The following is a 57,671-nucleotide window of genomic DNA, read 5'->3' as shown; positions in this document are numbered from 1 at the left end:
AAGAGCAGTTTATCCTCGTGCCGCCGTTCGATGAGGTTTTGCAGGCTGAAGCCACGGAGTTCGACGGCTCGCGCGAGCAGAGGCGCCACCCGCGCGAAACCAAGGGGCAAGGATATAAGGTGACCAGCGCTGCCAGCGAATCTTGCTGCTCCACCGGTCCGGCCTGCTGCACTTGGCCGCGATTTTCCCATGCAGCCATTCACTGACAAGATTGGGCCCGGTGGCGCGCTGCGCCGGCACAGTGTCGACACCCTGCAGGTAAACTTAGGCCGCTATTGCAATCTCGCCTGCATTCATTGCCACGTCGAAGCTGGGCCGACGCGCAAGGAGATGATGAGCCGCGTCCATATCGACGCGCTGCTCGACTTTCTCAAACGCTCACCCATCTCAACTCTCGATATTACCGGCGGCGCACCGGAGTTGCACGACGACTTCGACCATTTAGTCGAATCGGCACGCGCCCTGGGCCGCCACGTGATGGACCGCTGCAACCTCACCGTGATCTTCGAGCCGGGGAAGGATTACCTACCGGAATTTTTTCGTCAACACCAAATTGAGTTGGTCTGTTCGCTCCCCTGCTATTCGGTGGAGAACGTCGACAAACAACGCGGCAAGGGGACTTTCGACGGCAGCATCCGGGCGCTGCAAATCTTCAATGAGCTTGGCTATGGCCGACCTGATAGCGGACTGACTTTGAATCTGGTCTACAATCCCGTGGGTCCTCACCTGCCCCCGCCCCAACAGAAACTAGAGCTCGACTACAGGCGCATTCTCGAAGAGAAATTCGGTATAGTTTTCAATCATCTTTATTGCCTGAGCAACATGCCGATCACGCGCTACGCGACTCATTTGAAGCTGCGCGGTGAGTACGACGCCTACATGAACTTGCTGGCGGAAAATTTTAACGCCGCCACTCTCGATCAAGTGATGTGCCGCAACTTGATCAGCGTCGGCTGGGATGGCCGGATCTATGACTGTGACTTCAATCAAATGCTGAACCTGCCTCTGCGGCGCGTCGACGGCACTGCGATGACCATCGAAAACGCCGCGCTCGATGACATCCAAAACGCCGCCATCACCGTAGATAACCATTGCTATGCCTGCACCGCCGGCGCGGGCAGCAGCTGCGGCGGATCTCTAATCTAAGTCTCGAAAGGATGTGTAGTAGATGAAACAAAAACTGCGGTTTATCGGTTTCGGTTTGTTGCTCTTCGGAGCAATTGCCTGCGGCAAGAAACCTGAAGAAAAGTCCGCGGAGAAACCGGCGACGACGGCCGCCACTGGCGAGAAAACCGTGATCCAGTACGACGCCATTCCCAATTACGCCAACTGGGGCGGCGTCACCGAAGCCTACTTCAAGAAAACCGGCGTGCGCGTGCCGCCCGACATGAAGGGATCGAGTGCAGCCATGGCGGCGTTGGAGGCGGAAAAGGACAAACCAATGGCCGACGTGGTCTACTACTCCGGCGCCATCGGTTATCAGGCGGCGGGCAAGGGTTTGCATCAGCCCTACAAACCGGCGGGTTGGGACAAGATTCCCGATAATTTGAAAGACCCCGAAGCGCTCTGGTGGACGCTCCACACGGCGCATATTTCTCTGCTGGTAAACACCAACGCGCTCAAAGGCAAGCCGATTCCGCGCTCCTTCGCCGATCTGCTCAAACCGGAATACAAAGGCCTGGTAGTGTACGACGATCCGCGCATTCATGGCACGGCGTTTACCTTCGTCTATGGCATCAATCAGCTGATGGGCGGCGGCGCCGACATGAACAAGGGCTTTGAGTATCTCAAAAAGCTCCACCCGAACATTCTCAAGTATGCCAAAGAAAACAGCTACAACGACTTGCTGCGCGGCGAGGTGCCGATTTGGATCAACGCCGATGGCAACGGCTTCAAAGCTAAGCACGCCGACAAAGCGCCCATCGAAGTAGTCATTCCTGCCGAAGGCGCCATCGTCATGCCGCTGGTCATGGCGATGGTGAAAGGCGCGCCGCGCCCCGAAGAAGCCAAGAAGTATCTCGATTGGCTGCTCACCGAGGAAGCGCAAAAGTTGATGGCCGAAGCCTTTTTCCAACCGGTGGTAAAATTCGATCTGCCGGCCGACTTGAAAAGCAAGTTCCCGCCGCCCGCCGCCTATGCCAAAAGCGTAGTGCCCAAGCTGAGCGACATGGCCGCCCAGGCTGACGCGATCAAAAAGCGCTGGGAACAAGAAATCGAAACCGCCCGCTGAGAAAAGCAAAGTGCAGGGAGCATGGGGCCGGGAGCTAAGACAGTCAAGATGAAAGAGCAGCTCGCAGCACGCGCCGCGACCAAACGACCCTGGGCGCGCCCGCAACTGCTTTGCTTGCCGTTGATCGTTTTGTTCGGCGCGCTGTTGGTTTGGCCGTTAGCGCTGCTGGTTTGGGAAAGTATCGCCACAGCGGATGGCGCTACTTTGCGACGCTATGCCGACATCGTTTTGATACCGCGCTACCGCGCCGCTTTACTCTGGTCACTGGGCATTAGTCTGGCGGTCGCCGCGGTGTCGACGCTCACCTGCCTTGCGCCCGCCTGGTTGTTTGTCCGCAAGGAGTTTGCCGGCAAGCGCCTGCTGCGCGCGGCCTTCGCGCTGCCTATGTCGTTCTCCGGTGTGATCGTTGGTTTCTTGATGATCATCATGCTCGGCCGCGCCGGCTTCGTGCCAGCGATGGCAGAAAAATTTTTTGGCAGCGCTTGGTTGTCCGGTGCGGCCTACCAAACCACCGGTCTTTTGCTCGCCTACCTTTATTTCGAAATCCCCCGGGCCACCCTGACTCTGGAATCGGCGCTGCGCAAATTCGACGTGCGGCTTGAAGCCGCGGCGCAATCCCTCGGCGCCAACCGCTTGCAGAGTTTGTTCTGGGTGATCTTGCCGACGATTTGGCCGGCGCTGGTTTCCACCTTCGCCGTAACTTTCACGGTTTCGCTGGGCTCCTTCGGCGTCGCGTTGATCCTGTCAACCCGACAGGTCAACTTGCTGCCACTGGAAATCTTTACCAACATTTTTGCCGTGCCCTCCGACCGCGCCATGGCGGCAGCGCTGTCGATGATGTTGACGGTGGTGGCGCTCGGCGTCAACTACGGCATTCGCTCCTGGATGGAGCGGGAGGCGGTCGCACGGTGATGCGCTGGCGCAGCAGTTTCGAGTTTTTAGTAATCTATGCCGTGACGCTGGCACTGCTCGCGCTGATCGTCGTGCCCATGGTGGTGGTCACGCTCGGCTCGTTTCTCAACGTGGAAATTCTCGGCACCGACCAATGGTCGGGCGATCGCAACGATTGGGTAAGCTTCGCCGCGTTCGAATATCTGTTTCGGGTCTACTTGCCGTGGATGACCTTCAGTCTGCAGCTTGCGCTGCTGTCGATCGTGATCTGCGTGTTGATCGCTGTGCCCGCGGCTTATGTTTTTGTCCAATATCCGTTTCGCGGCAGCCGTTTGATCGAGGAACTCCTCCTGCTGCCGTTGTCGCTGCCGGGCATTTCCATGTCGATCGGTTTGTTGGCAGCCTACAATACGATCCGCGGCACCTGGCTGGTGCTGGCGGGTCATATCCTTTATACGATCCCTTTTATGGTGCGCGTCGTCACCGGCACGCTGCGCAGCTTCGATGTAACCACACTCGAATCGGCGGCGCAGACATTGGGCGCGGGCTTCTGGCAGCGCATGTGGCTGATCGTCTTACCCAACTTACGCCACTCGATGATTCTGGGCTCGCTACTTGCCTTCGCCGTCTCCTGGGGTGAATTCAACGTCAGCTATTTGCTCAACGCCGGCCATCCCCAAACTTTCCCGGCGGCTCTGTTCAACACCTACGCTAACGAAAGCTTCCAGCGCTCCAGCGCCGCGACAGTGATATTTCTCGCCGTGGTTTTGCCAGTGGTGATAGCGATACAACGCCTCGGCGGGCGCGCCTCCGTGGACGTGGAGCAGGGGGTATGAAAACCAAAGTCGAAGCGAAAAATCTGTGCAAGAGCTACGGTGGCATTGCCGCCGTCGAAGAGTTCTCGCATATTTTCGCTCCGGGTCGGGTGACGACGATTCTCGGTCCGAGCGGCTCGGGCAAGAGCACCACGCTGTCGATGGTCGCTGGACTATTGGAGCCCGATGGCGGCCAGGTTCATTGCGACGACGTCGATATCACCAACCTGCCCGCCGCCGAACGCAACTTCGGCATGGTATTTCAGAGCTACGCCTTGTTTCCCCACATGACAGTGTTGGAGAACGTCGAGTTCGGCCTGCGCGTGCGCGGCGTTGAACGAAATCTACGCCGCCAGCGTGCCGGAAAGGTGCTGGAGATGCTGCACATCGCGCCGCTGGCAGACCGGCGCATTCGGCAAATCTCCGGTGGCGAGCAGCAGCGAGTCGCGGTGGCGCGCGCGCTGGCGTTCGATCCACAAGTGTTGTTGATGGATGAACCCCTGTCGGCCCTCGATGCCAAGCTGCGCGAAACCTTGCGCGCCGAGCTTTTTAAACTCTTGCAGGAGCTTGGCGTTACAACGATTTATGTCACGCACGATCAAATCGAAGCGATGAGCCTGGGCTACGAGCTGATCATCATGAACGCGGGGCGCATCGCCCAGACAGGACGGCCCTACGAAGTCTATTCGCAGCCAGCGAACACGTTCGTCGCCAATTTTCTCGGCTCGACCAATATGGTCGCCGGCGAATGCGTCGAATTCAACGGTGCGCGACGCCTCCACCTGCCGTTTGCGCGCATGGAAGTTGCCGATGAAACACCTCTTGGCGAATGTTGGGCGGTGATCCGTCCTGAAGACATGGAGATTGCCGAAGACGGCGGCGAACATTTCTACGCCGAGTTCGAATCGTCAATTTTTCTCGGCAACCAGGTGCGCTTGTTCTTGCGCGTTGGTGAGCAGCGCATCATCGTCGACGTGCCCAATGATGTTTTGCAGCAGCCGCGCCAGCAGTGGCCGCTGCAAGTGAAAACTTCCAAAATTTGCATTCTCTCCAAGGAGCAGAGCCGCCAATGGAACTAAAACCGCGCGGGGCGCGCAAACCGCAGCGTCTAGCATTGATGGGTGGAGTCTACGGTAACGTGCCGGCGTTGAAAGCTTGTCTCGCCGACGCGCGCAAAATCGATTGCGACCTCTATGTCTTTCTCGGCGACGCCACCGGCTGCTGCGGCCATAGCGACGAGGCGCTAACGCTCTTGCGGCAAAATTTTCAGGTTTTGATTCAAGGCAACCACGAGGAGGAAGCGATCGCCAGCTCGGAGGTCTGCGGTTGCGGCTATGGCGATGCCGAGGACGAAAAATACGGCTGCATGGCGCACCAGTACGCGATGAACAGTCTGAGCGACGCACAACGCCGGTGGATGGCGACCTGGCGCAAAAATGCCGTCATCGAGTTGGCCGCGGGCCGCTTGCTGCTTTGCCACGGCAGCCCGGAGCGCATCAATGAATTTCTTTACGAAAGCAAGCTCAACAATGCGCGGCTGGAGAATTGGTTGCAGCAGAACTCGGCGCAGGCGCTAGCCTGCACCCATACGGGGCTGCCGTGGATTCGCAATTTATCGGCGAATCGCTTCGCGGTGAACTGCGGCACCGCCGGCAAGCCCGACAACGACGGCGATCCGGCGGTTCACTACGCCGTGCTCAACGCGGCCACGGCTCCGTGGCAAATCCAGATTCGCCGCGTCGAGTACAGTTGCCAAGCTTGGGCCGATCAGTTGGACCGCGAGGGCGTCGATCGAATTTTTACCGAACCGCTGCGCACCGGCTGGTGGACGACAGGCGTGAAAAGCCTGCCCACCTTCGAACGCAACAAAGCGCGGCAGAAAAACCCAACCGAGACGCCAGAGTCTGCAACCGCTGACCACTGACCCGCATCTAAACCAGGTCGATGAGCGGTCGGCCTGGCGCGGTGTTATCTTGCAGAGATTCTGCTGAAAAACCCAGGAATGCTTCGACGGGCTCAGCATGAACGGATTTTTCATGAACAATTTCAACTCCGAATCCGTTCGTCCTGAGCCTGTCGAAGGACTCCGGACGGGTTTTTCAGCAGAATCTTGCAGAGATGATTGCAATTGCCCCCACCGGCCAATCCGGACCGCGATCGAGAACGTAATTCTGCAAAGAGAGACACTACCGTGAAGCTTGGCAAAATAGTGATCTTAATCCTGGTGCTCGTCGCGGCGGTTTTTGGCTTTCGCATGCTGCCGATCCGTGAGTGGTTCATCGAGCTGGAAGCCTACGTGCGCAGCCTCGGCGCCGTTGGTCCCGCGGTTTGGACGCTGGCGTACATCGTTTGCACGGTTCTTTTCATTCCCGGCAGCGCTTTGACTCTCGGTGCCGGCGGCTTGTTCGGGCTCAAGACCGGCTTTTTAGTCGTCCTCGTCGGCGCCAACATCGGCGCGCTCTGCGCCTTTTTGCTGTCGCGAACCTTGCTGCGCCAGAAAGTTGCCGGCTGGGCGGAACGTAATCCAAAATTTAAATCCCTTGACCGCGCCATCGGTGGCCAGGGCTTCAAGATGGTTTTTCTTTCGCGTTTGAGCCCGGCATTTCCGTTTTCGTTATTAAATTATTTGTTGGGCCTCACCGCCGTGCGCACGGGCGCTTATGTGCTGGCGAACTTGCTCGGCATGCTGCCGGGCATTTTTCTCTTCGTTTACATTGGCGTCACTGCGCGCGACGCCATCGCTGGTCAAACCGATGCCTCAGCAGGCTTCTATCAGCAGATTCTGAAATACGTCGGCCTCCTCGCCACGGTCGCGGTGGTAGTGGTGGTCACACGCGTTGCGCGCAAAGCCATGCGCGAAGCGGAGATGCAGCAGGAAGGCAGCGTGGTGGCGGGCAAGCCGCTGCTCAACACAAATTACCAACCCGCTTCTTACAAAGAAATGACCATCGCTGGCGATCAGCACGACAAGGTGCTGGTGGAGAACTGTCACCCGCTCAGCTGGGTGAACCCAACGCCGGCGAAAAAATACAACATGGTCGTCATCGGCGGCGGCACAGCAGGCTTGGTGAGCGCCGCCGGCTCAGCAGGCCTGGGCGCGAAAGTCGCGTTGATCGAACGTAACCTGCTTGGCGGCGACTGCCTGAACGTCGGCTGTGTGCCGTCGAAAGGCGTGATCCGCGCGGCCCGCGCGGCGCACGACGCGCGCAACGGTGCTGAGTTTGGCATCAAGCTCGCCGGCGAGCCGAGCATCGGCTTCGCCGCGGCGATGGAGCGCATGCGCCGTCTGCGCGCCGGCATCAGCGAGCATGACTCCGCCGAGCGCTTTCGCAAGCTCGGCGTCGACGTCTTTATCGGCAATGGCAAGTTCATCGATGGCAACACCATTGAAGTCGACGGTAAGCCGCTAAAGTTCGACCGCGCCGTGATCGCCACCGGCGCGCGCGCCTCAGAGCCACCGATCGCCGGTTTGCGTGAAACCGGCTTCTACACCAACGAAACGATTTTCACTTTGACTGAATTACCCAGGCGGTTAGCCGTCATCGGGGCCGGACCCATCGGCTGCGAGCTGGCGCAGAGTTTCCAACGCTTCGGCAGCGACGTGACTATTCTCACCGACGGTGCCGAGATCATGCCGCGCGAGGACCGCGACGCCGCGGCCGTTGTCCGCAAGCAGATCCAAGCGGACGGCGTTAAGATCGTCACCGGTGCCAAGATCCAGAGTGCGGCGGCGCAGAACGGCGCTAAGGTTCTGAAGCTCAATATAAGCGACCAGCCGGCGGAGCTGGCCTGTGACGCGATTCTAGTTTCCGTCGGCCGCACGCCTAATCTTGAAGGGCTCAATCTCGACGCCGCCAACGTGCGTTACAATATGCGCGGTGTCGAAGTCGACGCGCGCATGCGCACGTCAAACCCGCGCATCTTCGCCGCCGGCGACGTTTGTTCGCGCTATCAGTTCACCCACGCTGCCGACGCCATGGCGCGCATTGTCATCGCCAACGCGCTCTTCATGTCGCGGCGCAAGGCAACAGACCTAGTGATGCCGTGGTGCACTTATACAGATCCGGAGATTGCCCATGTGGGCTATTATGAAAAAGACGCCATGGCAGCGGGCTTCGACGTCGCGACGATTACGCAGTCTTTAAGCGACGTCGATCGAGCGATTCTCGATGGCGAGGACGAAGGCTTTGCGCGAGTTCACTACGATAAAAAAACCGGTAAGATTCTCGGTGGCACGATCGTCGCGGCGCACGCTGGCGAAATGCTTGGCGAATTGACGCTGGCGATGGTCGCCAAGCAAAGTGTTGGGGTGTTGTCGTCGACGATCCACTCCTATCCGACCCAGGCGGAAGTGCTGAGAAAAATCGGCGACGCCTATATGCGGACCAAATTGACGCCGACAGTGAAGAAAGTTTTCAACAAGTGGTTAGAATGGCGGAGATAGCAATGTTCAAAACACAGACTGGTTTCGGGTTTCGAGTTTCGAGTTTCGAGTTCAACCCGAAACCTAGAAACCGAAACTCGAAACACTTCCTACGGACAGCGGCAACCCTGCTCACTCTATTGGGCGTCGCCACAATGGCGCAGGCCGCGCCGAAATCCGAACTGTGGCCGCGCTGGCAAAAAAACGATGCCGCAAGCAAGCAGAAGATCGATCACGCCGCGTGGGACGCCTTTCTCAAGAAGTATGTGGTCGTCAACCCAGGCGGCATCAACCGTGTGCGCTACGCGACCGTGACTCCGGATGATCGCACGGCACTGATCAACTACGTGAAGAGTTTGGAAGCCGTGTCGATCTCCACCTACAGCCGCGCCGAGCAGCGCGCCTACTGGATCAATCTTTACAACGCCAAAACCGTCGAGCTTATCCTGTCGCGCTTTCCGGTGAAATCGATCCGTGACATTAACATTTCGCCGGGATTGTTCGTCAGCGGCCCCTGGGGTGCGAAAAATATGACCGTCGAAGGCGAAAAGATTTCCCTCGACGACATCGAGCACCGCATCCTGCGGCCGATCTGGAAAGACAACCGGGTTCACTACGCCGTCAATTGCGCCAGCAACGGCTGCCCCAACCTGCAGCCGACAGCGTTCACAACAGAAAACATGGAGTCGCTGCTCGACAAAGGCGCGCGCGAATACATCAATCACCCGCGCGGTGTGTCGCTCACCGGCGGCAAATTAAAAGTGTCGAGCATCTACGTCTGGTTTCAAGAAGACTTCGGCAGCACGGAGGGTTTGATGCAGCACTGGGGCAAATACGCGACAGGGGCACTGGCGGACGGGCTCAAGAGCTACAACGGCGGGCTGGAGCATGATTATGACTGGAATTTAAACGGCGCTAATTAGCCGTTTCGGGTTTTCGCTCGCTTGTAAGCTTAGATGTTGATGTCAACAAATTTGAACGAGAAAACCGAGGGCAACGCGAAACTCGGAACCCGAAACTCGAAACATCAGTAACCATGCCCATCGCCGTCATCATTCCCGTCCTTAACGAAGAAAAAGGCATCGCCGCGACTGTCGACGCTGTCAGACGGCTTGGCCCCGACGAATTGCTTGTCGTCGATGGCGGCAGCACCGATCATACCCGAGATATCTGTGCCGAATTGAACGTTGCCTGCATGACCTCGCCGCGCGGCCGCGCGGCACAGATGAACTTCGGCGCGGCGCGCACCAAGAGTGCTGTGCTGCTGTTTCTCCATGCCGACACTCGGCTGCCGATAATCGCCTTCGGCGATATTCGCAAAGCGATGAGCGATCCGGCTTGCGTCGGCGGCCGCTTCGACGTGCAGCTCGACGGCAATAAAGCGATGCTGCGAGTCGTCGAAAAAATGATCAGCCTGCGCTCGCGCATCTCCAAAGTCGGCACCGGCGATCAGGCGATTTTTATTCGGCGCGAGGTCTTTAACAAAATCGGCGGCTTCCAAGAGATCCCGCTGATGGAAGATATCGCTTTATCGCGCGCCATGAAGCGCGCCGGTAAAGTCGCTTGCTTGCGTAGCCGGGTGATTACTTCGGCGCGGCGTTGGGAAATGGAAGGCGTGTGGCGGACGATTTTCAAGATGTGGACGCTCAAATCGCTCTACCTAATGGGCGTATCGCCCGTCCGCTTGAAGCGCTTTTATGGCGACGGCCGCTAATGCGCTGGTCATCATGACCAAAGCGCCCATGGCCGGCCAAGTGAAAACTCGGCTGGTGCCGCCGCTGGATTATGAGCAAGCCGCGGCGTTAGCTGAAGCGCTCCTGCTCGATCAAATCGACAACCTCGCCAAGTTCACCGATGCCAGCCTGTACATTAACTATACGCCAGCATTCGCCTATTTCGAGAAATTTACGGCCCATGGTTTTTCTCTTTTCGAGCAGCAGGGCGACGATCTCGGCCTGCGCATGCGCCACGCCTTCGAGCGACTTTTTGCACTCGGCCATCGGCGGATCATTTTGATCGGCAGCGACTTGCCGGCTTTCCCGCACGCAACTCTGACCAGGGTCTTTGATTCGCTCAGTCGAGGGATGGAAGTTGTTTTGTGCCCCACCGACGATGGCGGCTATTGCCTAGTTGCTATGCAGTGCCCGGTTTTTGACATCTTCGAGGGCATCACCTGGAGCCGCAACGATGTGCTCGCCCGCAGCATCCAAAGATTGGCAACTCTGGGAGCCCGGTACGAGCTTCTAAAAACAAGTTATGATATTGATACCTGGGACGACGTTCGGCGGCTCCATTCAGCCTGTGAGAACGGCCAGTTGGCCATGAGCAACACGGTTGCGCTGCTGCGACGGCTGAGCGCCAAAGGTCTTCTTTAGCGAACTCAGTCGTCGTCGGGCGCGCGAGCGCGAAGTCGTCAAATTTTCGATCGCTGTCTACTGGCATAACAGTTGCGAAATGCGGTAGATCACGGAGTGTCGCTCATGAAGAGTCAAAGTATTGACGAGTTGTGCATCAACACAATTCGTACGCTGTCGATGGACGCGGTGCAGCAGGCCAACTCCGGTCATCCGGGGACGCCCATGTCGATGGCGCCGGTGACTTACGGTCTCTGGCAGCGGCATTTAAAATACGATCCCGCCGACCCGCTCTGGCCCAATCGCGATCGCTTCGTCTTGTCCATCGGTCATGCGTCGATGCTGCTCTATTCGATGCTCCATCTCGCCGGTGTGCGCGCGGTCAACTCGCATCATCAAGTCTTGAATGAACCGGCGCTGACGCTCGACGAAATCAAAAACTTTCGGCAACTCGGCAGCAAAACTCCCGGCCATCCAGAATACGGATTAACCGGCGGCGTCGAAACCACCACCGGGCCTTTGGGCCAAGGCGTAGCAACTAGCGTCGGTATGGCGATCGCATCCAAATGGTTGGGTAGTTACTTCAATCGCCCCGGCTTCGACATTTTCGATTTCAATGTCTACGCGCTGTGCGGCGACGGCGACATGATGGAAGGCATCAGCGGCGAAGCGGCGTCCCTGGCAGCGCACTTGAAGCTTGGCAACCTGTGCTGGATTTACGATAGCAACCGCATCTCCATCGAAGGCGCCACGAGCTTGGCGTTTTCTGAAGACGTCGGCAAACGCTTCGCGGCCTACGGTTGGAACGTCGCCGAAGTAGCCGACGCCAACGATCAAACCGCGCTGGATAACGCGCTCAAGGCTTTTCAACAAACCAACGATCGCCCAACGTTTATCGTCGTGCACAGCCACATCGCTTGGGGCGCCCCCAACAAACAAGACACCGCAGCAGCGCACGGTGAGCCGCTTGGTGAAGCGGAAATCAAGCTAACCAAGAAATCCTACGGCTGGCCTGAAGAGGCAAAGTTTCTCGTGCCCGAAGGGGTGCAAGAAAATTTTGAGCGCGTCGTGGGCGCGCGCGGCCGCGCCTTGCGTGGGGCTTGGACGGCGAAATTTCAAGAGTACAAGAACAAACACCCTGACTTGGCGGCGCAATTTGAAACCCTGCAACGGCGCGAGCTGCCTGTGGGTTGGGATAAGGCGATTCCCAATTTTCCCGCCGATCCGAAGGGCGTTGCGACTCGCGACTCTTCGGGCAAAGTCTTAAACGAAATCGCCAAGGACATCCCCTGGCTCATGGGCGGCTCTGCGGACTTGGCACCGTCCACCAAGACTCGCCTGACTTTTGATGGCACCGGCGACTTTGCCGCCGGCAGCTTCGGTGCGCGCAATTTTCATTTCGGCGTGCGCGAGCATGCCATGGCAGCGATCGTGAACGGCATGACACTCTGCGGCGTGCGCGCCTACGGCTCGGGTTTTTTGATTTTCAGCGACTATGCGCGGCCGGCGATTCGCCTCGGCGCATTAATGGAAATCCCTGCGCTGCATGTGTTCACCCATGATTCGATCGGCGTCGGCGAAGATGGACCGACGCACCAACCGGTCGAACATCTGGCGTCGCTGCGCGCGATTCCCGGCTTGATCAACCTACGCCCGGGCGACGCCAACGAAGTCGCCGAAGCCTGGCGCGTGGTTATGCAGTTGAAGCATGAGCCGGTGACGTTAGCGTTAACCCGCCAAGCGCTGCCAACTCTCGACCGCAGCAAGTACGGCGCAGCTTCAGGTCTCGCCAAAGGAGCCTACGTCTTGGCGGATGCTGACGGCGGCAAACCAAAGGTGATTCTCATCGGCACCGGCAGTGAAGTTTACCTCTGCGTCGAAGCCTATGAGCAGCTCAAGAAAGAAGGCATCGCGGCGCGCGTGGTCAGCATGCCCTCTTGGGAATTGTTCGAGAAACAAAACCAAGCCTATCGCGACGAAGTGCTGCCGCCGAGCGCGACCGCGCGTGTCGCCGTCGAGCAAGGCTCGACCTTAGGTTGGGCCAAATATGTCGGCAGCCGCGGTGCCGTGATCGGCATGAATAGCTTCGGCGCTTCCGCGCCGTTCCAGCATTTGCAGAAAAAATTCGGCTTCACCGTGGAAAATATTGTCGCCGCGGCGAAGGCACAGTTGGCAAACTGATTCGTGCCACAATGAAGATCGTCGTTGGCGCCGATCACGCGGGCTATGAACTGAAAAGGTTCATCGCCGACTACCTGCGTTATCGCGGCCATGAAATCATCGACAAGGGAACCAACAGCGACGATCCGGTGGACTATCCGGATTCTGCCGAAGCTGTGAGTAAAGCGATTCTCGACGGCACCGCCGAGCGCGGCGTTTTGGTCTGCGGCAGCGGCGTTGGCGCCTCGGTGGCGGCCAACAAGATTCCCGGCATACGCGCCGGCCTTTGTCACAACACCTATTCGGCGCGCCAAGGGGTCGAGCACGACGACATGAACGTACTGGTTCTCGGTGCGCGGGTGATCGGCATCGAGCTCGCGCGCGAACTCGTCGACGCGTTCATCGGCGCGACGTATACAGCCGAAGAGCGCCATCAGCGACGGGTGGGAAAAATCACTGCGTTGGAACATCGCTACGGAAAGCAGAGAAGCTAGGAGGCTGCATACGCCTCGCAAGGGAGACGCATGAATCCTTTAAAAGAACTGCATGACCATGGACAATCGGTCTGGCTTGACTACATACGGCGCAATCTCGTTCGCAGTGGCGAGCTGAAACGGCTGGTCGAAGAAGACGGCATTCGCGGCGTCACCAGCAACCCAACGATTTTCGAGAAAGCCATCGCCGGCAGCACCGACTATGACGACGCACTGCGGGAACTGTTGGCTAGAAATGGCAAAACCGACGTCGAGCAGCTCTACGAACCGCTCGCCATTGAAGACATTCAAATGGCCGCCGATGTTCTGCGTCCTGTGTTCGACCAGAGTGGCGGCGATGATGGCTATGTCAGTCTAGAAGTCTCGCCACGCCTGGCCAACGACACGCAAGGCACAATCGACGCCGCCAAACGGCTGCGCGCCGCCGTCTCACGCCCCAACGTCATGATCAAAGTCCCGGCGACACCGGCGGGCATCCCCGCCATTGAGTCGCTGATCGCCGACGGCATCAGCGTCAACGTGACGTTGATGTTCTCGATGAAACACTACGAAGACGTGGCGCGCGCCTATATCAATGGCTTACAGCGCTGCGCCGATCCTTCCAAAGTTGCTTCGGTGGCGTCGTTCTTCGTCAGCCGCGTCGATACCGTTGTCGACAAAGCGCTGGAATCGAACGGTTCTCCGGAAGCGAAAGCGCTGTGCGGCAAGATCGCCATTGCCAATTCCAAAGTTGTCTATCGCCGCTTCCAAGAAATCTTTCACGGCGAAGGTTTCGCCGGTTTACGCCAGCGCGGCGCGCGCGTGCAGCGGCCGCTGTGGGCCAGCACGGGCACAAAGAATCCGGCCTATTCGGACGTGCTCTACGTTGAGAATTTGATCGGCCCGGAAACGGTGAATACTTTGCCACCGGACACGATCGCTGCCTTTCGCGACCACGGTAAACTGCCCGGTGCGACGGTCAAAGAAGGCTGGACGGACGCCGACGAGGCGCTCGCGGCTTTGCCGCGATTTGGCATTGACCTCGATGCCGTGACGGAGAAGCTGCAAGCCGACGGCGTGACGGCATTTGCCGCGTCGTTCGATCAGTTGCTCAGCGCCCTCGACAAAAAGCGCAAGACCATGGTGGGCGTCGAGATCAATCGCCAAGAGCTGCGCTTGGGCAAATCGCAGCGGCGTGTCGACAACTGTTTGAAGGCTTGGCAGGCCGAACAGTTCGGCTCACGCCTGTGGAAAAAAGATCACAAGCTTTGGGTCAAAGAACCCGAACCGGAACTGACCGACCGCTTGGGCTGGTTGGAGCTGCCCGATTCCATGGAGCAGCAAGTGGCGGCGCTGGGCGCCCTCGCCGATCAGGTCAAAGCCGAAGGCATGAAACATGTCGTGCTTCTCGGCATGGGTGGTTCGAGCTTGGCGCCCGAGGTCTTCCAACAAACTTTTGCCAACGCCGCCGGCTATCCCGCGCTGATCATGCTCGACAGCACGCACCCGCGGGCCGTGAAGCCGGTCGAAGCGCGCATCGACCTGGCGCGGACAATCTTTCTGGTCTCCAGCAAATCCGGCACGACGACGGAAACCAACTCCTTCTTTTTCTATTTTTGGGACAAGGTAACGTTGCTAACCGGCGAACCTGGCCGGCACTTCGTTGCCATCACCGATCCGGGCACACCGCTGGAGAAACTCGCCGCCGCGAGAAAATTTCGCGCTACTTTCAGCGCACCCGTGGAAGTCGGCGGCCGCTACTCGGCGTTGACCGTGTTCGGCTTGGTGCCAGCCGCACTGATCGGTGTCGACGTCAGCGAGATTCTCATGCGCGCGCGGCGCATGAGCCAAGCTTGCAGTGCGGTTGCGGACGCAAAGACCAATCCCGGTTTGATTTTGGGCGCGGCTTTGGGTGAGCTGGCACTGGCCAAGCGCGATAAGGTGACGTTTCTCTGCTCACCATCGCTCGCTGCGTTTCCTGCTTGGGTCGAACAGTTGATCGCCGAGAGCACCGGCAAGAATCGCAAAGGCATCGTCCCAGTGGCTGGCGAAGCAGTGGGCGCACCGGACAAATATTCTAACGATCGCTTTTTCGTCTATCTGCGGCTCAAGGGCGATGACAACCACACCCACGATCGACTCGTCGCCGCCCTCGAAGCCAATGGCCATCCCGTTGCGACCATCGATCTCAACGACAAGTACGATATCGGTCAGGAATTTTTCCGTTGGGAAATGGCCATCGCTGCCGCCGGCGCGGTTCTAGAGATCAACCCGTTTAACCAACCCGACGTCCAGCTCGCCAAAGATCTGGCCAAGAAAGCGATGGATGCCAACGCGGGCAGCAAAAAATCCGCGGCTAGCGTAAAAGACGAAGTTGCCGTCAGCGACAACGACGCCTTGCACTCCGCCGTTGCCACTTGGCTCGACAACAAGAGGGCCTATGACTATGTCGTGGTTCAGGCGTACATTTACCCTTCCTCTGAGAACAGCGTCAAACTTCAGACAGTGTGCGCGGCGATCCGCGATCGGCTCGGCGTCGCAACGACGCTTGGCTTCGGCCCGCGCTTCCTCCATTCCACGGGCCAATTGCACAAAGGCGGACCCAACTCGGCACTGGTATTGCAGCTAGTTGATCAACCGACGGATCGCCTGGCGGTGCCGGAGACGACCTATACTTTTGACGAATTGATTCAAGCCCAAGGCATCGGCGATTTCACGGCATTGAAGCAGCGCCGGCGGCGTGTGCTGCGCGTTAATCTTGGCAACGATAGCACGCGTGCGCTGGAGCAACTGACGCAAGCGTTGAAAGCGTAGTTTCAAATTCTCCCACGGAAGGGGAAGCTGTTATGGAACTGGGAATGATCGGTCTCGGGCGCATGGGCGCCAACATGACCGAACGACTCGTGCGCGGCGGCCATCGGGTGATCAGCTACGACCGCAGCGCCGAAGCGATTCAGCGCGTTGTCGACAAAGGCGCCGTGGGCGCGCACTCGCTCGCTGACTTCGTCAAACAGTTGTCATTGCCGCGCGCCATCTGGCTGATGGTTCCCTCCGGCGATCCCGTCGACCAAACCATCGAGCAACTCCTTCCCAGTCTTACCAAAGGCGACATCATCATTGACGGCGGCAACTCCTACTACAAAGACTCGATTCGCCGCGCCGAGAGACTCAAAGCTCAGGGCATGCATTTCATCGACGCCGGCACCAGCGGCGGCATTTGGGGTTTGCAGAACGGCTACTGCATGATGGTCGGTGGCGAAAAAGCTATCGTCGACAAGCTCGAACCGATTTTTCTCACGCTGGCACCCAAAGACGGCTACCTCCACGCCGGCGCCAACGGCGCGGGCCATTTCGTAAAAATGATTCACAACGGCATCGAGTACGCGATGATGCAAGCCTACGGCGAAGGATTCGAGTTGCTCAAAGCCTCTCAATTCAATCTCGACCTGGCCAAGGTTGCGCACCTGTGGAATCAGGGCAGTGTCGTGCGCTCGTGGCTGTTGGAGCTTTGTCAAAGCGCCTTTGAAAAAGACGCCCATCTCGACGGCATCAAAGGCTACGTAGAAGATTCCGGCGAGGGACGCTGGACCGTGATGGAGGCTGTAGAAAGAGGCGTGGCCGCTACGGGACTGGCGCATTCCTTGTTCGCTCGGTTTGATTCACGCAAAGAAGATGCGTTTTCGAACAGAGTGATCGCCGCCCTGCGCAACGAATTTGGCGGCCACGCGGTGAAAAAGGGATAGCACCGTGGCCAGCGATCCGCATGAATATACCCCGCACGGCTTAGGCCAGAGCAAAAAACCGCACGCCTGTGTCGTGACGATCTTCGGCGCCTCTGGAGATCTCACCAAGCGCAAGTTGATTCCGGCGCTTTACAATTTGGCTCTAGAAAAGCGCTTGCCCGAGCGCTTTGCGGTGGTCGGCTATGCCCGCAGCGAAATGACCCACGAGGCGTTTCGCGAAAAGATGCGCGAAGCGGTCAGCGAGTTTTCGCGCACCGGGTTGAAAGACCAGGAGGTCTGGAATCGTTTCGCCGCGACGCTCTTCTACGTGCGCGGCGGCTACGACGGCGACGACGGCTACCAACGGCTTAAGCAGTTCATCGACAATTTCGATCACGGCAGCCGCATTCTGCCGGCGCGAGTTTTTTATCTCGCCATGCCGCCGGATCTCTATGGTCCGGTGATCCAGCAAATCTCCGCCGCCGGCCTGGCACCTAAAGAAACGGACGGCGAACCACCACGCACCCGCGTGGTCATCGAAAAGCCCTTTGGCACCGACCTCACCACCGCCCGCGAGCTCAATCACAAAGTGCACGAAGCCCTCGACGAAAAACAGGTTTATCGCATCGATCATTACCTCGGTAAAGAGACCGTGCAGAACATCATGGTGTTTCGCTTCGCCAACTCTGTCTTCGAGCCGATTTGGAACCGCCGCTATGTCGATCATGTGCAAATCACCGCCGCGGAAACCGTCGGCGTCGAGGACCGCGGCGGCTACTATGAGAGAGCCGGTGTGGTGCGCGACATGTTTCAAAATCATCTGCTGCAGCTTCTGTGCTTGACCGCGATGGAGCCGCCGGTGAGCTTTTCCGCCGATGCGGTGCGCGATGAAAAAGGCAAGTTGCTCAAAGCCGTGCGCCCGGTGGCCCCCGAGGAAGTCGCCTCGGTGGCCGTGCGTGGCCAGTACGGTGCGGGCAAGATCGGCGGCAAAGAGCTGCTGTCCTATCGCCAGGAGCCCGGCGTCGCCAAAGATTCTTCCACGGTCACCTACGCGGCGATCAAGTTTTTCATCGATAACTGGCGCTGGGAAGGCGTGCCCTTCTATTTGCGCTCCGGCAAGGCGATGACCAAGCGCATAACCGAAGTCGCGATTCAGTTCAAACGGCCGCCGCTGTTGATGTTTAAAGAATCGCCGGTGGAAGACATTTCACCCAACGTGCTGGTGATGCGCATCCAACCGGACGAGGGAGTTTCGTTACAATTTCAAGTCAAACCGCCGGGACCTGACATCGTCATTCAGCCGCTCAGTTTGGATTTCAAATATGAGCAGGCGTTTGGCAACAGTCCGCCGGAGGCCTACGAGACCTTGCTCGAGGATTGCATCGAAGGCGACTCGACGCTGTTCACGCGCCACGATTGGGTGGAGCTCGCCTGGGCCTTGGTGGATCCGATTATTCAGACCTGGCAGATCAGCACGCCGCGGGACTTTTCCAACTATGCGGCCGGATCGTGGGGGCCTAAGGAGTCTGACGAGTTCTTAAAGCGCGACGGACGACGCTGGCGCCGGCCGTAGAGGCAAATATCTCGCGCAGAGGCGCAGAGAACGCAAAGTTTCGGAGGGAAAGAGCTCGGATCACGGACTCGGTAGTGCAACTATTTTCGAAGGAGGCACGAAGATCAGGAAGGTAAGAGAAGAAAAACTGTTTCTCCGAACTTCGTGTCCTTCGTGTCTTCCTGGTGAGTCATAACGATGGCACAGCGCGAACTCGTGCTCGCGGGCGATATCGGCGGCACCAAGACGCACTTGGCGCTGTTTTCGGTTCATGGCGAAAAGCTGCGCTCGGAAGCGCTGCAAACCTTTCCCAGCAAGCGCTACTCGGGGCTCGCTCCGCTGGTTAAAGAGTTCCTGGCCAACAGTAATGGTCGCACGATTGACGCAGCCTGCTTCGGCATCGCCGGCGCGGTGGTCGACGGCAAGGTGACGACGCCCAACTTGCCATGGATGATCGACGCGGGGGAGCTGCGCCAATCGCTCAAATTCAACGCCGCCCTGTTGAACGATCTGGAAGCGAGCGCCTACGGCATCTTTACTCTAACTAACGATGAATTCTGCACACTCAACGAAGGCACCATGCGGGTGTCGGGCAACAAGGCGCTGATTGCCGCCGGCACCGGTTTGGGCCAGGCGATCCTTTACGATGACGGTCACCATTTTCATCCGCTTGCATCCGAGGGTGGCCACGGCGATTTCGCGCCGCGCACTGAGCTGGAGATCGAGCTCTTGCGCCATTTGATCGGCCGCTTCGGCCATGTCAGCTACGAACGAGTTGTCTCGGGCCCTGGGCTTTTCAACGTTTATCGCTTCTTGAAAGAGGCGGGAAAGTTCGCCGAGCCGGAGTGGCTCGCCGAGCGCTTCAGAACCAGCGACGATGCCAGCGCGGTGGTCTCGCGAACCGCGCTCGCCGGCGATGCGGAAATTTGCGTCAAGGCTTTGGATCTCTTCGTGTCGGTCTACGGCGCCGAGGCCGGCAATCTGGCGCTGCGCGCCAAGTCGGTTCGCGGCCTTTATATCGGCGGCGGCATTGCGCCAAAAATCCTCGCGAAATTGAAAGACGGCTCTTTCATGCGCGCCTTTGCCGATAAAGGGCGCTACGCCGACCTACTTGCGGCGATACCGGTACAAGTTGTATTAAACGATCAGGCGGCGCTGCGCGGCGCTGCCTACTTTGCAGCCTTTCTATCTCATGACTGAGCGCGACACGATTATCTGCGCGGACACCGAAGAACTCAGCCGCAAGGCGGCGGAGAGATTTATACGCCTCGCCAACGACGCGATTGTTCGCAGCGGTCGGTTCATCGTCGCGCTCTCCGGCGGGTCGACGCCGCGCGCCCTTTACTCGCTCTTGGCCAGCCCGGACTATAACGAGCGCATTCCGTGGAACAAGGTTCACCTGTACTGGGGCGATGAGCGCTGCGTGCCGCCGCACCATCCCGACAGCAATTTTCTCATGGTCCAGGAGACGCTCCTAGCGAACATCACCATTCCCCGGGAAAACTTTCATCGGATCGCCGCCGAGCTCGACCCCAAAGTAGCGGCGGCGGACTACGAAGAACAGGTCCGAAAACTATTCGAGCTAACGCCAGGCGCGCTGCCGCGCTTCGATTTGATCCTGCTCGGTCTCGGCGAAGACGGCCACACGGCGTCGTTGTTTCCCGAAAACGAGGCTCTCAACGAAGCCCACCATCTCGTGGTAGCGACCTACGTGGAGAAGCTCAACGCGCATCGCGTGACCCTGACTCTGCCCGTGATCAACCGCGCCGCCGAGATTGTTTTTTTGGTCGCCGGCCAGGACAAATCAGCCGTGATCAAGCTAATTCTCGGCGAGCTTCCCGAAGGCATAAACCTCCCCGCCGCCCGCATCCGTCCTGCCAACGGCCGGCTCGTCTGGCTAGTCACCAAAGATGCCGCCAGCGAGTTGCTTCAGTAGCACCCGACCCTGTAAACTCGCTTCCTATTCGGAAGTTTACAACCGTCACTGAGGCAGGACGAATATGAAAGTCGACTGGACCCGCGCCTTTCCAACCGCACGGATCGATAGCATCGCCGTTGTTCTGCTGAGTATCAGTATCAGCTTATCGCTATTTTCCTGCGCGGCCGTCGAGGCCCAGGGACGACCCGAGCGGCTGCGGGTGATCTACAGCGCCATCGGCAGCTCGCAAAGCCCAATATGGATCGCCAACGAAGCCGGTATTTTCAAGAAGCACGGCCTCGATGTCGAAATACTCTACGTCGCCGGCGGCTCGCGCGCGGCGCAGGTTGTGCTCGCCGGGGAAGCGCCGGTGGCGATGTTCAACGGCAGCTCGGTCATCAGCGCCAATTTGGCCGGCGCCGATTTGATCAACATCGCCAGCGGCATGAATGTCTTGCCTTTTCTTCTGGTCGTCGGGCCGAGCGTCAAACAGATCGATGACTTGAAAGGAAAGAAAGTCGCGATCACTCGCTTTGCTTCGGCGACCGATTTCGCCCTGCGCTTTGCCGCCGAGAAATGGCCGGTCAAGCCGGATAAAGATTTTACCGTTTTGCAGCTCGGCGGCCAGCCCGAAATGATGGCCGCGCTCAAGAGCGGCGCCGTGCAAGGCGCCATGCTCAATGCCGAGTTCGCCATCATGGCGCGGCGCGACGGCTATCGGGAACTCGTCGATGTGGCGGCGTTGGGCTTGACGTTTCCCGGCTCGGGCTTAAACACCAGCAAAACATTCGTCAAAAACCGCCGCGACACCACGCTGCGCGTGCTGCGCTCCTACGTCGACAGCATTCACTACGGCATCACCCAGAAGAAGTTCGCGGTTGGCGTTTTCGCCAAGTATCTGAAGAGCCAGGACCAGCCTTTTCTCGAGGCCGTGCACGAGATGTATCTCGGCAAATACATCCCTAAGATTCCCTACCCCTCAACGGAATCGATGAAGCGCGCTCTCGACGACATCGCCGAGAAGGATCCGCGCGCCAAGAGCTGGCGTGCCGAGCAATTTATCGACGCAACGCTGATGCAGGAGTTAGAAAAAGAGGGGTTTATCAAACAGCTGTGGCGGTGACAAAACCGGCTTCACGGTGCGATGCACGACGTTAGTGCACGCAATCCTCGAGCGCGCCGCTCAGAGTCGGATAACGAAACTGGTAACCCAGTTCAGTGGCTACTTTCGGAATCACGCGTTGGCTGCCAAGTAGCATCTCAGCCGCTTCGCCGAAGATACCCCGCAAAGCAAAAGCGGGAACGCTTAGGAAACAAGGGCGCTTCATCACCCGCGCCAAGGTCTTGCTGAAATCCTTGTTGGTGACCGGGTTGGGAGCCGTCGCGTTGACGGGGCCGTGCGCTTTTTCGTTTTCCAATACGAATCGTATCAGCCCAACTTCGTCGTCGACGTGAATCCACGACATCCACTGGTGGCCATCGCCAAGCGGCCCGCCGACGAAGCATTGAAAGGGCGGCAACATTTTTCCCAGCGCGCCGGCGCCGGCGCCGAGCACGATGCCGGTTCGCAACGGCACGACCCGGCAACCCAGTTGCTCTGCTTTAAGCGCTTCGGCTTCCCAATCGCGGCAGACGCTGGCCAAGAAATCGTCGCCACTGCCGCTCTCCTCGTCGACCATCTCTGCGCCGCGGTGGCCATAGTAACCAATCGCGGAAGCATTGATGAGAAATTTGGGTTTTTGAGCAGCCTTGGCAATGGCATCGACGAGCACACTGGTGGCACCGATGCGGCTTAGACGAATCTTTTCCTTGCGTCGCACCGACCATCGGCGCTTCGCGATCGGTTCACCCGCGAGGTTGATGATGCCGTCACAACCATCGATCGCTCCCTCCCAATCGCCGCTGGCACCGGGCGTCCAGTGGAGCCAACGTTTGCTGGTGTGGGATGGGCTGTCGGGCGCCCTGCGGGTGAGCAGCGTCAGTGAGTGCCCGTCCTGCAACAAACTTTCGGTCAGCACCGAACCAACGAAGCCAGACGCGCCAGTCACGACAAGTTTCAACCAAATTCCTTTCACGGCCGAGGCGGCTTAACGCGGGTTGCCGCCAATGCTAGGTTGTGAGTGAAACAACTTAGTGCTGCCCTGTCAAGATGAAGTTGCCGTGAAAGCACACAAACACAACATTCCGCGCCGTGTCGTCGTCACCGGATTGGGCGCGCTCAGCCCCAACGGCAACAGCGTTGAGAAATTTTGGTGTAGTTTGAGAAACGGTGTCAGCGGCGTCGCTCCCGTTACTCGATTCGACGCTGGTCACTTGCCCTGCCGTATCGCCGGTGAAGTCAAAGACTTTTGCCCGCAGGATGTCTTGCCTGCCCAGGAACTGCGCCGCGTCGGGCGCAGCACGACGCTAGCCATTGCGGCGGCGCACGAGGCGCTGGCGCGCGCCAAAATAGATTTGTCGCAAGCCGACATCGCCGCGAAACGCAGCTGGGGTGTGGTGCTCGGCAGCGGCGGCGGTGCGGCCGATTTCGCTGAGGAGCAATACCGGCTCTTTTTCGGCGACAAGCTGCGCAAGGTCAGCGCATACAATGTCTCGAGCTCCACCATGGGGACCCTTTCCAGCGAAATTTCGTTGCACTTCGATATGCGCGGCCCCAGCCATGTGATCTCCACCGGCTGCACCAGCTCCACCGACGCCATCGGCTACGCGTTCAACATGATCCGCTTCGGTCGCGCCGACCGTATGCTGACCGGCGGCGCCGATGCGACGATTACACCCGGCATCATGCAAGGGTTCTGCATCATGCAAGTGGTGAGCACGCGCCATAACGACGAACCGGAGCGGGCGTCGCGGCCGTTCGACAGCGGGCGCGACGGCTTTGTCTTGGGCGAAGGAGCGTGGATGCTGGTGCTCGAAGAACGCGAGCAAGCGCTGGAGCGCGGTGCGACCGTGCTGGCCGAAGTCTTCGGTTATGGCTCTACCTCCGACGCCTATCATCGGGTGCGCTTGGACCCGCGCGGCGAAGAGCCGGCGCGGGCGATGACGATTGCCATCGAAGACGCTGGCGTGGCCAAAGACGAGGTCGGCTACGTGGCGCTGCACGGCACCGCCACGTTGATCAACGACAAGACCGAGACCGTGGCGTTGAAGCTTTGTTTTGGCTGGCGCGCGGGCGATATCCCGATGAGCTCGCTCAAGTCGATGATCGGCCATCCCCAGGGGGCGTCCGGCGCCGCCGGCGTGGCGGCGGCGATTCTCAGCATGAATAATGATTTTTTGCCGCCGACGATTAATCTCAGCGACCCCGATCCGGAATGCGATCTGAACTATATTCCCAATCGCGGCATCGAGCGGCGCGTCGACGTCGCGCTGTGCAATTGCATCGGCTTCGGCTCCAAAAATTCCGCCCTGGTCATCGGTCCCGGAGACCGGGTGTGAAACGGAGTCTAGAAAAAGAGATGATGGATCTGCCCGGCCAGCCGCGCGCGCTGCTCGAGGGTGACCTGCGCAATTTGCGGGTCATCAATCGTACCTGGGCAACTACCAACACGTTTTGCGAGGATTGGCTCGGCTCCAGGGCGAACACGAGAGCCGCCATTTTTCCCTGCTCGACGTCGGCACCGGCAGCGGTGATATCCCGGTCAGGCTGGTTCGCTGGGCCGAGGACAGGCAACTCAGCACACAGATCATCGCCTTGGAATACCAAGCGGTGAGCATCGCGCAAGCGGCGCTTCAAACCCATGGCAGCGACGGCATTTTCCTAATTCGCGGCGATGGCGCAACGCCGCCTTTTCGCCCAGCGTCGGTCGATTACGTCTTGGCGTCGCAGTTTTTGAACCACTTCAGCGAAGAAGCGATCATCGCTCTGCTGAGAAGCTGGGCCGGCCTGGCACGCCGCGCGATCATCATCAGCGATCTGGTGCGCCATCCATTTGCGTATTACGGCATTCGCCTGTTAACCCGGCTGTGCACTCGCAACGTGATGACGCGGGTCGATGCGCCGCTGTCGGTCACGCGCGCGTTTACTATGGGCGAGTGGCGTGAGATTTTTCAGCGCGCCGATATCGGCGCCTTCGACGTGCGCTGGGCTTTTCCGTTTCGCATGCTCGCCATCGGATCGCTGGGTAAATGAACGTTAAACATTGCGACGTGGCAATTGTCGGCGCAGGCCCGGCCGGTTCGGCGACGGCGATAACGCTGGCGCGGCGCCGCTACTCCGTCGTGCTGCTCGACAGGGAAAAATTTCCCCGGGAGAAACTCTGCGGCGATTTTATCAACCCGTCTAGTTGGCCAACGCTGGCGCAATTGGGTGTGGCGCAGCCGATCCTGGCGGCGACCCCAGAGCGGGTCACAAGATTTCGCATCACCTCACACCTCGGCGCCGAGGCGGAGGTGCCGCTCGGGATGCAAGACGGCGAACCGGTCTTCGGCGTTGCGCTGCGCAGGGCCACGCTCGATGCGCTGCTGCTGTCCCGTGCCCAATCAGAGGGTGCCATGGCGCTGGAGCCGTGCAAGGTCAAGTCTTTGCAGCGGGTGTCGATGGGTTGGTCGGCGATCGGCGACACTCCCGAGGGTGAGTGTGAGATCAGGGCCAAGGTTGTAATCGGCGCCGATGGGCGCAATTCCTGGGTGGCGCATCGTCAAGGCATGGCTCAAAGTAGCGCGGAACGTGGACGCGCCGTCGGCTTTCAATTTCTGGTGACATCGCGCCACGACGTCGCCGGCAGGGTGGAGATCCATCTTTTTCCCGGCGGGTACGTCGGTCTTTTGGGACTTGGCCGCGGTCTGGTTAACTTCTGTTTCGCCGTGGACAAGTCATGCCTGGAACAACATGGATCACTGGACCGGCTTTTGTCATCTTCAGTGCGACAAGACCCCGATCTAAACGAACTGCTCGGCCAAAGTGAACGGGTCAGCGCCGTACGGTCAACCTATCCGGTCTACTTTCCGCCCCGGCGCTGCTACGGCGATGCTTTGTTGCTCGTCGGCGACGCCGCGCGGGTCAGCGAGCCGGTGACCGGCGAAGGGATTTACTTTGCTCTGCGCAGCGGCTTGCTCGCCGGCAATGCCGTTCACGCCGGCTTTTGCGAGGGCAATCTGACCGCAACCAGTCTGCGCCGCTACGCGCAGGCATGCCAGCGCGCCTTCGCGCTACGCCGTGGCTTGAACGCCGCAATTCGCTATCTGATGTACCGGCCGCGGCTCTTGACGCAGTTCGTTCGGTTCTCAGCTAAGCAGCAGCGGCTGCTCGATGGTGTGGTCCATACCCTGTGTCTGCCAGAAGAGCAAAGAGCAAGGGAGAGTGTCTAACGTACCGTCTGGGGGGTGCTGAACAAATCGAAGGCAGAGTTTCTTAACCCCCCTTAGCGTACTCTTTTCTTCGGCGGCGGCGTATGGTGAATTAGTCGGTATCCTATCGATTTTGATTTAGAAAGCAGTTTTCGAATGACCTTTGAGTTTAATCCCGAAGAGCAGAAAAACCTCGCCCCGTTTTTTACCAATCTTGACCGCGACGTGTTTGGCTTGAAACTGCCGCAGGAAGTCGCCGGCGCGCTGTTCTCGCGCTACAGCCGCTCGACTAAAAGTCTGCGCCGGACTTTTCTCGACGAATTTCTTGGCGATCCCGAGCTGGCGCTGAAAGATTTGCTCGGCGCGCGAGCGCCGGCGGACGAGGGCAGCGTCGCCCTGAAAAAAGCCCGAGCGTTTTACGAGCGCGTGCTAGTCGGCTACGGCGACGATTCGGTCGCCCAGTTGGGCGGCGCGCACATGGCCTGCGAGAACATTTCCAACGTCGCGGCCAAATTGCTCGAAGACGCGCGCATCGGTATTGCGCCGTTGGAGAAATCGACGCGCTACGTGCGCTTCGATCAGCAAGATTCTTCCGGCAACTATCTTTTTTACCGCGAGCCCAAGATCCTGGCGTCGCGCCACCGGGAGAACTATCTGGCGACGATGAACCTGCTGTTCGACACCTATTCCAAACAGATGGAACCGATGCTCGATCACGTCGCCAAGTCGCTGCCCATCGAGCAGCTCGAAGTGCGCGACCCGGTGTCGGGCAAAGCTTTGAGCTATGCCGAGGCGGCGAAAGATGACCGGCTCAAACGTTGGGCCGAAAGCGCCTACCGCGCCACCGTCCGCGCCCACGCCTGCGACGTGCTGCGCAGCTATCTGCCGGCGGCGACGCTGACCAACGTCGGCATGTTCGGCGTCGGCCAGGCGTTCGAATATCTGATCAGCAAACTCTACTCGCTTGATCTCAGTGAAGCCAACGAGTTGAGCGCGGCGATCCACGACGAATTGAATCAATTGATCCCGTCGTTTGTGAAGCGGGCGCAGCGCAACGAGTATCTTGCCGGCACAACCGCCGCGGCCAAAGCTTTGGCGGCGCATAAAGCCGCGCTGAAACCTCTCGCCGGCGCAGAGCCGGTGACGCTGACGGACTACGACGCGCAAGCCGAAGAGAAAGTGATCGCCGCGATCCTCTACAGCCACGCGCGCCAGCCGCTGGAGCAGCTCCGAAAAGTCGCCGCGGCGATGAGTGCAGACGAGCGGCGGAGAATCCTCGTAGAATATTTCGCCAAACGACGCCACCGCCGCGACAAATTGAGCCGCGCCTTCGAGAACGTCTATTACACCTTCGACATCCTCGGAAATCTCGGGCTCTTCCGTGACCTGCACAGACATAGAATTCTTACCCAGGAACGCCAGGAGTTCACCACCGTGCATGGCTACGACACGCCGCCGGAGATCGAAGCAGCAGGCTTCAAGTCCGAGTTTGACAAGTGCATGCAGCGCACGGCGGAGTTGTACGAACGGATCTACGCGGAGCTGCCGAGCGAAGCCCAGTACGTCGTGCCCTTTGCCTACAAGATTCGCTGGTACATGAAAATGAACCTGCGCGAGGCGCTGCACCTGTGCGAGCTCCGCACCATGCCGCAGGGCCATCCCGACTACCGCTTTATCTGCCAAGAGATGTGGCGCAAGATTCAGTCGGTGCATCCGGTTTTGGCCGAGTCGGGGAGATTTATGGATTGGCAAAAGTATCGGCTCGGGCGGTTGCAGTCGGAGATGCGCACGGAGTTCAAGAAGTCGGCATTGGAGACGACCTGAGGCCTGAGAATCTGCGATAAGGCTGCAGATACCCGCTCAGATTGGCTTTACGAAGTGAATCAACGCGGCGACGACGAACGACCCGACATAGGCCGAGAGAAAATCGAGCAGAATACGGAAACCCGGGAGCTTATCAAAATGCTCCAAAAAACCGAAATAGATGATTACGAAATGGGCCAGGAAAAATCCCAGCACTCCGACGATCAGCGCCATTAACCAATTGCCTCGGCGCTCGTAGGCGACGGTTCTGGTTGCGGCCAGGCCGCTCAGGAAGGCAATTGCCAAGTTCAACAGCGGACTGGCTTGTAAGTAAGCTGAGGCTTGCTGAGCTGCTTCCTGCAAATCATCCCTCCCGTAAGGCTGTGAGAATATTGTGTGCTGCCTCTCGCGGGTCAGCGGCGCTGATGATGGCGCTGATCAAGGCGATCCCACGCGCTTTGACGGCTAGCACTTCTTTGATCTGCTCCTGCTTGATGCCGCCGATAGCATAAACGGGCCGCGCGATTTTTTCCACCACTTGGCGCAGCGGCTCTAAGCCTTGCGGTGAGCCGTAAGCCGCCTTGGAAGGAGTGAAATAAACCGGCCCGAAAACGATAAAGTCGGCGCCGGCGCGCTCGGCCTGCTGAGCTTCAGTCAACGCGTGCACCGAGGCGCCGATCAGCTGCTCGGGGCCGAGCAGTTGCCGTGCGGTCTCAATCGGGACGGAGCCACCGCCTAGGTGCACGCCATCGGCATCGACCGCAAGGGCGACGTCGATGCGATCATTGATGAAAAGCCGGGCGCGGTAGCGGATGGTTAGTTGACGCGCGGCTTCAGCCAAATAGTAGAGCTCTTTGCCGTCGAGATCTTTTTCACGCAGCTGGATCGCCTGGACTCCGCCATCGAGCGCCTGCTCCAGCACCCACAGCAGCTCCCGCCCGTTGGTCTGTTGGCGATCGGTGACCAGGTAGAGATCGAAATCGACTTTGATCATCTAGCGGTTAAAAATTCCTTTTGGGGCGCCCCGCTAGTGCCCTCACTCGCACCTCAGGTGAGCATCCCCTCGATGGGGCTCGAAGCCGTGGCGTAGAGTTTTCGCGGAATGCGCCCGGCGAGAAATGCCTTACGGCCGGCCTCGACACCCTGACGCATCGCTTCAGCCATCAAGATCGGATCTTTGGCGCCGGCAATGGCCGTGTTCATCAAGATCGCGTCGCAGCCCATCTCCATGGCGAGCGCCGCGTCGGATGCCGTGCCGACTCCGGCATCGACAATCACCGGGACCTTCGCGTGTTCGAGGATGATCTTGATGTTATACGGGTTGCGAATGCCCAATCCCGAGCCGATCGGCGCCGCCAGCGGCATCACTGCGGCGCACCCCATCTCCTCGAGCTTTTTGGCGGTGATCGGATCATCATTGATGTAGGGCAAAACGACAAAGCCTTCTTTGACCAGAATCTTGGCGGCTTCCAGCGTCGCCGGAATGTCTGGGAATAAAGTCTTATCGTCGCCGATCACTTCGAGCTTGACCAGCTTGCCAACGCCCGCTTCGCGCGCCAACCGGCAGGTGCGCACCGCGTCTTCGGCGTTGTAGCAGCCCGCCGTGTTGGGCAGGATTGTGTATTTTTTCGGATCGAGGTAATCGAGCAAATTCTCTTTGTTCGGATCGGTGATGTTGACCCGGCGCACCGCCACAGTAACGATCTCGGCGCCCGAGACTTCGATGGCTTTTTTGGTCTCGGCAAAGTCTTTGTATTTGCCGGTGCCGACGATCAGGCGCGAGCGAAAGGTTTTGTCGCCTAGTTTGTAAGTGTCTTCCATGTTTTTAACCTCCGCCAACGAAGTGGACGATTTCGAGGGCGTCCCCTGTCTTTAAAATAGTCGCGCCAAAGTTGTCGCGCGGCACGATGTCGCGGTTGAGTTCAATCACCACGCGGCCGGGCCGAATCTGCAACTCCTCCAACAATTGGGTGACGCTCACACCATCGGTGACTTCTTTGGCTTCGCCGTTAATCTGAATTGTCATTTTCAATTGGCAATAAAAAACCGTATTCCTGAGGCCACCCGAAGATGGTGAGGGAATACGGTTTGAAACGGTCGGAAAAAACTCGCGGTCAAAAACCGCGACGTCGTCTCGCGCGCTTCCCTACGCCGGTGCGACCCGGATCAGGTTCAAAGGGTTACCTGAAAACTTTTCAGGCTCTCAGTCCGCTCGCGCCCGGACACCCCTAGCATTTAAGAAGGCTTAACAAAGGCGCCAGAGCAAGTCAATTCCGACCAAAGTTTCAGCGCGCTACGATTCCACCGCGATACTGGCATAGCCGACAACTTGCTGTATCGGCTTAACGTCGCCAGAGTGGCAATGCTTGAGCAGCGCCGCCTGCCTGGCTCCCAATGCTGTGGCAGCGTAAAGCATCGCCACACTGGGCAAGACACCGCACATGGTAATGTCGTTTTTCACAACCACGTCGAGGAGCCCCGCCGGATCGAGCGCGAGGGTTTGAGCGATAGCAAGTTCGTCCCGTCGGTGGGTCTCTTGCGGCGATAGATAATGATTCAAGTCGCTGCTCGCCAGGATCACCGTCTTGCAATTTTTCTCGCGCTGCAAAACTTGCGCGATCGCCTGCCCCAGCGCGGCGCAATCTGCCAGCGAAATGTGCGCCAATGAAATTGGCAGGAAAGCAAATTCGCCGAGGGTCCGTTGCAAAAACGGCAGCTGCACTTCGATGCTATGTTCGCTCACATGGGGCCGTTCATCGTACGCCAACCAGCCGACTAGCTTGGCCAACGACTCGCCGAGGGCGCGGTCGACGGGAATTTTACCGAGCGGAGTCTGCCACCCATCCCACGGACTGAGCGCCGCTTTGTGGCCGTGGGACCGGTGGTTGACACCCAGGAGAACCACTCGGTCGAGATTTTTACTATCGAGACAGGAATAGAAGTGTGCGGCGCAGGCACCGGAATACAGGTAACCGGCATGGGGCACGATGCCGGCAAACAAATTGGGCCGCACAGAGCTAATTCCGCGCGGCCCAAGCCGGTGAGTCAAAAAGCAGTCTTCGAGAACGCTGTCGAGTTCGTCGGCAGCCGAAGGATAAAACGATCCAGCTACGGCGGGAGGCCTGATGTTCGCCATGACCCCCTTCTATGATCAAGCGTTTACGGTGCGACGATGCTCACTTCCAAAGTGCCGATGCCTTCGACTTCACCTTCGACTTTGTCGCCTGGTTTCAAGAACACCGGCGGCACCCGGGCAAAGCCGACGCCGGACGGCGTGCCGGTGCTGATGATATCGCCGGGTTCCAACGTGATACCGGCGGACAAACTTTCAATCGTCGTCGGGATATCGAAGATCATGTCGCGAGTATTGCCGTCTTGCATGACTTCGCCGTTGACGCGGCAGATGAGCCGAACTTGCTGCGGGTCGGGCATCGCGCTCTTATGGACGATCCATGGGCCCAACGGACAGAAGGTGTCGAGCGATTTGCCTTTGAACCATTGGCCGTGCTGGCGCTGCAGCTCGCGCGCCGTCATGTCGAGGCAAACGGTATAGCCAAAGACGTAATCGTAAGCTTTGTCCTTCGGAATATCGCGGCCCTTTTTGCCGATGATCACCGCCAGCTCCACTTCCCAGTCGAGCTTGGTGGTGCACTTATGATTGATCACTTTGCCCAAATGACCGGTTACGGAAGTCGCCGGCTTGGTGAAAAATACCGGCCACTCGGGATACTTGATTTCCAGAGAGCGCGCCTTTGCGCCTTCGTCGACGTGCTCGCGATAGTTCACACCGAGCATCACACAGTTCTTGCGCGGCCGTGGAATCGGCGCCAGCAGCTTCGCTTGGCTTTGCTTTACTAGCGCGCCGGCGCGGGCGAGTTTTTTCTGATCCTCTTCGCTTTTGCCGGCGATGTATTTCTCGGCTTTGCGCGCCACCGCGACGGCTTTGGCGCCGGCATCGATGAATGCTTGCATCGATGTTAAAAATTCCGGCTTGCCACCGCGCAAATATCGGCTATTCACCTCGGCCAGATCGATAATTTGATCCTGCGGGCCCATGAGACCCAAGCGTTCCTGATTCTTCCGAGAAAAGGTAACCAGCCTCATTAATCCCCTCCGTAAACGATTACTCTTGCTATCTAAACACCGATGCCCAACAACCTACAAGCGTTGCCGCTAGCGATCTGCGCCACTTGGCTGCTTTCAATCTTAGTTTGTTGCAGCGACTGCACCGGTTCCGGATCGCCCATGTCATACGGGTAGTCGCTGCCCAAGAGCACATGATCGGCGCCGAAATTGGCCACCAGATATTCTAACGCCATCGCGCTATGTGAGATTGTGTCAAAGTAGAACTGCTTGACGTATTCGCTGGGTCGCTTGGCAATCTTCAGCGTGTCGGCCTTGGCGATTTGATAGCCGCGGTCGAGCCGGCCCCAGGTGTAGGGCAAAAAGCCGCCGGCGTGGGCGAGCAAGAACTTGAGCCGTGGGAATCGTTCCGGCACGCCGCCGAAAATGCATTTGGCCAGCGCCAAAGAGGTGTCGGTCGGGTTGCCGATCAGGTTGGCCAAATTAAAGTTCTTCATGCGCTCGGCGCCGACCACGCTATTGGGATGCACAAAGATCAGCGCATCGAGCGCCTGCGCCGCTTCCCAAAAAGGATCGAACGAGGGATCGTCGAAGTAACGGCCGTTGATGTTCGAGGCGATCTCCACGCCGCGCAGGCCCAGCTGGGTCACGCAGCGCTCCAGTTCCTTGGCCGAACGCTCGCTGTCTTGCAGCGGCACCGAGCCCAGCGCGACAAAGCGCTGCGGATGTTTTTTGACCGCATCCGCCAACTGCTGGTTTAGCCACTGGGCGTATTCCAAAGACGCCGCCGCATCCCACCAGTAGAAAAAATAGGTGCTGGCCGGCGACAAAGCCTGCATATCGACGCCCTGCTGCTCCATGATGGAGAGGCGCAGCTCCAAGTCCGAGAACTCCGCTTTCAGCTGGGTCAGATAGGGTTTGTCGTCGCGCGTCACGATGGCGCGGCCGCGCTCGTCGCTGCCTAGCTTCAGGCCGTGCCGTTTGCCAATTTCAGCCGCGGTCTTGAGGCTCTCGCTCGGCACGTAGTGGGCATGCACGTCGATATTCATGGGGGCTCGCAGTTAAGTCGGAGAGCTATCCGAGGGAGGCAAAATTGTCAAGGCGAATCCATCATCGCGATTTGCCTCACGAATTCGGCGATGATAGTTTGCGCCCCATGAGTAAGCCGATGAACCAGAACAATCGGCGGCGCCGGGAGCCGCGCGCCGCCATGAAGGAGGGCGATCGCATCCTGATCAACAAGGGGATCTCGAAAAAAGTCATGATCATCGCGCGCACCGAAATCCCCCACTCCACCGAGCGCATCTTCGTCACCAAATCGGGCGGTAAGTATACGATTGGGTTAAAAGTCTGGAAGTCCCACTACGTCTGGAGCGACAAGAATCAGATGTGGGTGCCCAAGCACTGATCCGATGGCACGCGATCTGACTACGATTCTAGCCGAGCTCAAGGCTGGCAAACACCCCCGCGTCGCCCTGGTCTTCGGCGACGACTTGCAGACCCAAGAGACCTGCCGCGCCATCGTCAACACCTTGGTCCCGGAAAGCGACCGCGGTTTTAACCTCGAACGGCTCGACGCCCGCACCGTCCCCTGGGACCGCATCGAGTCGTCGCTCATGACGCCGCCCTTTTTTCCCGGCACAAAAGTTATTTGGGTCGAGAACGCGCCCTATTTTTTTTCCCGCGATCAAAAGGGCGAGCTCGGTGAAAAAGTTCTTGAGCTGTGGCGCGAAGGCAAACGCGACGAAGCGGCCAAGCTCCTAGGCGATTTGCTGGTGGTCGAAGGCTGGACTCAAGAGCGTTGGGAGCAATTGGACGCAGCTAGCACGGCGGCAATTTTAGAGCTGCTCGAAGCCGACGACGGCGCCGAGCGCGCCGATGCCGAGGCGGTCATTAGCCATGCGAAATCAAAGGCCATCGAGCTCACCGGCCGCGCCGGCATGGAGAACCATCGCCTCGGCGAGCTGCTCGACCGCGGCTTGCCCCAGTGGGATTTCCTGCTGCTAACCGCCCTGCAGGTCGACCGGCGCACAAAACTTTTCAAACGATTCGAAGAACTCGGCGCGGCGCTGTTTCTGGGCCTGGAGCGCGACCGCTACGGCAAGGTAAGCCGCGAGAGCTTGATCGAGTTTATCAATCGCCGCATCAAACAAACCGGCAAGACGCTGGAACCGGCGGCGCGCGAGATGATCGCGACGCGCGCCGGCGACGATTTGCGCACGCTCAATCAAGAGCTGGAAAAGCTGGTGCTCTACTGCGGCGAGCGTCCGACCATCGGCGCCAAAGACGTCGACATGATTTTGCTTGACCAGGGCGAGGGTTGGATCTTCGATCTCACCCGCGCCATGGGCGAGCGCAACGCCCTTGCCGCGCTGGCCCAGTTGGCGCGGCTCACCGGTCAAGGCGAGCACCCGCTCAAGCTCTTGGGCACGATCGCCGGCGAAGTGCGTCGGCTTTTGGCAGCGCGCCAGTTGCTCGATGGCGAGCTGCGCGGCCGCTGGCGCCGCGGTATGAGCTATCAGCAGTTCCAACAAATTGGCGCGCCGCCATTAACGCGTAATCCTTATGGCGACTACATGAACTTTCAAAGGGCCGAGCAATTTTCGCTAACTGAGCTGCGCGCTCACATGGAAAGGATCTTTGACGCCGACTTGCGTTTGAAGTCCAGCGGCAGCCAACCGCGTTTGGTGATGGAGCAGTTGATTTTGTCCATGTGCCTGGGCGGACAGCGCAGAAATCCACTCAACCTGGGCCGCGCTCATCTATGAAACGCCTACTTTGCATTGTCTCAGTGGCGGCCTGGCTCGTGGTTGTTCACTCGTCCCTGGTCGCTGCCGACATGGTCGTCCAGGCTTGCTTCAGCCCGCAGGGCAAGTGCTCGGCTCATATCAGCCGCGAAATCGACCAAGCGAAGAAAGAGATTCTCGTCGCGGTCTACGTTTTCACCAGCGAGCAGCTGGCCGAGGCCTTAGCCCAGGCCAAAAAGCGCGGTGTGGTTGTCCAGGTCGTCGTCGATCAGGAATTCGACGCGCGCAACGACAAATCCAAGGTCAAATATCTCGAGCAGCAGAGAATCGCCGTGCGCCGCCACTCCGGACAGAAAGCCGCCACCGCCGATCGCGACAACGGCTTGATGCATCAGAAGTTTGCCGTCATCGATCGGAACACCCTTCTGACCGGCTCTTATAATTGGACCCACTCCGCAGATAAATTGAACGACGAGAATCTCTTGATGTTTCGCGACGCCGGTCCGCTTGCCGAGGAATACCGCAAAGTCTTTATGCAGCTATGGGAACGCAAACGGTGAGACGCCTTTCGCTTTGGCCTCTGATCAGCGCGCTGATATTTTTCGCCGCCGGTTTTCTGACGCATGCGTTGTATGTCCGATGGCAAACGCCGGACTCCGCCATCGCGGTCGCACCCAGTCCCATCGGTCAGCCGGCGGCACCCAGTGGCGCGCCGGAACCGCAAAGCCATCGCGTCAAATTTTCACCGCTGCCAGCGCCGGCAACCGCGCTTGAAAAAGCGCCCGAACTTCCGGTGGTCGCCGCGCGCGACGTCGAGCATATTCGCAGTTTGGCCGGCAACCAGGCACGCATTCGCGGCCGGGTTTTCAAAGTCGGCCATTCGGCCAAGAGCAACACTTATTTTCTCAATTTCGGTCCATCGCGTGGGTCGTTCACCGCGGTAATTTTCGCTTCGGCGGTGGATTCGTTCGAAAAAAAGAAAATGCCGCCGAGCGGCTTCGATGGCAGAGAAGTCGAGCTCCAGGGCACTGTCAAAGATCACCCACAGTACGGTCTAGAGGTGATCCTCGAAAGCCCTGCGCAAATTCGCATCCTGCAATAGGGAACAGTCTTTGCACGGCACATCTAACGCCACCGTGCTCACAGGCGATGGCCGATAATGGCGCCAGAGTGGTGGACACAAAAAAACGTTGCATGATCTGCGCGAAACCGTCGGACGTTCTGAAAGGCGCCATCTGCGAACCCTGTCAAGATCGCATTCGCCGGGAAGCCATGGGTGAGCAAGCCGGTGTCAACGCGTGCGCCGAGCGCGAGCTGAATAAGCATGGGGTGATGCCGTCCAAAGAAATGAATCACGATTGGAAGCTAAAATAGCAGCCTTTAGACCAACTCGAAAAAATATTTGCAAAAAAATGCAGATTTTTCTTCTAAGGCCCTGTTCAACAGCTTACTTTTTTGCTATAAAACGCCTTTATTAAATTGTAAAAATGACTTTCTTACGCCGCCTGAGCTCCGCTACGCCCTGCACTTCTGCTCGGCGAGCCATCGATCAACGCTGCACCGCGCTTTTCTTTCTTCTGAGTTGGTTTTTTCTGGCCGATCACAATGCCTGGAGCTTTGCACCGGACGAAGATCTGACCGCGCGCGCCGCCGTGTTGATGGATGCGACCACCGGCAAGATCCTCTATCAAAAAGATGGCGATGTGCAGTTGCCGCCTGCCAGCACGACCAAAGTGATGACCGCGATCATCGCCTTGGAAAGCGGACGAAAGTTCAGCGAAACTTTGACCGTTTCCAAGGAAGCGACCCGCGTCCCGGCGATGAAATTGTACCTGCGGCCCGGCCAAACCATCACGGTCGAAGATGCTCTGTACGCGGCGCTGCTTTCCTCCGCCAACGATGCCTCCAATGTGCTGGCGGAAGGCATTGCCGGCTCGGTGGAACGTTTCGGGCAACTGATGACGAAAAAGGCCCGCGCGCTCGGCGCGCCCAACACCAACTTCACCAATCCCCACGGACTGACAGCGCCGGACCACTACTCGAGCGCCAGAGATTTGGCGCTGATGTTTCGCTACGCCATGCGCAACCCGGCCTTTCGCGAAATTGTCCAGACCAAAATCAGCTCGGTTAATTCCAGCACTGTAATACGCAAGAAGGTGGTGCCGCGGCGCATTTCTCTGCGCAATCACAATCGTCTGCTTTGGAATTTTGAAGGCGCCATCGGCGGCAAGACCGGCTACACGGCGGCAGCGCTAAAATGCTTCGTCGGCGCAGTGCAGAGAAACGGCACGACCTTGATTGTCTCGATCCTAGGCGCCACGGATCAATGGGGCGACACCAAACAGCTGTTGGAATATGGCTTCGAACACTATCCCGCGCTGCGCGCCGGCACTCCCGTGACGCCCAGGACATCGGGCAGCGAGCGCGTGACCACCGCACTGGAAAACTTCTCGGCGCTCACCTTGACACCACGCGAGGCGGTCGCCGCCGCGCCACAATCGCGTGACGGCTACATCCTCCAGGTTGGTACTTTTCGCGAAGGCGGACGGGCCGATATGTTAACCAAATATTTTCTGGCCAACGGTTTTAACGCTTTTGTCGAACGGACCGTTCTGGAAAAGGCCCAAATCGCCTACCGCGTTAGGGTGGGCCCCTATGCGGACATGGCCCACGCCCAGGAAGTTGCCCGGGAGCTGCAGCTGCGCAGCGGCTACCAGCCAATCATTCAAACCTATCAGCCTCAGAACGAAACCCGCGGCGACGCCGGGTGATTTAGGCCGTTCTTCGATCATCTGAAATCTGGTAGGATCGGCGCCTATGAAACCGATCCGCAAGGCGCTAACGATTGCCGGTTCCGACTCCGGCGCCGGCGCCGGCATTCAAGCCGACCTCAAAACCTTTGCCGCGCTCGGAGTGTACGGCACCTCGGCCATCACTGCGATCACAGCGCAAAACACCGTGAGTGTGACCGCGGTTTTGGCACTGACTCCTCGGCTCGTGGCAGCGCAAATCGATGCGGTCATCGGCGACATCGGCAGCCACGCGCTCAAAACCGGCATGCTCGCCAACGCCGCGATTATTGATATCGTCAGCCAAAAAATCCGCGAACACCGCCTGAAAAATATCGTTGTCGACCCAGTGATGGTCGCCACCTCGGGTGATCTGCTGATCAAGAAAAACGCCGTCGCCACGCTGCGCAAAAGATTGCTTCCACTCGCCACGATCGTGACGCCAAACATTCCAGAAGCCGAAGAGCTCACCGGCATGAAGCTGCGCAGCGCCAATGACATCGAGAAAACCGCGCAGATGATTGTCGAAATGGGCGCCAGCTGCGTGGTGATTAAAGGCGGCCACCGCTCGGGTCCGGCGGCAGATTTGTTTTATGACGGCAAGCGCTTCACAGTTCTCAAAGCACCGCGCATCCGCACCAAGAACACCCACGGCACGGGCTGCACGCTATCAGCGGCGATCGCCGCCTATCTCGCGCAAGGTGAGACACTCGATCAAGCAGTCAAACTAGCGAAAAATTATATCACCGAGGCGCTCCGGCAAAGTTTTGCCGTCGGCCACGGCCACAGCCCGGTGCATCACTTTCACCGCTTCTGGCGCTTGGCTAGAACTCAGCGTAAACGGCAGGTTGAAATTTGAAATCTGAGATATTTTAAATGCCGAGCCTTAGCGAGGCGAACCGGCTTGCTCCATCTCAGCGACAATGCTGTGCGCTGCAGCCACCGGATCCTTCGCTTCAATGATCGGCCGGCCCACGACAATGTAGTCGACCCCGCCGCGCACCGCATCTGCCGGGGTCATCACCCGCTGTTGGTCGTTGCGGCTGCTTTCGGCAGGTCGAATGCCCGGCGTGACAATGACAAAGCGTCGCCCGCAAGCCGCGCGAATATCGGACACTTCGTGCGGCGACGCCACCACACCGTCCATGCCGGCTTCCTTGGTCAAGAGCGCCAGGCGCACCACCTGAGCGGCGACTTTGCCGTCGACGCCGACCCGCTTGAGATCGTCCTGATTGAGACTGGTCAACACGGTGACCGCCAGCATGATTGGCTTGCGCCGTTTTTCCTGGCGGCAAACGCGCGTCACTTCTTTCACCGTGGCGCGCATCATTTCCAAGCTGCCCGAAGCGTGGACGTTAAACATCTTGACGCCCAAACGCGTCGCTTCCACCGCGGCTTTGGCCACGGTGTTGGGAATATCGTGAAATTTGAGGTCGAGGAAAATCTCGCCGCCCAGCTCTTGCACGGTGCGGACCGCTTGCGGCCCTACGGATGTGAAAAGCTGCTTGCCGATCTTGAACATACCGACTTCGCCGGCAAGCTGGCGCACCAGCGCGCTCGCTTGCTCCAACGTGTCGACGTCGAGGGCGACAATCACGCACTCGCGCATGGAGCCGCGTTTGCGCAATAGCTCGAGCTTGGAAGCCATGACTAACTCTGGGTTGCCTCAGCAATCAGACTGTGAATTTTTTTTACGGCGTCCGCCACGGGAATCTCATCGGTTTTGCCGTCGCGCCGCGTGCGCAGCTCGATCGTGCCTTTCTCCAAGCCTTTGGCACCGAGGGTCACCCGCAGCGGAATGCCGACCAGGTCGGCGTCTTTGAACTTCACGCCGGGCCGCTCATCGCGGTCGTCGAGCAGCACGTCGACTCCGCGCTGCTGCAAATCGTGATAGAGCTTGTCAGCGGCGGCGCGCAGTTTCTCGTCTTTGTAGTTGATCGGCAAAATCAAAACTTGAAACGGCGCAATCGACATGGGCCAGATGATGCCGTTGCCATCGTGGTTCTGCTCGATGGCCGCGGCCACCATGCGGCTGACGCCAATTCCATAGCAACCCATCTCGATGGGCCGCTCGCGCCCTTCTGCGTCCAGATAGGTCGCGCCCATTTTTTCACTATACTTGGTGCCAAGGTAGAAAACCTGGCCCACTTCAATGCCGCGGTGGGTTTGCAGCTTGCCCTTCTCACAGCGCGGACAAGGGTCGCCGGTGATGGCCAAGCGCAAATCCGCGAAGGCCGACGGCGTAAAGTCGCGTTCTTGGTCGACGTTGATGTAGTGGGCGTTGGCTTCGTTGGCGCCGGTCACCGCGCCGCGCATGCCGTGCACCGAAAGATCGGCGACGATGCGCAGTTGCAAACCGATCGGCCCTAAATAGCCCGGCACCACTCCCGTCGCCGCCGCCACAGCCGCTTCATCGGCCAAAGCGGCTTCGCGGCAGCCTAGCACCGTGCGCAGCTTGAGCTCATTGATCTCATGATCGCCGCGCACCAGTGCGGCGATCAGTTCGCCGCTATCGGTCTGGTAGACCAAGGTCTTGATAAATTTCTCGGCGGATAGCTTCAGAAACTCCGCCACGTCGGGAACGGTTTTCTTGCCCGGCGTCGCGACTTTTTCCAGCTTGGGTGACTCCTCCGAGAGGTCGCGCCCCTCGGGCGGCTTGCCTTTGACCTCGGCCTTCTCCACGTTGGCAGCGTATTCACAACTATCGCAGCTGACGATGGCGTCCTCGCCGGATTCGGCGAGCACCTGGAACTCGTGCGATTGGCTGCCGCCGATGGCGCCGGTGTCGGCTTCCACCGGGCGAAAGCTGAGACCGCAGCGCGTGAAGATTCGCTTGTAGGTTTGATACATGTTTTCGTATTCACGCTTGCAGTCGGCGACGTCTGTATGAAAGCTGTATGCGTCTTTCATGATAAATTCGCGCCCGCGCATTAGACCGAAGCGCGGCCGTACTTCGTCGCGAAATTTGGTCTGCAGCTGGTACAGGTTAAACGGCAACTCGCGGTAGGAGCGCACCGACCGGCGCACCAGGTCGGTGATAATTTCTTCGTGGGTCGGACCCAGGCAAAAGTCGCGCTCGTGGCGATCTTTGAAGCGCAACAGTTCCTTGCCGTAAAATTCCCAGCGGCCGCTTTCCTGCCACAGCTCGGCCGGCGAGGTAATCGGCATCAAGAGCTCCTGCGCGCCGGCGCGGTCCATTTCCTGGCGCACGATCGCCTCTATCTTGCGGATCACTTTAAGCGCCAGCGGAAAATAATCGTAAACGCCGCGGCTCACCTGGCGGATGTAGCCGGCACGCACCAAAAGCTTATGGCTGACGACTTCGGCGTCGGCAGGGTCTTCTTTGAGCGTTGGGATGAGCGTCTTACTCCAAAACATGCTGCTCCTTGAATCTCGGGATAAGGGAAAAAACCTCGAAAGAAAAAAACCTCAAAGCCGCCCCTATGAGCTGCTCCGATCGGCACGCGCGCGTCTTTGAGCCATAAGTTTGGCGCAATCATAAGCGCCCTGCGGTCGTGGTTCAAGGGACGAGCCGCAGGATATCGTACGCAACAAAAGGATGTTTGCTGCTGGAAGGAATGTCGCCAGCTATCCCATGCGGTCGATTGATGCGACGGCGCGGCGGTGCACAGCCATGTGAAGGGTTTGACAGCGGGGCGCTAGCTTCGGTATGTCCGACGAGCAGAAGGTTCGTTCGGCACGATGACGGAACAGGAAAAAAGTTTAATAGCCGGTTGCTTGCGCGGCGACAAGGCTGCATGGGACACGTTTGTCCAGCAGTATTCAAATCTTTTCTATCACACAATCCGTAAGACTCTGACGACTCACCATGTTGAACGACAAGACGACCTCATAGAAGAACTTTTTCAAGACATTTTTGTTGCTCTGAGTGCAGATGGCTACCGCAAGCTCAAGCAGTTCCGCGGCGACAACGGCTGTACTCTTGCGAGCTGGTTGAGGACCGTAGCAGCCCGGCTCACGATAGACAGTCTGAGAAAGCCAAAGGAGCGCTTGGTCGAAATTCCGGATAATCTACCGGCTGATCGTCCGAACATCGATGATACCCTGGCCCAACGACAACAAGAACAACGCCTGAGTGAAGCCATCCAAGAATTATCTGACCGAGACAAGCTCCTCGTCGATCTACACTATCGCAAAGGCCTCGACCCGAGAGAAATCGCCGCCATTTTGCATACTTCCGAAGCTGCTGTTTACACACAGAAAAGTCGCCTGATCGGTCGACTCAGAGATATTCTCGAAAAAAACCGCTCCCTGTAAGAAATACTCACGCCTCCCGTCTATTCGAGCAAAATCGCAAACCGAATAGGAGGTGTTCCGTGGGTATCCAAAAACATTTCCGGCTCTTTGGGCTTTTACTTTTGACCGGATGTTCTGCTTTAGGACCAGGGCGGTTCATCGAGTCGCCAGAGTCTCAACCCGTTGAACTGGCGATTCGGGCGAATGGGGAGGAAGTGAAAGCGGTATTACATCATGTGATTGTTCCGGATGGGCCTGGATCGTGGGTAAAGGGCGCCACTTGGAACGAAATGGTTATCAGTCTGCAAAACGCCTCGCGCGGCGATGTTACGATCAAGCGAATCAGCGTCATCGATTCCACGGGCCTGTACGTCAATCCCATAATCCCAAACGTGTTGCCGTCGGCAACCGAAAGAGTGGAAAAAATGCAGGGGATGAGTCTACTTATTCAAGGCGTTGGCGTGGCGGGACAGCTGTTGGGCGCTTTTTCGGGCATGCCGCTGCTCGGAATCGCTTCAGGAGCGTTCATAGTAAACGCGCCCGCCGCGCAAGCAGGCGCCTCCGCCAAAGAAATGGACCAACTACTAGCCGAGGTGAAGAGACGAATGCTGGCGTGGCCCATCGAGATGACCGCTGGGGCTACGGTCCGTGGCAGCCAGTTCTTTAGCGCGCCTGATCCTAAGATGCTGGTTATTACCTATCAGACCGCAAAGGGAGAGAAGCATTTGAAACTCGCTCTCGACCAAATCTCATTTGCCGCAGTCAAGAACTAGCCGATCGATTCACATGTCTGCAGAAGGAGCCATCTCGCTTTCACGAGATGGCTCCTTTTCTTTTTATTGAAAATACCTGGTGTAAGAAGTCGGCTGCCGCTGCGTCTATTCGAGCGAAAGATATTCCAAGCAAAGGAGGCCCAATGGACGAACGGCGTACATTCTCAAGCGGATAGGGATTTCATAGTGACAACATGATGGCGGAGGAACATTCCTGCTCGAAAAACTAAGAAAGGAGCGATTAACATGAAGAACAAGCGTATAGTTTTCTTAGCGGCAGCCATAACGTTCGGGTGTTATGCCGAAGGGTTAGCCGGAACGCGCAGCGGCTACAACAGTTTCAATTTCGGCAACAGCCAGGCAGGGGCGAACGGCACCTATAGCGTGGTCGCAGAGAACCGCAGCAACTATTCGCGTATCGATCTCAACGCGACCGGGACCGTGAAGTTTCTGAACAAATCGGCTAAAGGCGTAGAGTTTACTGCCACAACAGAAAACTCGGCCGGACGCAAAAGCGCCGTGTACACTCTTCAAGTCGCTGGTTATGTCGTCGACAGCGGTACGAAGAGTGTCAGTTATGTGTGGAGCAAACCGATCAATCGAACTCTAATTCAGACTTCGGCTACCGTGACGGTCGGGCCGGTGCCCGTCACCATAAGCGGTGCCGTCGGCGGCGGGACAAATATCGGTTACACATTCCAACTCGATCCCGCCGGGGTCGGGGTGAGCGGCAATGCTTCTGCGTGGGCCAGCGGCAATGCGTCGGCGGGAGTCGGAGTAAGGGGTTTTAACGTGTCTCTCAGGTCGGATTTGCAGTTAGCCAAGACGTCGTTGAATCCTTCGGTCCGAGTCACCCCGACAACCTGGTCCGGTAGCGCAAACCTGGTTTTCGATCCGGTTTCCATTAATCTATCCATAGCCTTGCAGACACTAAACCGCGTGCTCTACCAGCTCAACCTGGCGAATTATTCGGCGCCGAGCTCAACCCGCACACTGCTGCAACTGTAAACTCGACGCGGTCTCCTAAGGGCGGGGTGCTGCTCTCTACGGCGCCCTGCCCTCCTTTCATTAAGCTAACTGCCGGTCACAGACTCCAAAAGCACTACCTCCTGTAAGAAATTCAATGTGATCCCGTCTATTCGCTCAAGAAAATCAAATCGAGGTGGCACTATGGAGAAACTTAAGGCTGGAATTCTCAAGACTTGGCGAGGCAGTCGGCGCCGCATTTTGCTCTTGTCGCTGCTGGCGGTAACCGCTCTCGGTTGGCTGGGGAGCTACTACATCATCCAACCTGCCGGATATGCTGGCTTTTCCGCTCCCGTTATCTCGCTGATCCGAGCCACCGCCCAATCGAACTATTCTCCAGGAGTTACCCGCGAAGCCGACAAACCGGCTCCCACACTCGGTCTGCGCAAGGGCGAAAAACTCGCTTATTCCTTCTCTCAGAACCGGATTATCAAACTCACTCCTGGCAGCATTTCCGCCGTTTCTACGGCGGCAAAGCCAATATCCGTTGATATTCGAGTGCGCCAATCCGGCAATCTGGTCGCCCGAGTTTACGATGAGAACGAGGAGGGCTGGACGGTAGGTTTCGAGATGGAAAATGCTCTGGTCGAAATCGATACAAACCAGACCCCTGTGAGCAAGGACATGGCGCAGATGGCGGCGGAAATGAAGGGAGAGGTGCTCGCCTTTGTGCTCAAGTCCGGTCGGCTGCAAAAACTGCTGCTGCCGGATAATATGTCACCGGAAGGCGGTAATCAGTGGAAGGATGTGCTCGCACGCTGGCAGATTGTTCTATCTGACCGGGCCGACGACGCGCATTGGAGCCGCACGGAAGAAGACACGACCGGCACTTATCTGGCCGGATACTCCCGCGTTGCCACCGCAAGGCCGTCTGAACTCACCAAACGCAAGCACCGATATATAACCATTCGAGCGGGAAATCAGACGCCTCTGGCCGCGGCAAATACCGTCTATGGCGCAACTGCGATTAGTCTCAACCCCTACCCTACTTTAATCGAGGGACGCGAGCAGATGAGCGTGCCTGAATTGGGCATCGGTTCGGATGTGGTGTTCGTGTTTCGCCTCAAGAATGGTTCGGCTGATGCCGGTATCGATGAGATCACAAGCGCTTCGAAGGCAGCATCTCTTGAATCGGCGCCGACAAGATTCTCATGGAGCAGCGACCATGTAGCGCCGGCAAACAGCCGATCAGGATCGTCTCGACCGGACGGAAACATCAAAACCGAGCTGGCCCGTCTGAAGCAACTTTTTGCCGACGGTAAAGCCGGCACCCCCGAAGAAGTAAATGCCTTAGGTAGGATCGCGGATTTTATCAAAGCGGATGACTCTGCGATCGACCCAATTTTCGATGAGCTTGCCAGCGCTGCGCCGAACGGAGACATGGCTTCCGCTCTGGCCGGAGTTCTGGGCGCAGCGGGTACGCCTGCAGCGCAACTGGCGCTATTGTCCATTGCCACTAGCGGCGATTGGCCGCGTGGACACCGGCAACTGGCGCTCTTCTCTTTTGCTCAGATTACCGAGCCGGTGCCGCAAGCCGAAACTTGGCTGCAGTGGCTGCACGGACAAGGAGATTCGCTGGCGAACAATGCGCTCTTAGTACTCGCCGCCATGGGCGATCGGCTGCGGGATATCGACCCGCTCCGCTTCAACAGCATCAGCCAATACGTCGGTGATGTCGCGAAAGCCGGAGAGTTATCGCTCAACGATAAGATCGCTGTTCTAAATGCGCTAGGCAATCTTGGGCCCTCAGAGGTGCCGCACTTCGTGAAATCCAATCTCCGCAGCGACGACGCGATTCTCCGGCAGCAGGCGTTGACCAGCCTCCAAAGAAGCCAGAGCAGCGAAGCCTACAACCTGCTCATGGAATCGGTCAGGAACGATCCGGTTGAAACCGTCCGTGCGGCTGCGGTAAAGACCCTCTCAGGAATGTCGCTGGTTTCGAGCCCTGATGAGTTTATCCGGCTCGCATCGAATGACAATTCCGTTCAAGTGCGGCGCGAAGCCCTTGTCGGTCTTAGCCGCTGGGCCGAAGAAAGTCCGAAGGTTTTGGAAGCTTATCAACGCATCGCGCAAAGCGATCGCGCGAACGAGGTAAGAAGTCTAGCCGCTCAGTTGTTGGCCTCGCATACCAGCGCGAGATAAGCTTTCGGAAAGCCTGGGAGAAGGTCATGGAACATGATATCGAGAAACTCTTAAAAAGCGTCGTTACCAAAAGCAGGCAAACACCTTCGCGCCATGATTGCCCGGACGAGGAACGACTGACAAACTATTTCGCCGGCACTTTGCCACAAAACGAAAAAGAGGCCGTAGAATCTCATCTTGCCGCCTGCTCGTTCTGTAGCGATGAATTGGTGAATCTGCGCCAAATCGCAGAGCTTGCCGATCAAGGTCGCGTGCCGCAGCGATTGATCGAGCGGGCCATGGCTCTCGTGCAATCACCCAAGGCTCAGGAAAGTATTCTCGACCTGGTCGTGCGCATCGTGAAAGATTCCATAGAATTGGTGCGCACCTCGGGCCAATGGATGAATCCCGCAATGGCGTTGCCAGCGGGGGTGAGAGGCAAGGCGCAGCCATCGGCCACGACGATTCTTCAGGTAGAGAAAGATGTAGGGCAGCTTAAGGTTGCCGTCGAGGTCGAACTGATCGAGGCGGGTCAATGCCAGGTGGCTGTAGGCGTCAAGGACAGCAGCGGCAATCCGGTTGACAACCTGCGCATCAGCTTGATATCGGAGGGCCGGGAACAGGCCTCCTATTTGACGCGCGGTGGTGAGGCGGTATTTGATCGCATTCCCAAGGGCGACTACGAACTTTCTCTAGCCCGGACCGGCAGCCCGGTTGGAACCATTCGATTGAGGATGGAGAACGGTCACGAGTGATGCGACTCTCGTCCTGGACATAAGCCGGGACGATTCCACGGTCAAAGTCAGCGTTCATGATAATGACGACGGCGGCGCGCGAACGCTGCGCCAGTACGAGGAAATACTGGTCAATTGGAGCGAGGTCGATTCGTGCCGCGCCGAAATTATCACTCTTCTAAACCGCGCCAATAAGCGTTCTCGCGTCACTGCCAACATTCTCGATGACCTGCGCAAGTCCGGACAGCTGCTATTCGATCTGCTTCTGCCGCCGAAAGCGCGAGCGACGCTGGACTCAGCGGCGGCGCAGAATCTGATTCTTCACATCGACGACAAGCTCGTTCACATCCCCTGGGAGCTGCTCTTTGATGGCCGGCAGTTTCTCTGCCGCCGTTTTTCTTTGGGGCGTATCGTTCGAACGCGGCAGTCTCCGACTTCAGTAGCGCACCGTGAATTGAAAGCACCGCTAAAAGTTCTGATCCTCGCGGATCCCCGCGGCGACCTCGAAGCATCGTACCGCGAAGGTAGAGAGATACGAGATTGTCTCGATGGCAGGATGGAAACGTTTCGCGCCAGCCTGAAAATCCACCCCGTTGATATCGCTTACGTCAAAAAGAATATTCGGGACTATGACGTGGTTCACTATGCCGGGCACGCGGACTATCATGCAGAAAATCCGTCCGAGAGCGGCTGGCTATTGAGTGACGGCCGGCTAAAGGCGAGTGAAATCTCCACGATGGGCGGGCTCCAGCCAATGCCGGCGCTGGTTTTCTCCAATGCTTGCCAAACCGGTCAGACAGTCGAATGGCAGATTCAGGAGGGTTACGAGCAGCAAATCTTCGGTTTGGCTAATGCTTATTTGCTAGCGGGCGTACAGCACTACATCGGAACGTTCTGGGAAATTCTGGACGAGCCAGGTTCCTGCTTCTCAAAAAGCTTCTATGGGTTTCTAGCCGATGGCTATCCGATCGGCGAAGCCATCCGCCGCGCCCGCGAACAACTAATCACAACCTACGGCGAAGAGACGATCGTTTGGGCGAGCTACATGCTCTACGGCGATCCGACATTTTCTTTATCGTCTTCACAAAAACAGAAACGAACTGAGACTGTCCCTGTTCCGCCACGCCAGGTCGAGTCCGGCAATCCCAGACGCATCAGCGAAAACGCCAACGTCTTTGACTTCGCAATCACCGACGGCGACATGCGCACACTCGACGGTTTCCACGAAAACCTGAGGACCTGCTGGGACCCGACCCACGCGCCGTAAGTGAGGCAGTCCGGCGCGTTCTCGCTCCGGAAACAGCAGCGAATGAAACTAGATCGCTTTCGTTTCCTCATCCTTCTCTGCCAGCCACGCCACTTCCTCTGCGCGCTCGTAAGGTTTTTATCATATCACGAGCCGCACGCCCGATCGGTTCAACGGCGGCATGTGGTTCGGCCAAGCGCGCATAGATGGAGATTGGCGTGTGTGCCACGGATTTAATCAAACCACCAAAGCCTGCTATGCTAGTTCTAGAGTGACCCTGCAAAGCGCACGTGCCGGAACAAGAATAGTCTTAATTTCTTATGCATAGGGACCCGAGATGATGCAGCGTAGTCCTTTCCTTCCCGCCCTTCGAGGCGCCGGCCCTCTCGGCATAGGATAGAAAGTCGAAAGGTTTTCAGTTGGCCAATCAAGACCGTCTCAATATCGCCGTTTTCATCGACTTCGACAACATCGAGATCGGCGTCAAATCGACCCTCGGAGAGAGTTTCGACGTCGGCGCCATCCTCGACGCCTTGAAAGAGCGTGGCGAGGTGGTCACCAAGATCGCCTATGCCGATTGGACGCGCGCAGGGGAGTACAGTCGCCATCTCACGCAGCACGCCATCCGGCTCGTGCAGCGCAACTTGACGCCCGGCGGTGACAAGAACGGCGCCGACATCAACCTCGCCCTCGACGCTCTTGAAATGGCCTTCACGCACCCGCACATCAACGCCTACGTGATCGTCGGCGGCGACAGCGACTTCCTCTCGTTGGTCGAGAAGCTGAAGCAATACGACAAGAAGGTCTTCGTCGTCGGCGGCCGCGCTTTCACGAGCATTATCCTGCAGCGCAACTGCCATGAGTTCATCGCCTACGAGAACCTCACAGGTGGCCGTCGCTCCGCCTTCAAGGGAGGGCGCCCGGTGGCGCCTTCAGCCCCCAGCCCGATCGCGCAGGCGTTCCCGATCGTGCGCCGGGCGCTGAAGATCCTCTCCGACCGCGAAGTGTCGCCCCAGACCGGGCTCCTGAAGAGCACCCTGCTCCAGCTCGACTCGACTTTCTCTGAACGCAACTTCGGCGCGTCCTCGTTCCTCGACTTCGTCGAAAAGCTAGCCAAGACCGGACTCGTGCAATTGAAGAACACTGGCCGCAGCGTAATGGTCGAATTGAACGAGCAGTTCGAAGAAGGTGACCAGCCAGCGGACCCGCCGGCTGCGCCGGAGAAGCGGGACGACATTCAACCATCTCCCCAGGCAGAGGCCGTCGAGGCGCCCGTCGTAGCGCAGACAGCCGCGGCACCAACGGGCGACCAAGCCGGCGGTGTCCGGCGTGTCGCGGAGATTCTAACGGCCGCGACGACCGCACGCTGGCCAATGTACCTGCGCAACGTCAAGCAGCTGTTGCGCGCCGCCGAGGGAGGATTCGACGAGCGCCGCTACGGCTTCCAGGGCCTGATCGATCTGTTGCGCGCCTGCCAGCGCGAGGGCCTCCTGCGGCTCGAACGCGATCGCCGCGGCGGCCTGCGCGTCTTGAAGGGACCGCTCCTGCAACAAACGACGGCGAATCGGTCTGCTGTCCCGCCACAAGCTCCGCGCGAAGCGGTGTCCGACGAGGGCATGGAATCGATGGACGCCGCTGCGCGCGACCAGCTACTAGAGGAAGTCGATCAGATCGAGCCCGGCAATCGCCTCGACCCACAGCCAGAGGCCATCGACGACGAGGATGCCGCGATCGGCCCCATTCCCATCGACACAACCGCGGAACGCCTCGGCCGCGCCGAGCCGCGCCGTCCGCGCGCCCGCGTCGGGGGCGTAGCTCGGAGCAAGCAAAAGACGACGGCGCCGAAGAAGCCCGCGCCCCGTCCATCCAGCCGATCGCGCAAGCCCGCCCGCCCCGACTCCGGCGGCAAGCACGACAGCTGATGCGGGCGGTGGGCGGCAAGAGGAATTTCGAGAACGTTAGTCAAGTCAGTCAACTACCCAGCAGATTTCCCCTAAGGCTTGCAGACAAGATCTTCGCGTCAACGTCCGGCAATGACTGTTAGGCCCAAGGTAGGGAAATCGCGATCGAAAGCGAAACAGGGAATATCGTCGAGCAACCTCGTCACGATGACAAACGAAACGGCATCGCAGAACGACAACCGGCGCTGACGTCCCCGGCGGCGAAAAATCTCTTCAGCTTCCGCGCGTGCGATGTCGCCATAGTTGATGACCGTCAAAGTAGGCTTGATTTCGTCTAGAAAAGTGACGGCATGCGTAGTGCCGAGTCGATAACGCAAAAGCGTTGTGGTCTCACTAATAATGTCCCAAGTCGTTAGGAACGATACCCCGCAACGCGCCGACTCTTCTGCCAGTTCTTCCGCATGTTCATGATTTTCATCGTCAACGTCGAAACACGCATAAAAGAACGAGGTGTCGCAAAATACACGAGAGGGCAGAGTCACTAGCTGCGCCGGGAAACCCGCCCGTAAAGATGATCCTTCACCCGGCCTGAGACGTTTGTTTTCCGACCCTCTCCGCTTCGGCATCTTGCGCATGAAACCCAGTAACTTCTTCGCTGATCAACCCAGTCGACTTAGTCAACTCCGCCAAGTGCGCTTAGGTTTTCGCGCTGGCGTTTTCCATTACCCGGATTAGCCGAGATTGTATTCCGGATGGGCCGTCATTATAATCCGGATTGGACGAGACAATAATCCGACATGGCCAAGATCGCTGGCACTCTCTATCAACGTTTCTCTGCCGCGCGCGTACGCACGGCACTCGCAGACACTCCAGTGGTGCTGGTCAATGGGCCGCGCCAGTGCGGTAAAACAACTTTGGTTCGACAGCTTGTTGGCGGCGAAAGAGGTTATCTGACCTTAGACGATGACACCGTGCTTGATGCGGCGCGCAACGATCCGGCCGGTTTTGTGCGCTCGCTCGACCGCGTCGTCATCGATGAAGTTCAGCGGGCGCCCAATCTCTTGAGGGCGATCAAAACCTCGGTGGATAACGATCGCCGTCCAGGGCGATTTTTGCTCACCGGGTCGTCTAATTTATTGACGTTGAGCCAGGTGCCCGAGAGTATTGCCGGGCGCATGGAAGTCTTTACTCTTTTGCCGCTTGCCCACGCTGAGATCCGCGGTAAGAAGTCGCCCTTCATCGAACGCGCGTTTTCGGGACACTTGGCAAAGCCGTCCGAGGTTGTGGTTGGACACGACCTGATACACCTCGTCCTCAGCGGCGGTTACCCGGAGATGCTCGGCCGTGCCGACCCGAACCGGCGCCGGGCCTGGGCGCGCGCGTACATAAACTCGATTTTGCAACGCGACGTGCGCGATATCGCCGAGGTAGAAAAGCTCGACCAAACGCCACGCCTGCTACGCGCCATAGCCCTTCACTCAACTCAACTGACCAACTTTACCCAAATCGGCGGCCGGATGGGACTCGACGACAAGACCACGAGAAAATATCTCGGCATTATGGAGCAACTCTATCTGTTACGCCGCGTTGAGCCGTGGTTTCGCAATCGTATCAAGCGCTTGATCAAAACGCCCAAGGTCAATTTCCTCGATTCCGGTCTGCTCGCCGCTTTGCTGGCTACGACCGCTGAACGGGTCGCAAAAGACCGCTCTCTTTTCGGCGTACTTCTGGAGACCTTCGTGTTCGGCGAGATCCTAAGACTTTCTTCGTGGGCTGACCAGGCTTACGCAATTTATTACTATCGTGACAAAGACCAAAACGAAGTCGATATCGTCATAGAAAATGAACTCGGCGAAATCATCGGCATCGAGGTCAAGGCCAGCGCCACAGTGAGCGCAACTGATTTCAAGGGGCTACGCAAATTAGCCGAACTCTGCGGCGCAGAGTTGAAGCTTGGTGTGGTGCTCTATGACGGAGAGAATCTCGTGCCTTTTGGCGAGCGCATGTTTGCCGCGCCGGTGTCTAGCCTTTGGTGTTAAGCTCATTGAGGCAAGCCGCCAGCAGGTGACTATTTCTGGTTGCCCGATCGTGCAAAGGTATTCGCGGACGTCGTTTGAATGTCTGAATCAAACCCAGTCCGGACCATTTTTATGTGAATTGTGAACAAGCTCGATCACATTAGGTTCGGTGCAGCCAATGGCCGTCTGGATCCGGGGCAATTACTGTCTCAGTAGTCTGATGGCAATTTGTCAATGTTTAAAAGTCTGACCCCATAAAATGCAACCATAAAATGCAACGATCATCATCGCGGTTGTCGGTATCCTCAACGCGCTCAAAATCGGAATCCTTACCAACGTTGGGCATCGCCGCGATAACCTCGGCAAACGATCGTTTGCGCGATTTTAACAGAGCTTGAGCGAGAAGAATTCGGATTGACAGTCCTGAAAAAACAAAGCCCCGGCGCTACGTATGCAGCGCCGGGGCTTTGTTTACATTCAGACTGCGCGTCTACGTATCCCGCTCGCTCGTCGGCCCCACCTCGCCCGTGCACCATGGGATAAACGCTTTCATCTTACACGTCGCGCCGTTGCGTTTGAGCTCGCCTTCAAAGATCTTGTGAATTTCGCGTTCCTCATCCTCATACTCGATCTGCCAGCCGCCCTCTTTGATGCTTCGGTCGGCATACTCGCCGCCGCCGCCGCGGCCTTTTTTGTACAAGCCCATATCGCCGGGGCGCAGCGCCAGATAGCGGGCGCGGGTCGTGCCTGAGTTAAAATGTTGGTGGTAGCAGTTGTCGTTGGGGACGGTGACCATGGAGCCTAGCGCCCAGTCGCATTTGATCATGTCGGAGCGGTCTTCTTTGGTCCAGATCAGTGAATAGCCGCCGGTGCCGCTGAGCAGGACCAAGTGCGCGCCCGGGCCGTGGCGGTGCGCTTTTTTATAAGTCCCGATGGGGAACTCTGAAATGTGGCTCTTGGTGTTGTTGTCGCACATTTCCAACATGGCGTTGATGCCGCCGGCGCCGCGCTCTTTCCAGCCGTAGAGCGCCATGTCGGGCGCGTTGGCGATGAAGTTCGACTCCCAGACGCGGCGGGTGTAGAGCTTGCCCTTGCCGCTGAAATAATCTTCCTCGCTGTCATAGCGGCCGGTAAATTTGTAATCGCAGTTGAAAATAAACTTGTTGTCGCGATAAAGGCGGAACATCGGCGGCGCGTTGGTCACCGCGATATAGCGGGTCGGCTCCTGACCGCTGCCGTTAAAATTCTGATACCAGCTATTAAGCGGTATCGAGAACAAGCTGCCCGCCTGCCATTCAAAGCTCGATTTCTTCTTATCGTCCTGCCAGATGGTCGTCGCGCCGCGGCCCGAGACGACGTAAATCGTCTGCTCGTACATGTGATGCTCAGGTTCAGACTTGCCGCCGGGCTTGATCTCGACCACATGGCAGTCGTTGGGCATGTGGTTGTTGTCGATATGGACGACCGCACCGCTGCCACCCTTGCGCTCCCATGGCCCCAATTCGACCTGCGCCAAGCTCTTGAAATAATATTCCTGGTAAACCCTCACCCCTTCGCTCTTGAGCCAGTCCGCGTAGGGATCGGTTTTGAGATAATCTTTGAGACCGTCTTTGGGGGTCTCCGCGACTTTCATATCAGTGCCTAGCATGACCACAGTTGAAGCCCTCCTCGTGAACTTAATGTTGAATATCCGATACCTGATAAACTTGTCAACGCGGCGGAAAGCCGCGCAAAGCCGCTTGGAGTCTCGCGTCAAGAGTTTAACCTCCGGCGTCAGAGCCTCTGCAACATGAAGTCGCTTACGCAGCCCTCGCGTTTTTCTCGCCCCAGAGTGCCCCAGGCGCTGAGTTAGCATCCATTTCTTTTCTCTGCTGCCGGTGCGCGGGAAATTCTGGACGCTTGACGTTACGCCGATACCAGTGCTACGCCAACGCAAGCAAAAACTTTTCGGAGACAGTCAATGAAAATCGTTGTATTTGGACCTGATAAACGAGTGGGTGCGTTGGTGGGCGACACTGTGATCGATCTCAACCGAGCGTCGGCACAGATACCCGCGCGCTTGCTAAACTTCATCGAAGCCGGCAAGGCGGCGCTGGACGAAACCCAGAAGATAATCGCCCATCAGCGCGCGACAACACCGAGCGCGGGCGGCCCAGTCCAGCCGTTGAGCAGCGTGCAGCTGCACGCGCCCTGGCCCGAGCGGCGCATCGCCTGCGTTGGCGGCAACTACGCCAAGCATCTGCTCGGCATGTGGGCCAACCGTCTGGGCAAAACCGATATCACCGTCGAAGAAGTTGCCACGGAGGCGAAGAAAGCCGGCCAGTGGGGCTTTTGGAAAGTGCCGGCGGAAGTTGCCGGACCGGGCGGCACGATACCGTTTCCCAAGCGCGTGACCTATTTCGATTACGAAGGTGAAGTGGCCATTGTCATCGGCAAGCGCGGCAAAAACATTCCGGCAAGTAAGATCAACGAATACGTCTGGGGCGTAACCCTATTCCACGACTGGTCGATCCGTGACGGCGGCGGCACGGATCGCGCGGTGAGTTACAACTTGCAGAAAAATTTCGACGGCGCGGCATCGATGGGACCGTGCATCGTCGTCGGCGAAACCGGCCAACAAGAAGTCGATGTCGAAACCCGCGTCAACGGTGTGGTGCGCCAGAGCTACAGCACCAGCGAAATGATCTGGGACTTCGGCGAAGTGATCGAGTATCTCTCCCAGGACTTCACCTTCGTCCCCGGCGACGTTATCGCCGGCGGCACCTCCGCGGGCACGGCCGCCGACAAGTCGCGCCGGGGCGCCGACGGCAAACGGCCGTTGGATTTGTTTCTCAAAGTCGGCGACGTCGTCGAGGTGTCGTCGTCGAAGATCGGCGCACTGTCGAACAGGATTGTTACCAGCGAATGACCGCCGCGCATTGCATCACTTCGCGCCGGCGCGCTCTAGCAGTTTGACCATTTCGCTGTAGCCGCGCCGGCGCGCGTGCGCGAGCGGAGTTACGCCTTCGCGGTCGGCGATGTTTACGTTGGCGCTGTGGGCGAGGAGCAGCCGCATGATTTCTTGATGCTTGGCGCCGCCGTCGCTCAGAATGATGGTTTCGAGTAACGCGGTCCAACCGAGATTGTTGACGTGATTGACGTCGATCTTGGTCTTCAGCAGCTCACGCACAACTTCCACATGACCGTAGTGGCAAGCCGGTATGAGGGCATTGCCGCCGTATTGGTTGGTAGCGCGCACGTCCGCCCCCGCGGCCAGCAACAACCGGACGATTTCCACATATCCGTGCACCGAGGCGGTCATCAAAGGCGCCTCGGCACCAGATCGGCCTCGTTCACATCGGCGTCCGCCGCGAGCAGGCGGCGCACGACCTCGATGCGGTTTTCATAGACCGCGGCATTGAGTGCGGTCCGGCCGCGGTCGTCCTTGGCTTTGGCGCTCGCCCCCTCTTTCAACAGACGGTTCACTGTCGTTAGGTCGCCCGCGGCAGCGGCGCGAATCAGCGTCGCGTCACGCTCAGCGCTGAATTGGGCACACAGCGTCCCGGCGGATAGAAGCAACAAGACAATAGATATCGCGGGTCTTGCGAAGCAATTCACGAATCCCTTTTTTGCGCCTTTCGCGCATTTTGCGGTTAATTCCCAATCCGCCTAATTTTCTTCCTCCCCCAACATCGTGCCGCGGCACTTCTTAGCGCCGCAGTAGCAGGCGTGCTCGCGTTGGGCCTTTTCGGTGTGCGGCTCGCCTATCTGCAAGTTGTAGTCGTAGGTCAGCTCTTCGCCGGGTCCGATGACACGCAGCGCGTGGATAAAAATCCGATCCTTCTCATCGATGATTTCACAGTTGGGCGCGCAGGAGTGATTGATCCAGCGCGCCGAGTTGCCGCGGCGCGTGGCGTCGATGACGGTCTGATCATTGACCGTGAAAAGCATCGTGTGCGCCGAGTTCGCGTGTAGCTCGCTGTAGCGCTCATCGGCTGCTTCATGGGAAATCCTTTCGCCTTTGTACTCGATGACGCGCACGCCTTTGGCGATCCATGTCAGCGCGAACACCCCGAGGCCATGAATGGACGAGCGGCGCACGGCAAAGCGCCGCTCGCGCTTGGCTTTGGGCGCCAATTTTTTTCTTGTTTGCATTTCCGTAGTCATGTCACCGATCACCTTCGCACAGCGGCAGCCGCAAGAAAAATCATGTTTTCGCGCTTTCACTTCCCGGTCAGCTCGATTGAGCGCAAAAATAGGCTTTGACAGAAGTGGCGTATCACGCTTCAACTTCCGAGGAAAATCATGCCTAAGCTTGGACAAACCCGGGCAATAATTTTGACTATTGGCTATCGCTGTCTATCGTTTGCGCAAGGCTACTTTCAGAGGTCGTGTCGACTGTGCTTTGTCAGAATTTGGTCGATAGATACCTACTGAGCCCCCATGTTCGAGACTTCGATCAACAATTACTTCGGCATCACCACCGAGAGATTCTGGCAACAACTCCTCGCTGGCGCTGCCGGCGCACAGGTCATCGCCACCCTAAAAGCGCAGGCATCGAAGCCGCTCGCGTCTGAAGACTGGCCCATCGTTCTGTCCGGCGTAGCGGCCCGCGCCAAAGATCTTTTAGACGTCGACATCGCTTGGGTGGTCGTTTCCGGCTGGGGCAAGTACCGCGAGCTGATGGAATATGCCATCGCCGACCGTCACAATCCGCGCGACACCCATCTCGTGCCGTTGAGCAAACATACCATGACGGTCGACTACAATCCGTTTCTTGAAGTGCGCTACGACGGCCAACCCTTGGGCAAGGTTGTCTTCGACGTGCAGCTGACTTTCGACCTAGAGGGTTTTGTCCTGACCCTTCAAGATAGCAAAATCAGAAAGGTGCGCACCGGCAGCTGCGCCGCGCAGGGCAAGATCGAATTCGCCGGCCACTGCTTGGTTGAAAAATCACTCACAAAGATCGCGCTGCCCAATGTGGTCAATCTCGGCGAAGGCGTCGACCTACCCTGCAGCGACAGCGAAGCTTTTCAGTAACTTCTCCGAGTTCCTACTTCGACGGGTAGCGCTTGGCCATCTCGTTGAAAAATCCTTCTTTCTCCAACTCCTGCAAAAAACTCATATCGACAAACTGCTCGGGCTTGGCGCTCTTGGCCTGCGGCATGGTCGGCGCTAGGCGGTCCAGAAGAAATTGCAGTCCTTTCAACGTCGGGTATGGCCGTTTGGGCGTGGTGCTGACGTAGGCTTGGTACGATGTTTCGAGCACATCGGCGTCGTTGGTGCGCATGTATTTGCTGAAGACCTTTAGCGCGCTGGATTTATTGCTGTAGATCGAGTGGATGCCCTCCACGTAGCCCTTGAGCGCCGATTTGACCACGTCGCGGCTGCTTTTAATGAAGACGCGCGTCGTCGCCATGCCGTTGCCTTGCACTTCGACTTTCAGATCGGGAATCTTGAGCAACTCCACCAAGCCCATGCGCTTGGCGATCGGCAGCGTCGATGAATTGAAAACTCCCGCATCGATCTTGTTGGCGGACATGGCGGCGATGCGCTCCGCGTCGGGGCCGCCGGGGATCAACTGCCAATCTTTGTCCGGGTCGATTTTCAGATGTTGGGCAAGAATAATCGCCGCAAAATGCGTCGCCGCACCGTAGCCGCTGATGCCAAAACGTTTGCCCTTGAGCTGTTCGAGCCGGGTTATTTCCGGGCGCGCAAACACGGTGGAGTCGTAGTAAATTTCCACGCCGCCGATCAGCACCAAATCATGCCCCGCGAGCGACGCCTGGACGACTTGGCCGATACTCATCAGCGGCGGATCGCCGGCGGCCAGAGCTTGGATCGCCAGCTGCCCGCCACGCAGAAAAATCGGCTCGACGTCCAGACCATATTTCTTGAAGAGGCCTTCTTCCTTCGCCACCCAAATATGTCCCTGACGAAACCCGAGGGACGGATAACCGAAGCGAACCCTCTTGAGCTCCTGGGCCGTCGCCAGCGACGCCACTGCATTGAGCCCCATCAGCAAGGCCGTCGACAAGAGCAATCGCGCAATCAACATGGTTTTCCCCCGGCAGATGGTATTCCGTGCAATCAACATTTGCCATTTTGCCGACCACCGAGCAAGACACCGCCCACCCCGTGGCACGAAACTCTAGCTGTGCTAATATAGCCGCTCCAATCCTCATAAGGAGATTTCGTTATGCGCAAATCAGTTAGAGCGTTGGCCTTGCACGGTTTTTTGGCTGGCCTGTCATTCGCGTTATTTTCCATTGGCGTAGTGCCGGTGGCGGCGCAGGAACTTGTCAAACTCCCCTACGTGCCAACGCCTCAGAAAGTGGTCGATGAGATGATCAAGCTTGGCGAAGTC

54 protein-coding genes, 2 pseudogenes and 1 riboswitch (2 of these 57 cut by a window edge) are annotated in these 57,671 nt (G+C 58.1%); of the genes and pseudogenes, 41 read left to right on the top strand and 15 right to left on the bottom strand.

Annotation, left to right across the window (positions count from 1 at the left end):
• The 19 genes and pseudogenes from FJ145_09250 to FJ145_09160 form a co-directional block, all read left to right on the top strand.
• Positions 1-206 (top strand): annotated as a pseudogene (locus FJ145_09250) (methyltransferase domain-containing protein); it begins 1,033 nt to the left of the window's first position.
• On the top strand, positions 190-1,146 hold the full coding sequence (locus tag FJ145_09245; protein ID MBM4261604.1) for a radical SAM/Cys-rich domain protein: 957 nt from the start codon (positions 190-192) through the stop codon (positions 1,144-1,146). The pseudogene FJ145_09250 and the gene FJ145_09245 overlap by 17 nt, the downstream one beginning before the upstream one ends.
• A gap of 22 nt (positions 1,147-1,168) precedes the next feature.
• Entirely contained in the window at positions 1,169-2,230 is a 1,062-nt protein-coding gene (locus FJ145_09240; GenBank protein ID MBM4261603.1) for an extracellular solute-binding protein, read from the top strand.
• Positions 2,231-2,251: 21 nt separating this feature from the next.
• Positions 2,252-3,142 carry an ABC transporter permease subunit gene (locus FJ145_09235; protein ID MBM4261602.1) on the top strand — a complete coding sequence of 297 codons (891 nt, stop codon included), beginning with the start codon at positions 2,252-2,254 and terminating at the stop codon, positions 3,140-3,142.
• Positions 3,142-3,957, top strand: a complete 816-nt coding sequence (locus FJ145_09230; GenBank protein ID MBM4261601.1) for an ABC transporter permease subunit — start codon at positions 3,142-3,144, stop codon at positions 3,955-3,957. Before FJ145_09235 ends, FJ145_09230 begins: the two co-directional genes overlap by 1 nt.
• On the top strand, positions 3,954-5,015 hold the full coding sequence (locus tag FJ145_09225; GenBank protein ID MBM4261600.1) for an ABC transporter ATP-binding protein: 1,062 nt from the start codon (positions 3,954-3,956) through the stop codon (positions 5,013-5,015). Before FJ145_09230 ends, FJ145_09225 begins: the two co-directional genes overlap by 4 nt.
• Positions 5,006-5,860 (top strand): hypothetical protein, encoded by an 855-nt coding sequence (locus FJ145_09220; protein ID MBM4261599.1) that lies wholly within the window; start codon positions 5,006-5,008, stop codon positions 5,858-5,860. The genes FJ145_09225 and FJ145_09220 overlap by 10 nt, the downstream gene beginning before the upstream one ends.
• Positions 5,861-6,127: 267 nt before the next feature.
• On the top strand, positions 6,128-8,380 hold the full coding sequence (locus FJ145_09215; GenBank protein MBM4261598.1) for an FAD-containing oxidoreductase: 2,253 nt from the start codon (positions 6,128-6,130) through the stop codon (positions 8,378-8,380).
• A 2-nt stretch (positions 8,381-8,382) separates the two neighbouring features.
• Positions 8,383-9,282, top strand: a complete 900-nt coding sequence (locus tag FJ145_09210; protein MBM4261597.1) for a DUF547 domain-containing protein — start codon at positions 8,383-8,385, stop codon at positions 9,280-9,282.
• A 113-nt stretch (positions 9,283-9,395) separates the two neighbouring features.
• Positions 9,396-10,073, top strand: coding sequence for a glycosyltransferase (locus FJ145_09205; GenBank protein ID MBM4261596.1), 678 nt, complete (start codon positions 9,396-9,398; stop codon positions 10,071-10,073).
• Positions 10,057-10,734, top strand: coding sequence for a glycosyltransferase (locus tag FJ145_09200; protein ID MBM4261595.1), 678 nt, complete (start codon positions 10,057-10,059; stop codon positions 10,732-10,734). The genes FJ145_09205 and FJ145_09200 overlap by 17 nt, the downstream gene beginning before the upstream one ends.
• A 105-nt stretch (positions 10,735-10,839) precedes the next feature.
• Positions 10,840-12,894, top strand: a complete 2,055-nt coding sequence (gene tkt / locus FJ145_09195; GenBank protein MBM4261594.1) for a transketolase — start codon at positions 10,840-10,842, stop codon at positions 12,892-12,894.
• An 11-nt stretch (positions 12,895-12,905) separates the two neighbouring features.
• Positions 12,906-13,367, top strand: coding sequence for a ribose 5-phosphate isomerase B (gene rpiB, locus FJ145_09190; GenBank protein MBM4261593.1), 462 nt, complete (start codon positions 12,906-12,908; stop codon positions 13,365-13,367).
• A 30-nt stretch (positions 13,368-13,397) separates the two neighbouring features.
• The gene (locus FJ145_09185) at positions 13,398-16,160 is read left to right on the top strand and encodes a bifunctional transaldolase/phosoglucose isomerase (GenBank protein MBM4261592.1); all 2,763 of its coding nucleotides are present in this window, start codon (positions 13,398-13,400) and stop codon (positions 16,158-16,160) included.
• A gap of 32 nt (positions 16,161-16,192) precedes the next feature.
• Entirely contained in the window at positions 16,193-17,089 is an 897-nt protein-coding gene (gene gnd / locus FJ145_09180; GenBank protein MBM4261591.1) for a decarboxylating 6-phosphogluconate dehydrogenase, read from the top strand.
• A 4-nt stretch (positions 17,090-17,093) separates the two neighbouring features.
• Complete coding sequence (gene zwf / locus FJ145_09175; protein MBM4261590.1) at positions 17,094-18,641, top strand: glucose-6-phosphate dehydrogenase; 1,548 nt, start codon at positions 17,094-17,096, stop codon at positions 18,639-18,641.
• A gap of 177 nt (positions 18,642-18,818) precedes the next feature.
• Positions 18,819-19,820 (top strand): glucokinase, encoded by a 1,002-nt coding sequence (gene glk / locus FJ145_09170; GenBank protein MBM4261589.1) that lies wholly within the window; start codon positions 18,819-18,821, stop codon positions 19,818-19,820.
• The gene (pgl, locus tag FJ145_09165) at positions 19,813-20,556 is read left to right on the top strand and encodes a 6-phosphogluconolactonase (GenBank protein ID MBM4261588.1); all 744 of its coding nucleotides are present in this window, start codon (positions 19,813-19,815) and stop codon (positions 20,554-20,556) included. The genes glk and pgl overlap by 8 nt, the downstream gene beginning before the upstream one ends.
• Before the next feature lie 64 nt (positions 20,557-20,620).
• Positions 20,621-21,661 (top strand): ABC transporter substrate-binding protein, encoded by a 1,041-nt coding sequence (locus FJ145_09160; GenBank protein ID MBM4261587.1) that lies wholly within the window; start codon positions 20,621-20,623, stop codon positions 21,659-21,661.
• 31 nt (positions 21,662-21,692) lie between these two features.
• Here the strand turns inward: FJ145_09160 and FJ145_09155 are convergent, their stop codons facing one another.
• Entirely contained in the window at positions 21,693-22,598 is a 906-nt protein-coding gene (locus tag FJ145_09155) for a TIGR01777 family protein (GenBank protein ID MBM4261586.1), read from the bottom strand.
• 121 nt (positions 22,599-22,719) lie between these two features.
• On the opposite strand from FJ145_09155, the gene FJ145_09150 reads away from it, so the two are divergent.
• From FJ145_09150 to FJ145_09135, 4 genes are all read left to right on the top strand, one after another.
• Positions 22,720-23,976 (top strand): beta-ketoacyl-[acyl-carrier-protein] synthase family protein, encoded by a 1,257-nt coding sequence (locus tag FJ145_09150; GenBank protein MBM4261585.1) that lies wholly within the window; start codon positions 22,720-22,722, stop codon positions 23,974-23,976.
• A 94-nt stretch (positions 23,977-24,070) separates the two neighbouring features.
• Positions 24,071-24,670: a methyltransferase domain-containing protein gene (locus tag FJ145_09145; protein ID MBM4261584.1), complete on the top strand. Its 600-nt coding sequence runs from the start codon at positions 24,071-24,073 to the stop codon at positions 24,668-24,670.
• Positions 24,667-25,848 (top strand): NAD(P)/FAD-dependent oxidoreductase, encoded by a 1,182-nt coding sequence (locus FJ145_09140; GenBank protein ID MBM4261583.1) that lies wholly within the window; start codon positions 24,667-24,669, stop codon positions 25,846-25,848. Before FJ145_09145 ends, FJ145_09140 begins: the two co-directional genes overlap by 4 nt.
• A gap of 135 nt (positions 25,849-25,983) precedes the next feature.
• Entirely contained in the window at positions 25,984-27,651 is a 1,668-nt protein-coding gene (locus tag FJ145_09135) for a thymidylate synthase (protein ID MBM4261582.1), read from the top strand.
• Between the two features lie 36 nt (positions 27,652-27,687).
• On the opposite strand, the gene FJ145_09130 is transcribed toward FJ145_09135, so the two are convergent.
• The 7 genes from FJ145_09130 to FJ145_09100 all read right to left on the bottom strand — a co-directional run bounded on the left by FJ145_09130 (position 27,688) and on the right by FJ145_09100 (position 32,762).
• A complete protein-coding gene (locus FJ145_09130) occupies positions 27,688-27,993 on the bottom strand; it encodes a hypothetical protein (GenBank protein MBM4261581.1) in 306 nt (101 codons plus the stop codon).
• A gap of 1 nt (position 27,994) precedes the next feature.
• Positions 27,995-28,624 carry a thiamine phosphate synthase gene (gene thiE / locus FJ145_09125; protein ID MBM4261580.1) on the bottom strand — a complete coding sequence of 210 codons (630 nt, stop codon included), beginning with the start codon at positions 28,622-28,624 and terminating at the stop codon, positions 27,995-27,997.
• Between the two features lie 53 nt (positions 28,625-28,677).
• Positions 28,678-29,451 carry a thiazole synthase gene (locus FJ145_09120; protein MBM4261579.1) on the bottom strand — a complete coding sequence of 258 codons (774 nt, stop codon included), beginning with the start codon at positions 29,449-29,451 and terminating at the stop codon, positions 28,678-28,680.
• A gap of 4 nt (positions 29,452-29,455) precedes the next feature.
• The gene (gene thiS, locus FJ145_09115) at positions 29,456-29,656 is read right to left on the bottom strand and encodes a sulfur carrier protein ThiS (protein ID MBM4261578.1); all 201 of its coding nucleotides are present in this window, start codon (positions 29,654-29,656) and stop codon (positions 29,456-29,458) included.
• Between the two features lie 100 nt (positions 29,657-29,756).
• Positions 29,757-29,870: riboswitch (TPP riboswitch) on the bottom strand.
• A 53-nt stretch (positions 29,871-29,923) separates the two neighbouring features.
• The gene (amrB, locus tag FJ145_09110; GenBank protein ID MBM4261577.1) at positions 29,924-30,766 is read right to left on the bottom strand and encodes an AmmeMemoRadiSam system protein B; all 843 of its coding nucleotides are present in this window, start codon (positions 30,764-30,766) and stop codon (positions 29,924-29,926) included.
• Between the two features lie 23 nt (positions 30,767-30,789).
• A complete protein-coding gene (locus FJ145_09105; GenBank protein ID MBM4261576.1) occupies positions 30,790-31,734 on the bottom strand; it encodes a fumarylacetoacetate hydrolase family protein in 945 nt (314 codons plus the stop codon).
• A gap of 32 nt (positions 31,735-31,766) precedes the next feature.
• Entirely contained in the window at positions 31,767-32,762 is a 996-nt protein-coding gene (locus FJ145_09100) for an amidohydrolase (GenBank protein MBM4261575.1), read from the bottom strand.
• A gap of 119 nt (positions 32,763-32,881) precedes the next feature.
• Here FJ145_09100 and FJ145_09095 point away from each other — a divergent pair, with 119 nt between their 5' ends.
• The 7 genes from FJ145_09095 (at position 32,882) to thiD (ending at position 38,108) form a co-directional block, all read left to right on the top strand.
• Entirely contained in the window at positions 32,882-33,121 is a 240-nt protein-coding gene (locus FJ145_09095) for a hypothetical protein (protein MBM4261574.1), read from the top strand.
• A 4-nt stretch (positions 33,122-33,125) separates the two neighbouring features.
• Positions 33,126-34,481 carry a DNA polymerase III subunit delta gene (gene holA, locus FJ145_09090; GenBank protein MBM4261573.1) on the top strand — a complete coding sequence of 452 codons (1,356 nt, stop codon included), beginning with the start codon at positions 33,126-33,128 and terminating at the stop codon, positions 34,479-34,481.
• On the top strand, positions 34,478-35,020 hold the full coding sequence (locus FJ145_09085) for a DUF1669 domain-containing protein (protein MBM4261572.1): 543 nt from the start codon (positions 34,478-34,480) through the stop codon (positions 35,018-35,020). The genes holA and FJ145_09085 overlap by 4 nt, the downstream gene beginning before the upstream one ends.
• The gene (locus FJ145_09080) at positions 35,017-35,562 is read left to right on the top strand and encodes a hypothetical protein (protein MBM4261571.1); all 546 of its coding nucleotides are present in this window, start codon (positions 35,017-35,019) and stop codon (positions 35,560-35,562) included. The genes FJ145_09085 and FJ145_09080 overlap by 4 nt, the downstream gene beginning before the upstream one ends.
• Positions 35,563-35,654: 92 nt before the next feature.
• Complete coding sequence (locus tag FJ145_09075; GenBank protein ID MBM4261570.1) at positions 35,655-35,834, top strand: hypothetical protein; 180 nt, start codon at positions 35,655-35,657, stop codon at positions 35,832-35,834.
• Positions 35,835-35,947: 113 nt separating this feature from the next.
• On the top strand, positions 35,948-37,231 hold the full coding sequence (locus FJ145_09070) for a D-alanyl-D-alanine carboxypeptidase (GenBank protein ID MBM4261569.1): 1,284 nt from the start codon (positions 35,948-35,950) through the stop codon (positions 37,229-37,231).
• 46 nt (positions 37,232-37,277) lie between these two features.
• Positions 37,278-38,108 (top strand): bifunctional hydroxymethylpyrimidine kinase/phosphomethylpyrimidine kinase, encoded by an 831-nt coding sequence (thiD, locus tag FJ145_09065; protein ID MBM4261568.1) that lies wholly within the window; start codon positions 37,278-37,280, stop codon positions 38,106-38,108.
• Between the two features lie 27 nt (positions 38,109-38,135).
• Here thiD and pyrF read toward each other — a convergent pair whose 3' ends face one another.
• Entirely contained in the window at positions 38,136-38,858 is a 723-nt protein-coding gene (gene pyrF, locus FJ145_09060; GenBank protein ID MBM4261567.1) for an orotidine-5'-phosphate decarboxylase, read from the bottom strand.
• A gap of 41 nt (positions 38,859-38,899) precedes the next feature.
• Entirely contained in the window at positions 38,900-40,627 is a 1,728-nt protein-coding gene (locus FJ145_09055) for a proline--tRNA ligase (protein ID MBM4261566.1), read from the bottom strand.
• 324 nt (positions 40,628-40,951) lie between these two features.
• On the opposite strand from FJ145_09055, the gene FJ145_09050 reads away from it, so the two are divergent.
• The 7 genes from FJ145_09050 to FJ145_09020 all read left to right on the top strand — a co-directional run bounded on the left by FJ145_09050 (position 40,952) and on the right by FJ145_09020 (position 49,328).
• Positions 40,952-41,527, top strand: a complete 576-nt coding sequence (locus FJ145_09050; protein MBM4261565.1) for a sigma-70 family RNA polymerase sigma factor — start codon at positions 40,952-40,954, stop codon at positions 41,525-41,527.
• A gap of 59 nt (positions 41,528-41,586) precedes the next feature.
• Entirely contained in the window at positions 41,587-42,279 is a 693-nt protein-coding gene (locus FJ145_09045; protein ID MBM4261564.1) for a hypothetical protein, read from the top strand.
• Positions 42,280-42,525: 246 nt separating this feature from the next.
• Positions 42,526-43,287, top strand: coding sequence for a hypothetical protein (locus FJ145_09040; protein ID MBM4261563.1), 762 nt, complete (start codon positions 42,526-42,528; stop codon positions 43,285-43,287).
• 162 nt (positions 43,288-43,449) lie between these two features.
• Positions 43,450-45,447, top strand: coding sequence for a hypothetical protein (locus tag FJ145_09035; GenBank protein MBM4261562.1), 1,998 nt, complete (start codon positions 43,450-43,452; stop codon positions 45,445-45,447).
• A gap of 26 nt (positions 45,448-45,473) precedes the next feature.
• Positions 45,474-46,181: a hypothetical protein gene (locus FJ145_09030; protein ID MBM4261561.1), complete on the top strand. Its 708-nt coding sequence runs from the start codon at positions 45,474-45,476 to the stop codon at positions 46,179-46,181.
• Between the two features lie 13 nt (positions 46,182-46,194).
• Positions 46,195-47,427, top strand: a complete 1,233-nt coding sequence (locus FJ145_09025; protein ID MBM4261560.1) for a CHAT domain-containing protein — start codon at positions 46,195-46,197, stop codon at positions 47,425-47,427.
• 398 nt (positions 47,428-47,825) lie between these two features.
• Positions 47,826-49,328 (top strand): NYN domain-containing protein, encoded by a 1,503-nt coding sequence (locus tag FJ145_09020; GenBank protein MBM4261559.1) that lies wholly within the window; start codon positions 47,826-47,828, stop codon positions 49,326-49,328.
• A gap of 98 nt (positions 49,329-49,426) precedes the next feature.
• On the opposite strand, the gene FJ145_09015 is transcribed toward FJ145_09020, so the two are convergent.
• Positions 49,427-49,942, bottom strand: coding sequence for a PIN domain-containing protein (locus FJ145_09015; GenBank protein ID MBM4261558.1), 516 nt, complete (start codon positions 49,940-49,942; stop codon positions 49,427-49,429).
• Between the two features lie 162 nt (positions 49,943-50,104).
• Here FJ145_09015 and FJ145_09010 point away from each other — a divergent pair, with 162 nt between their 5' ends.
• A complete protein-coding gene (locus FJ145_09010) occupies positions 50,105-51,346 on the top strand; it encodes an ATP-binding protein (GenBank protein ID MBM4261557.1) in 1,242 nt (413 codons plus the stop codon).
• 469 nt (positions 51,347-51,815) lie between these two features.
• Here FJ145_09010 and FJ145_09005 read toward each other — a convergent pair whose 3' ends face one another.
• On the bottom strand, positions 51,816-53,180 hold the full coding sequence (locus FJ145_09005) for a cupin domain-containing protein (GenBank protein ID MBM4261556.1): 1,365 nt from the start codon (positions 53,178-53,180) through the stop codon (positions 51,816-51,818).
• A gap of 105 nt (positions 53,181-53,285) precedes the next feature.
• Here FJ145_09005 and FJ145_09000 point away from each other — a divergent pair, with 105 nt between their 5' ends.
• Complete coding sequence (locus tag FJ145_09000) at positions 53,286-54,233, top strand: fumarylacetoacetate hydrolase family protein (protein MBM4261555.1); 948 nt, start codon at positions 53,286-53,288, stop codon at positions 54,231-54,233.
• Positions 54,234-54,248: 15 nt separating this feature from the next.
• Here FJ145_09000 and FJ145_08995 read toward each other — a convergent pair.
• Both FJ145_08995 and FJ145_08990 read right to left on the bottom strand, forming a co-directional pair.
• Positions 54,249-54,922: pseudogene (locus FJ145_08995) on the bottom strand (ankyrin repeat domain-containing protein).
• Positions 54,923-54,973: 51 nt separating this feature from the next.
• The gene (locus tag FJ145_08990) at positions 54,974-55,480 is read right to left on the bottom strand and encodes an SET domain-containing protein (GenBank protein ID MBM4261554.1); all 507 of its coding nucleotides are present in this window, start codon (positions 55,478-55,480) and stop codon (positions 54,974-54,976) included.
• A gap of 267 nt (positions 55,481-55,747) precedes the next feature.
• On the opposite strand from FJ145_08990, the gene FJ145_08985 reads away from it, so the two are divergent.
• Positions 55,748-56,344 (top strand): hypothetical protein, encoded by a 597-nt coding sequence (locus FJ145_08985; GenBank protein ID MBM4261553.1) that lies wholly within the window; start codon positions 55,748-55,750, stop codon positions 56,342-56,344.
• 13 nt (positions 56,345-56,357) lie between these two features.
• Here the strand turns inward: FJ145_08985 and FJ145_08980 are convergent, their stop codons facing one another.
• On the bottom strand, positions 56,358-57,401 hold the full coding sequence (locus tag FJ145_08980; GenBank protein MBM4261552.1) for an ABC transporter substrate-binding protein: 1,044 nt from the start codon (positions 57,399-57,401) through the stop codon (positions 56,358-56,360).
• A 102-nt stretch (positions 57,402-57,503) separates the two neighbouring features.
• Between FJ145_08980 and FJ145_08975 the strand changes: the two genes are divergently transcribed.
• Positions 57,504-57,671 carry the beginning of a methyltransferase domain-containing protein gene (locus FJ145_08975; protein ID MBM4261551.1) on the top strand. It continues 705 nt past the right edge of the window, so 168 of the gene's 873 nt are visible here — the first part of the coding sequence; it begins with the start codon at positions 57,504-57,506; the stop codon falls past the right edge of the window.

The organism is Deltaproteobacteria bacterium, from assembly GCA_016874755.1.
In the GTDB taxonomy this organism is placed as follows: Bacteria; Desulfobacterota; Binatia; order UBA9968; family UBA9968; genus DP-20.
The sequence above is the reverse complement of the archived record's forward strand: the minus strand, read 5'-3'. Positions and strand labels throughout refer to the sequence as shown.

Excerpts from the sequence above, each read along its gene's own strand:
- FJ145_09245 (MBM4261604.1), top strand. The coding sequence starts at position 190 with ATGCAGCCATTCACTGACAAGATTGGGCCCGGTGGCGCGCTGCGCCGG.
- FJ145_09240 (MBM4261603.1), top strand. The coding sequence starts at position 1,169 with ATGAAACAAAAACTGCGGTTTATCGGTTTCGGTTTGTTGCTCTTCGGA.
- FJ145_09235 (MBM4261602.1), top strand. The coding sequence starts at position 2,252 with ATGGGGCCGGGAGCTAAGACAGTCAAGATGAAAGAGCAGCTCGCAGCA.
- FJ145_09230 (MBM4261601.1), top strand. The coding sequence starts at position 3,142 with ATGCGCTGGCGCAGCAGTTTCGAGTTTTTAGTAATCTATGCCGTGACG.
- FJ145_09225 (MBM4261600.1), top strand. The coding sequence starts at position 3,954 with ATGAAAACCAAAGTCGAAGCGAAAAATCTGTGCAAGAGCTACGGTGGC.
- FJ145_09220 (MBM4261599.1), top strand. The coding sequence starts at position 5,006 with ATGGAACTAAAACCGCGCGGGGCGCGCAAACCGCAGCGTCTAGCATTG.
- FJ145_09210 (MBM4261597.1), top strand. The coding sequence starts at position 8,383 with ATGTTCAAAACACAGACTGGTTTCGGGTTTCGAGTTTCGAGTTTCGAG.
- FJ145_09205 (MBM4261596.1), top strand. The coding sequence starts at position 9,396 with ATGCCCATCGCCGTCATCATTCCCGTCCTTAACGAAGAAAAAGGCATC.
- FJ145_09200 (MBM4261595.1), top strand. The coding sequence starts at position 10,057 with ATGGCGACGGCCGCTAATGCGCTGGTCATCATGACCAAAGCGCCCATG.
- tkt (MBM4261594.1), top strand. The coding sequence starts at position 10,840 with ATGAAGAGTCAAAGTATTGACGAGTTGTGCATCAACACAATTCGTACG.
- rpiB (MBM4261593.1), top strand. The coding sequence starts at position 12,906 with ATGAAGATCGTCGTTGGCGCCGATCACGCGGGCTATGAACTGAAAAGG.
- FJ145_09185 (MBM4261592.1), top strand. The coding sequence starts at position 13,398 with ATGAATCCTTTAAAAGAACTGCATGACCATGGACAATCGGTCTGGCTT.
- gnd (MBM4261591.1), top strand. The coding sequence starts at position 16,193 with ATGGAACTGGGAATGATCGGTCTCGGGCGCATGGGCGCCAACATGACC.
- glk (MBM4261589.1), top strand. The coding sequence starts at position 18,819 with ATGGCACAGCGCGAACTCGTGCTCGCGGGCGATATCGGCGGCACCAAG.
- pgl (MBM4261588.1), top strand. The coding sequence starts at position 19,813 with ATGACTGAGCGCGACACGATTATCTGCGCGGACACCGAAGAACTCAGC.
- FJ145_09160 (MBM4261587.1), top strand. The coding sequence starts at position 20,621 with ATGAAAGTCGACTGGACCCGCGCCTTTCCAACCGCACGGATCGATAGC.
- FJ145_09140 (MBM4261583.1), top strand. The coding sequence starts at position 24,667 with ATGAACGTTAAACATTGCGACGTGGCAATTGTCGGCGCAGGCCCGGCC.
- FJ145_09135 (MBM4261582.1), top strand. The coding sequence starts at position 25,984 with ATGACCTTTGAGTTTAATCCCGAAGAGCAGAAAAACCTCGCCCCGTTT.
- thiE (MBM4261580.1), bottom strand. The coding sequence starts at position 28,624 with ATGATCAAAGTCGATTTCGATCTCTACCTGGTCACCGATCGCCAACAG.
- FJ145_09120 (MBM4261579.1), bottom strand. The coding sequence starts at position 29,451 with ATGGAAGACACTTACAAACTAGGCGACAAAACCTTTCGCTCGCGCCTG.
- thiS (MBM4261578.1), bottom strand. The coding sequence starts at position 29,656 with ATGACAATTCAGATTAACGGCGAAGCCAAAGAAGTCACCGATGGTGTG.
- amrB (MBM4261577.1), bottom strand. The coding sequence starts at position 30,766 with ATGGCGAACATCAGGCCTCCCGCCGTAGCTGGATCGTTTTATCCTTCG.
- FJ145_09105 (MBM4261576.1), bottom strand. The coding sequence starts at position 31,734 with ATGAGGCTGGTTACCTTTTCTCGGAAGAATCAGGAACGCTTGGGTCTC.
- FJ145_09100 (MBM4261575.1), bottom strand. The coding sequence starts at position 32,762 with ATGAATATCGACGTGCATGCCCACTACGTGCCGAGCGAGAGCCTCAAG.
- FJ145_09095 (MBM4261574.1), top strand. The coding sequence starts at position 32,882 with ATGAACCAGAACAATCGGCGGCGCCGGGAGCCGCGCGCCGCCATGAAG.
- holA (MBM4261573.1), top strand. The coding sequence starts at position 33,126 with ATGGCACGCGATCTGACTACGATTCTAGCCGAGCTCAAGGCTGGCAAA.
- FJ145_09085 (MBM4261572.1), top strand. The coding sequence starts at position 34,478 with ATGAAACGCCTACTTTGCATTGTCTCAGTGGCGGCCTGGCTCGTGGTT.
- FJ145_09075 (MBM4261570.1), top strand. The coding sequence starts at position 35,655 with ATGATCTGCGCGAAACCGTCGGACGTTCTGAAAGGCGCCATCTGCGAA.
- FJ145_09070 (MBM4261569.1), top strand. The coding sequence starts at position 35,948 with ATGACTTTCTTACGCCGCCTGAGCTCCGCTACGCCCTGCACTTCTGCT.
- thiD (MBM4261568.1), top strand. The coding sequence starts at position 37,278 with ATGAAACCGATCCGCAAGGCGCTAACGATTGCCGGTTCCGACTCCGGC.
- pyrF (MBM4261567.1), bottom strand. The coding sequence starts at position 38,858 with ATGCGCGAGTGCGTGATTGTCGCCCTCGACGTCGACACGTTGGAGCAA.
- FJ145_09055 (MBM4261566.1), bottom strand. The coding sequence starts at position 40,627 with ATGTTTTGGAGTAAGACGCTCATCCCAACGCTCAAAGAAGACCCTGCC.
- FJ145_09050 (MBM4261565.1), top strand. The coding sequence starts at position 40,952 with ATGACGGAACAGGAAAAAAGTTTAATAGCCGGTTGCTTGCGCGGCGAC.
- FJ145_09040 (MBM4261563.1), top strand. The coding sequence starts at position 42,526 with ATGAAGAACAAGCGTATAGTTTTCTTAGCGGCAGCCATAACGTTCGGG.
- FJ145_09035 (MBM4261562.1), top strand. The coding sequence starts at position 43,450 with ATGGAGAAACTTAAGGCTGGAATTCTCAAGACTTGGCGAGGCAGTCGG.
- FJ145_09030 (MBM4261561.1), top strand. The coding sequence starts at position 45,474 with ATGGAACATGATATCGAGAAACTCTTAAAAAGCGTCGTTACCAAAAGC.
- FJ145_09015 (MBM4261558.1), bottom strand. The coding sequence starts at position 49,942 with ATGCGCAAGATGCCGAAGCGGAGAGGGTCGGAAAACAAACGTCTCAGG.
- FJ145_09010 (MBM4261557.1), top strand. The coding sequence starts at position 50,105 with ATGGCCAAGATCGCTGGCACTCTCTATCAACGTTTCTCTGCCGCGCGC.
- FJ145_09005 (MBM4261556.1), bottom strand. The coding sequence starts at position 53,180 with ATGCTAACTCAGCGCCTGGGGCACTCTGGGGCGAGAAAAACGCGAGGG.
- FJ145_09000 (MBM4261555.1), top strand. The coding sequence starts at position 53,286 with ATGAAAATCGTTGTATTTGGACCTGATAAACGAGTGGGTGCGTTGGTG.
- FJ145_08985 (MBM4261553.1), top strand. The coding sequence starts at position 55,748 with ATGTTCGAGACTTCGATCAACAATTACTTCGGCATCACCACCGAGAGA.
- FJ145_08980 (MBM4261552.1), bottom strand. The coding sequence starts at position 57,401 with ATGTTGATTGCACGGAATACCATCTGCCGGGGGAAAACCATGTTGATT.